Source organism: Aeromonas sp. QDB17, from assembly GCF_027705305.1.
Classification (GTDB): Bacteria; Pseudomonadota; Gammaproteobacteria; order Enterobacterales; family Aeromonadaceae; genus Aeromonas; species Aeromonas caviae.
This window is the reverse complement of sequence record NZ_JAPDBP010000010.1, coordinates 1-57671: the sequence shown is the minus strand read 5'-3', so window position 1 is coordinate 57671 and position 57671 is coordinate 1. Positions and strand designations below refer to the sequence as shown.

Genomic DNA, 57671 nt, shown 5'->3' with positions numbered 1-57671 from the left:
TGCTTCTGGGTGGTGCAGATGAAGCGCACGTTGACCCTCACCTCCTGCTCGTCACCGACCCGGCGAAACACGCCGTCTTGCAGCACCCGCAGGAACTTGGTCTGCAGATGGGGGGACATGTCGCCGATCTCGTCCAGCATCAGGGTGCCGCCGCTGGCCAGCTCCAGCACCCCGCGCTTGCCCTCGGTGTTGTTGCCAAAGGCGCCGGGGGCATAGCCGAACAGCTCGCTCTCGGCCACGTTGTCCGGCATGGCCGCACAGTTGAGCGCCATGAAGGGGTGGCTGGAGCGCAGGCTGGCGCCGTGGCAGGCCCGGGCCAGCAACTCCTTGCCGGTGCCGGTCTCCCCCACGATGAGCAAGGGGGCGTCCTGCATCGCGAGCTTGGCTGCCTGGGCCAGCACCTCTTTCATCTTCTGGCTCTCGGCCTGGAGGTGCTCAAAGCCCCCCACTTCCACCGCGTGCAGGGCACTGAAGTGCATGCCGACCCGGCGGGCGGATTTGAGCACCACCACGGCGCCGGCCAGAGCCTGCTTGCCCTTCTCTTCGGCCACGAACAGCGGCATCAGATCGCCCAGGTACTCTTCGCCACCGAGGCTCAGCTTGCAGGTCTGGGGCTTGATCTCCCCCGACTCCAGCCAGCGGCCAAACGAGAAGCCCTTGACCAGGGAGGCGATCGCCACGCCGCGCACCTCGTCCGGTGGCAACGCCAGGGTGGTGAGGGCGGCCTGGTTGGCCTGAGTCACCCGCCCCTTGCTGTCGAGGGAGAAGACCAGGTCCGGCAGCGCCTTGAGCAGGGCCTCTATCTCGTGGTGCTCCCGCTCGGAGGGCATGTAGGGGATGGTCTTGACGTCATAGACGCCGGGAATGCGGCGAATTTCCGGCATCAGATGCTGAAAGTCACGGAACTCCAGCTCGGGGAAATTGAGATAGATGATGCCTGAGGTATCGATTTCGATGCCGCGCAGATCGATGTTGTGCTCCACCAGTCGGTCGAGCAATTCCCGGGTCAGGCCCAGACGGTCTTCACAGCTGACTTCAAGACGCATTCGGCACACACTTCCTAGCTAACATTCTGAATAACGGGATAATACAGACTCGATCCCGCCAGTGCGAGCGCTCCCCCACAAAAATGCGGGCCTGCCCCGCTTTCACCGGGCAGGCCCTGTCTGCGCTGGCGCCAGACGGCGGTTACTTCATCAACGCGTCGGTGCGGGCTGCCATGATGAAGTCGTTGCGATGCAAGCCGCCTATCTTGTGGGTCCACCAGCTCACGGTCACCTTGCCCCATTCGAGCAAGATCGCCGGATGATGGAACTCCGCCTCCGCCAGTTCTCCGAGGCGGTTGGTGAACGCCAGCCCCTCCTTGAAGTTGCGAAACACAAATTCACGACGCAGTTGCAGCTCGCCGTTGACCACCAGGGGCTGCCAGTCGGGGATGAGGTGCATCAGCTCCCCCAGCTCCTGATCGCTCACCCTGGGGGCATCGGCGCGGCACGCCTCGCATCGTTGACTCGCCAGTTCAGTCATTCGGGACTCCTTTCATGAAACATCGTGGGAATGAATACGGGTCAGCTCGCCTGCTTGCCGACAACGGGGGCAAAGCGGGGTGGACGCAGGCCAAGACGACGGGCCTCGGCCACGGCCGCCATGATCCCCTGCCCCTCCAGACCATAGAGGGTATCGAGACGAGGCAGCACGAAATAGGTCGGCTGCATGATGTCGATGCGATAGGGGGTACGCAGGATCTCCAGCAGATCGAAGGGTTGCAGCTCGGGCTTGCCCGAGAGGGCATAGGCGGTCTCGCCGATGGAGGAGAGAATGCCGCCGCCGTAGATACGCAGCCCCTCCTCCCCCTGCAGGAGACCGAACTCCACCGTGAACCAGTAGAGCCGCGCCAGATAGACCCGCTCCTCCTTGCTGGCATGGCGTCCGAGCCGACCATACAGGTGGGTGAAGTGGGCAAAGGCCGGGTTGGTCAGCATGGCGCAGTGGCCGAAGATCTCGTGGAAGATGTCGGGCTCTTGCAGGTAGTCGAGCTCGTCCCGGCGGCGAATGAAGGTAGCGACGGGAAAACGGCGATCAGCGAGCAGCGCGAAGAAGTGATCAAAGGAGATGAGGGCCGGCACCGCTGCCACCGACCAGCCGGTGGCGGGCATCAGGGCGGCGTTGATCTCGCCCAGCTGGGGGATGCGGTCCAGAGGCAGGTCGAGGCGTGCCAACCCGGCCTGGTATTCATCGCAGGCCTTGCCATCGAGCGCCGCAAGCTGGCGTCCAATCAGGATCCGCCAGGTGCCGTGCTCCTCGTCCGTGTAGTGGATCCGGCCCTGCCCATCCGGTTGGCGGGCCGTGTAGAGACTTGCCATGAGTGCTCCCATCCTTCGGGTACCAGCCGCCATCCGGGCGGTCACTGGCCGTTGAGTCATGGGATCACTGTAACGGTTTGCCCCTCAAAAAAGCAGCCGACCCCGGGGTCGGCTGCCTTTGATAATTGTAAATAATTTGTGACATCCATGTCGGGTGCCAGCCACCTCACGACTTGTTGAGATAACCCGCCAACTGGCCGATCAGCCGCTTGCGCAGCTCGCCCAGCTTCGGCTTCTCGTCGGCACACCAGGGGAGCGGACGACAGGCTTCCATGGTATGCATCCCGAGGCGCGCGGTGAGCAACCCGGCCCCGACCCCTTGGGCGGCGCGGGCGGAGAGCTTGGCGGTCAGCTCGGCCCCCAGCAGATCCATCCCTACCTCGGTCACCAGCTCGGTGGCCCCCGCATAGAGCATGTTGCGAAACACCTGGCGAATGAGGCGGATGCGGCTCCAGTAGCCGAGCTCGATGGCATAGACATCGGCGATGTCCTCGATCATCCGCAGGTTGCGCCAGAGCATCAGCATCATGTCGACGGTGGCGAGCGGGCTCAGGGCCACCAGCACAGCGGCCTCCCCCGACCATTTGGCGACGCGGGCCTGGGCCAGCTTGTCCCGCTCGGTGAGCACCAGCTGGCTGTAGAGGGTCAGCACTTCCCGATCGCTGTGGCTCTCGTCAAGCTGGGATAGCCAGGTGCGATACCCTTCCCGTCCCTTGTCACCGCTCTTCTCGGCCAGGGCCTCGCAGAAGGCCTGCCCCTGACCCACCCCCTGATGGGCCAGCAGATCCTCGGCTCTTGAGCGCACATCCTGGCGCCGCTTCAAGGTGCGCAGCCGCAACCATTCGCGCCCCGCCACCCCGGCGGTGCCCACCGCCACCAGGCCGGAGGCGAGCAGCCAGGCGCCGCCCCAGAAGGGGGAAGCGGCAAACTGATCCACCAGAAAAGCGCCAAACTGGCCAAGCGACAGCAGCCCCACCCCGCCCAGCCCCCAGGCCAGCAGACGATGGCGGCGCCGAGGCCTGACGGTAAGCGCGAGTTCCACCTCGGTGAGCTCGTCCAGCGCGTCCAGAGGCTCGAAGCTCTCCTCTTCCAGCCGCCGGGCCGGGGCCGGTGGCTGCGCTTCGCTTGCCACCGAGGGCGCGGGCTCCAGCGTCACCTTGCCTTGCAGGGGAGCGGCGTCATCGGTGCGCCATCTTGTCTGATCGTTCATCGCATTCTCTCCTGTGGGCGCCCCTCGAGCACAGCGGGCCACCCACCCGTTATTCGAGGTGATCCCCGAGCAGGAACTCCAGCGCCGCATCGAGCCGGATATGGGGGAGCGCCTGATGGGCGCTCATGGGCAGCGGGCGAAAGGCCTGAAAATCAAACCCTTGAGTTTTCCACCACTGCGCAGGCGGGATCTGGGCAGGCACCTCCCCCGGGAAGAGCAGCAAGGGCTCGCCCGAGAGGGTAGTGCCACGAATGGCGGGAAATTCCCGTCCGTCTGCCACCCCCTTGCCCACCTCGGTGGCCTTGATGGCGGCGAGCGCCAGGCATTCGGTCTCTATCCCCTCGAAGCGGGCCTGACCCCGGCCACGGCTCACCAGGTGCTGCAGGAGCGACACCAGAGGTCCGTGCTGCTCCGGCGTGACGTGATCGGCCTTGCTCGCCACAAACAGCAGCTTGTCGATGCGCGGGGCGAACAGGCGGCGCCACCAGTTGCTCTTGCCGTAGGCGAAGCTCTCCATGATGCGGGCGATGGCCTGCTGCATGTCACCAAAGCTCGCGGCACCGGCATTGAGGGGCGCCAGGCAGTCCACCAGCACGATCTGGCGATCAAAGCCTGCAAAGTGCTGCTCATAGAAGCCCTGTACCAGATGCTGCTTGTACTGCTCGAAGCGCTGCTTGAAGGTGGCGTAGAGGGTGCCGTCTTCGGGGGAGTGCGTGGGCATCTCCCATACCCAGGGCACGAATTGCAGCAGCGGCGCACCGGCATACTCGCCGGGCAACACGAAACGCCCGGGCTGGATGAGGTGAAGCCCGAGCGCCTGCTTGCAGGCGTGCAGATAATCGGTGTAGCGGGCGGCCAGTTCGCTGGCGGCCCGCTCCTCGAAGGCTTGCTCCGCCTGCCAGAGCGGCGTCAGCCAGCCTGCCGCCAGGGCTTGCAGCTCGGGACGACGCAGTTGCTCCCGCACCTGCTCGCTCCACTGCTCGTAGTTCAGATCCAGCAGAGGCAAATCCAGCAGCCACTCCCCGGGATAATCCACCAGATCCACATAGAGGGTGGAGATCTCCCCCAGGTGCCGACGCAGCGGATGGCGGGTGCGATAGCGGATCTCGAGGCGTACCTCGGCCACCCCCCGGGTCGGCGCGGGCCAGGCGGGCGGATCACCAAACAGGGCATCGAGGCCCCGTTCGTAGGGAAAGGTGGGAATGTGGGCGTTTTGCTGGGGCACCCGGCGAGCACCGAGGATGCGTCCCTGGCGCTGGGCGTCCCAGAGTGGCAGACGACCGTCAATGGCCGCGTGCTCCAGTTGATTGACCAGCGCCGTGATAAACGCGGTCTTGCCACTGCGAGAGAGGCCGGTGACCGCCAGCCGGATGTGGCGATCCCGGACCCGGTTCACCGCGTCAACGGCCTTGTGCTGGAGCACCGACCAGGAGTGTTCGAGTTTGTTGCGTATCAAGGCGGGTCTTCTTCTCCTTGTGATCACATCAGAGAGACGGCCGCGAGGCGGTATCCTCGCGGCTCGGCACGATTAGAGCTTGCTGAACTCCCGTTGCAGGGTGAACTCCTTGGAGGTCACCAGCTTCTCGATTCGCTGCACCCTGGGCTCCAGTGCATCCAGCTCCTGGCCGATGCGGGCAAGGGCCTGATGAGGTGTGACGCCTGCCTGCCAGCTGCGCGCCTTCATCCGCACCTCGGCGAATTCGGCATCCTCCTGGGAGTAGAGGGTGACCGGCTTCTTGTCGAGCAGGAACCAGGCGGCAATATAGGCGGTGAAGGTGATGAAACCGGCGAAGATGAGACCACTGATGGCCAGCAGCCGCACGATCCAGGTCTCCACCCCGAAGTACTCTGCCAGACCGGCACAGACCCCGGCAATCTTGCCTCGCTGGGGATCCCGGTACAGGTTGCGCCCTTCACGACTGACACTGTTCATACCTTGTTCCTCCAACCGGGGACTTCCGCATCCAGAATCGACTCCAATAGGGTTTCGGCCCACTCCGGCTTTTTGCCACGGTCATGACATCTCTCATTGAAAACCGTCATACCTTGTTTCTCCAACCAGGAACCTCGGCATCCAGAATCGACTCCAGGGCGCCGACCCGTTCCTGCATCTTCTCGGCACGCACCAGCAAGCCCTGCAGCTGTTCACGCTCACCATCGGCAAGACCGGCGCCAATGCGTCCCTTGGCGCGGTAGTGCAGCACCAGCCAGATGGGGGCCACCACCACCATGAAGACCACCATGGGAACCATCAATACACCCAGCAGATCTTCCATCTGTTACTCTCCCTGTTTCGGTGCCGGATTGTGCTGGCCCAGCTTCTGGCGCATGGCTTCCAGCTCGCGGCTGATCTGGTCGTCCGCTTCCAGCTCGGCAAACTGCTGGGCGAGCGCCTTGTCGGACTGCCCCAGATCGGCGCGGGCTTCCATCTCGTCGATGCGGCGTTCCATGCGCTCGAACTTGCTCACCACGGCCTGGCTGTCGCCACGGGCCACCTGGCTTTGCACGTTGAGACGGCTGCTGGCGGCTTCGCTGCGAATGGCCATCGCCTTCTGGCGGGCACGGGCGTCTTCCAGCTTGGCTTCCAGCTGGCGGATCTCCTCCCCCAGCTTCTCGATGCCGCTGTCCACCGCCTGCTGTTCCCGAGACAGGGCGTCGGCAAGCTCCGCCTGCTTGCTCTTCTCGATGAGGGCGGCCCGGGCCAGATCTTCGCGCCCCTTGGTCAGGGCCAGCTCGGCCTTGCCCTGCCACTCGGCGACCCGCTCCTGATGGCGGCTCACCTGACGGCCGATCTCTTTTTGATTCGCGAGGAAGCGGGCCAGGTTGGAGCGCTCCTTCACCAGTTCATCTTCCATCTCCTGGATGATCAGACGCACCATCTTCTGGGGATCTTCCGCCTTGTCGAGCAGAGCCGTCAGATTGGAATTGATGATGTCGGCCAGGCGAGAAAAAATGCTCATGATTGTACTCCTGTGATAGGCATCGGGTTGTGTCTCCATTGACAATGGCAACTTGTGTGCCAATCTGGAACAATATTTAACTTGTTGATTTATATGGGCACTCAGAATGCAGTTCAAGTCCAGGGGAAACAAGTGATGATTAAAATAACCAACTTTTGGTAAGATTAACCAGATTTTTCAACTCACAGGGGCAGGGATGACCACGGCTACGGAAAGTCTGTTGGGTGAATCCAACGCATTTCTAGAAATCATCGAGCAGGCATCGCGCCTCGCGCCGCTGCGCAAGCCCGTACTCATCATCGGCGAGCGTGGGACCGGCAAGGAGCTCATCGCCCACCGCCTACATTATCTCTCGGATCGCTGGGATCAAAGCTTTGTCACCATCAACTGCGCCACCTTGAGCGAGAGCCTGCTGGAGACCGAGCTGTTCGGCCACGAGGCGGGCTCCTTCACTGGCGCCGCCAAGCGTCATCAGGGGCGCTTCGAGCGGGCCGACGGCGGCACCCTCTTCCTCGACGAGCTGGCCACCACCAGCGCCCGGGTGCAGGAAAAACTGCTGCGGGTCATCGAGTACGGGGAGTTCGAACGGGTGGGCGGTGCCAAGCCCCTCAAGGTGGATGTGCGGCTGGTGTGCGCCACCAACGAGGATCTGCCTGCACTGGCAGAGAAAGGACGGTTTCGTCACGACCTGCTGGACCGGCTCGCCTTCGACGTCATCACCCTGCCCCCCCTTCGGGAGCGGCGCGAGGACATCCTGATGCTGGCGGAGCACTTCGCCCACGGCATGACCCGGGAGCTGGGGTATCCGCTCTTTGCCGGCTTCTCGCGCAAGGCGACCCAGCTGCTGCAAGATTACCCCTGGCCGGGCAACGTGCGGGAGCTCAAGAACGTGGTGGAGCGCAGCCTCTATCGCCAGGGCAACCCCCAGCTGCCGCTGGCGGAGCTGGTACTCAATCCCTTTGACTCCCCCTGGCGCCCCCGTGCCCGAGGTGACGCCGCCCCTTCCACCGACGCGCCGACCTCGGCAGAGACAACCCCTACCCTGACCCTGCCGCTGGATCTCAAAGGGGCGGTGGCGGAGTACGAGATTAATTTACTCAAGCAAGCGATGCAGCAATCCCAGTATAATCAGCGCAAAGCAGCCCAGTTGCTGGCCCTGAGCTATCACCAGTTCCGGGGGATGCTGCGCAAATATCAATTGCTGGACGGGGATGACAACAGTGGCAACCAGGAGGCGGGCTGATGCCTGGCACCGGGTCTGTGCGCGCGGATAACGCGGCGCACGTCACCCCTGACGGGAGCGCCTGCCCGGCCGCCCCCCGCAACGCGCCCGCCCCCTGGCGGGCAACTTTGTCTGAAAACATGGTTCCAACATGAGAATGCTCACCCCCCTGCTGCTTGGTCTCCTGGTCCTGGTCAGCGGCTGTCAGAAACGCGATGAAGCCTCCAAAACCGGGCTCATCTATTGTGCCGAAGGGGCACCCCGAACCTTCAACCCGCAGCTTGCCAATTCGGATGCGACCCTGGATGCCAGTGCCCGTCCCATCTACGATCGCCTGCTCGAGGTCAATGCCAACACCCTCGGCATCGAAGGGGGGCTCGCCACCCGCTGGCAAAGCAGCGAGGACGGCCTCTCCTATACCCTGACCCTGCGCAAGGGAGTGACCTTCCACCGTACCCCCTGGTTCAGCCCGACCCGTCACTTCAATGCCGACGACGTCCTGTTCACCTGGCAGCGTCTGCTGGACGAACACCACCCCTTCCACGCCGTCTCCGGCGGCGAGTACCCCTATTTTTACAGCCTGGGGCTCGGCAACCTCATCAAGCGGGTCTACAAGAAGGGGCCCTATGAGGTGGTGTTCGAACTGAACCGCCCCGATGCCTCCTTCCTCGCCACCCTGGCCAGCGACTACGCCATCGTGCTCTCCGCCGAGTACGGGGAGCAGATGCTAAAGGCCGGCACCCCGGCGCTGCTGGACAGCCGCCCCATCGGCACCGGCCCCTTCAGCTTCAAGGAGTATCGCCACAACGAGTTCGTGCGCTACCTGCGCCACCCCGGCTACTGGGGCGGCGAGGCCAGAATGGAGCAGCTCATCTACGACATCACCCCCAAGTCCTCCAAGCGCCTTGCCAAGCTGCTGACCGGCGAGTGCGACGTGATGAGCACCCCCTCTGCCAGCCAGCTGTCGGTGATAGACAAGGACTCCCACCTGGATCTGTCGGTGCAGTCGGGGATGAACGTCGCCTTCCTCGCCCTCAATACCCGCAAGGCCCCGTTCAACAAGGTGCAGGTGCGCCAGGCCCTCGCCAGCGCCATCAATGTGCAGAACCTGCTGCAGGCGGTCTATTTCGAGACCGGCCAGAGCGCTGCCAGCCTGCTGCCGCCCCTCTCCTGGGGTTACAACCCCTCCCTGCCCCAGCGCAAGCCGGATCTCAAGCTCGCTCGCCAGTTGCTCAAGGACGCGGGCTACCCCAACGGCTTCGAGATGCAGGTGCTGGTGCAACCCGGCGCCCGTCCCTACAACCCGGACGGCCTCAAGACGGCGCAACTGATGCGCAGCGATTTCGCCAAGATTGGGGTGAGCCTCAAGATAGTGCAGCAGGCCTGGCCGGTCATCGAAACCCGGCTCGCCCATGGACAATATGACAGCCTGCTCTCGGGCTGGATCGCCGACAACGCGGATCCGGACAACTTCTTCCGCCAGTTGCTGAGCTGCGCCGCCGTCGAGCGGGGCAACAACTACAGCCGCTGGTGCAGCCCGGCGTTTGATCAGCTGCTGGACGATGCGGTGACCACCCCGCAGCTCGCCTTCCGCCTGCGCAACTATTACTATGCCCAGTCCCTGCTCAACGAGCAGTTGCCGCTCATTCCCCTGGCCCATGCCCTGAGAACCCAGGTGAGTCGCAGCGACATTCAGGGGCTGACCCTGATGCCCTTTGGCGGCACCACCTTCAACCAGGCCCATCGGGAGTGACCATGACAGATAACCACTCCATCGTCGGGCCATCGGCGCACCGTCCCCAGGAGGCATAAGCATGTTTTTCTATATCCTGCGCCGCATCACCCTGCTGGTGATCACCCTCCTGGTGCTGACTCTGGGGGCCTACCTCCTGGAGTTTCGCCTCATCACCCAGGTGCTGGATTTCTGGCACGGCTATCCTGACTTCCTCCAGCGCATCGCCGCCGGGGATTTCGGGCTCTCCAGCGTTTCCGGCCAACCGGTCCTCGACGAGATCCGTCACTACTTCCCGGCGACCCTGACCCTCTGCCTCGCCGCCTTCGCCATCTCGCTGCTGGTGGGCATCCCCCTGGGCACCCTGGCGGCCCTCTATCAGGGGCGCAGCCCGGATCTCTCCATCATGGCCGCCGGCCTCGTCGGCTATGCCATCCCGGTCTTCTGGCTGGGGCTGCTGATGGTGATGTTCTTCTCCCTGGATCTTGGCTGGCTCCCCTCCTCCGGCCAGATCAGCCTGCTCTACGACGTGCCCTCCATCACCGGGATCGCCATCGTCGATGTGCTGATGAGCCAGGAGCCCTGGCGGGAAGCGGCCCTGCACGACGCCCTGCGCCATCTGGTACTGCCTTCCCTGGTGCTGGCCGTGGTGCCCACCACCGAGGTGATCCGCCACGTGCGCAGCTCCCTCATCGACGTGATGAAACAGAACTACATCAAGGCTGCCGCCAGCCGCGGGCTCTCCCGCCGCCAGATCGTCTGGCGTCACGGGCTCAAGAACGCCCTGCCCCCGGTGTTGCCGCTGCTGGGGCTGCAACTTGGCAGCGTGCTCACCTCCGCCATGATCACCGAGGTGGTGTTCGACTGGCCCGGCATCGGCCGCTGGCTGGTGAGCAGCATCGCGCTGCAGGACTATGCCGCCATCCGCGGCGCCTTCCTGGTGGTGGCAAGCTTCGTCATCTTCATCAGCGTCAGCACCGATCTGCTGACCACCATCATGTATCCGGCACGGCGTAAAGAACTCTATGCAAGACAAGATTGATTGCGGTCTGTGGATGAACCACGGCGGCCCATGGGCCACCGGCGCACAGGCGTGCCCATCCCCTTGCGACCGGCACGGGAGCCTGCATCATGCACGATAAATCGAACATCTATCCGGAGCTCAAGATCCTCTCCCCCCTGGAGCAGACCTGGGCCTCCTACCGGCGCAACCCGCTGGCCATGGCGGGGCTCTGGTGCTTCGGGCTGCTGCTGCTGGTGACCCTCATCGGCCCCCTGGTGATCCCCTACGGCATCGACGATCAGCACAGTAACCACCTGCTGCTCGCCCCCTCCTGGGCCAACAGTGGCAACATCGATTACTTCCTGGGAACCGACGATCTGGGGCGCGACATCCTCTCCCGTCTGGTGGCCGGGGCCAGGTTCACCTTCGGCAACGCCCTGCTGGTGGTGCTCATCGCGCTGGTCATCGGCTCGGCCATCGGCATCCTCGGCGGCATGAGCAAGGGGGTGAAGTCGAGCGTGCTCCATCACCTGCTCGATACCCTGCTCTCCATCCCGTCCCTGCTGCTGGCCATCATCGTCGTGGCCATCCTGGGGCCGGGTCTGTTCAACACCCTGATCGCCATCACGCTCGCGTTGATACCGCCCTTCATCCGGGCGACCTACAACGCGGTCCACGCCGAGATGCAGAAGGAGTACATCATCGCAAGCCGCCTCGACGGCTCTCCGCCCCAGCGGATCATGCGTCTGGCCATCTTGCCGAACATCGTCGAGACCCTAGTGACCCAGACCACCCGCACCCTCTCCGCCGCCATCCTGGACATCTCGGCGGTGGGCTTCCTCGGTCTCGGGGCCCAGTCTCCCCAGCCGGAGTGGGGTGCCATGCTGGCCGATTCGAGCGATCTTATCTATCTGGCCCCCTGGACGGTGACCCTGCCCGGGATGGCCATCCTGTTCAGCGTGCTGGTGACCAACCTGGTGGGCGAAGGCATTCGCGAAGCACTCAAAGAGGGGAACGACTGATGTTGCCAGCCTTGTTATCTATCCCCGCCCCCGGACGCCCTGAGCGACCCGGCTGCGCCCTGAACGGGAGACATTGCTGATGCCTCTGCTCGACATACGCAACCTCACCATCGAAATCGACACCCCCCAGGGCAAGGTCAAAGCGGTGGACAGAGTCAGCCTGACCCTGAACGAGGGGGAGATCCGCGGGCTGGTGGGGGAATCCGGCTCGGGCAAGAGCCTGGTGGCCAAGGTGATCGTTGGCATCCAGAAGGACAACTGGACGGTGCGCGCCGACCGGATGCGCTTCAACGACATGGATCTGCTGACCATGGCGCCCAAGGAGCGGCGCCGCATCATGGGGCGGGAGATAGCGATGATCTTCCAGGACCCCATCAGCTGCCTCGACCCCTCGGAGGAGATAGGCACCCAGCTCGAGGAGGCCATCCCCACCAGCGCCTTCACCGGCAAGTTCTGGCAGCGCTTCCAGTGGCGCAAGAAGCGGGCCATCGCCCTGCTGCACCGGGTCGGGGTCAAGGATCACCGCAAGGTCATGCGGGCCTATCCCCACGAGCTGTCAGACGGCATGTGCCAGAAGGTGATGATCGCCATGGCCATCGCCAACCAGCCGCGCCTGCTGGTGGCGGACGAACCCACCAGCGCCATGGAGTCCACCACCCACTCCCAGATCCTGCGGTTGCTGGACAAGATGAACAAGCTGGGCAATACCACCATCCTCATCATCAGCAACGACATCGCCGCCATCGCGAACCTGACCGACACCCTCAACATCATGTATTGCGGCCAGATGGTGGAAGTGGGGACCCGGGACCAGATCCTGGAATCCCCTCACCACCCCTATACGGATGCCCTGCTCAAATCCATCCCGGACTTTGACAAACTGGTGCGCCACAAGTCCCGGCTCGAGACCCTGCCCGGGGTGATACCGCCGCTGCAGCATCTGCCCATCGGCTGCCGCCTCGGCCCACGCTGCCCCTACGCCCAGAAGCAGTGCGTGCAGACGCCGCTGATGAGCAAGGTCAAGGGGCATCAGTTCAGTTGCCACTTCCCGCTCAACATGGAAGAACCGAAGAAATGAACCGGCACCAGACCCTGATCCGGGGCACCTGCCCGCCCCGTCAGCCCCTCTATCCGGCGAGCACACCCAAGGAGACCACGTCGTGACCGAACCTTCCCTGTTGCAGGTCAGGGGCCTGTGCAAGACCTACCAGAACCGCACCGGCCTGTTCAGGCGCCGCGCGGTGGAGGCGATAAAGCCCCTCTCGTTCGATCTCGAGGTGGGCCAGACCCTGGCCATCGTCGGGGAGGCGGGCTCGGGCAAGAGCACCCTGGCCCGCATTCTGGCGGGCATGATTGAACCGAGCGGCGGGGAGATCGCCATCGAGGGGCAACCCATGGTCCACGGCGATTACCAGACCCGCTGCAAGCTGCTGCGGATGATCTTCCAGGACCCCAACACCTCCCTTAACCGGAAAATCCGGGTCGGCCAGATCCTGGAGACCCCCCTTCGCCTCAACACGGCCCTGAGCGAGGAGGAGCGCCGGGAGAAGGTGATCCAGACCCTGCGCATGGTGGGCATGCTGCCCGACCACGCCCTCTTCTATCCGCAGATGCTCTCCGCCGGCCAGCAGCAGCGAGTGGGGCTGGCACGGGCGCTCATCCTCAATCCCAAGATAGTGGTGGCTGACGAGGCACTCTCGACCCTGGATATCTCGGTACGCTCCCAGATCATCAACCTGCTGCTGGAGATGCAGGAGACCATGGGGCTGAGCTATGTGCTGGTGGCCAACGATCTGGGGATCGTCAGCCACATCAGCGACGAGGTGCTGGTGATGCACGAAGGGCGTGTGGTGGAGCGCGGCAAGACCTTGCGGGTCTTCGCCGACCCCCAGCACGATGTCACCCGCCGCCTCATTCAGAACTACAACAACGAATACCGCCGCTGATCCCGCGGCGCGTTTCCCCTTGTGCCAGACATAAAAAAACCCGGCCTGATGTCTCATCAGTCGCCGGGGGATTGCGCTCAAAAAGTGATTGCGTCGCTCGTAGTAGGAACAGGGGAATGGTAGGCAGCCCCCGTCACCTCAACAACTGTCAGATCTGACAGGCAGTCCGCTATGGAACCGGAATTGCGGATCCGGCGAACAGATGAGCTCGGCCTCCAGGCGACCGAAGAAGGCCACCCGCTCGCTGATGTCTTCGTCTGCGAACGTCTGTGCCAGGGCCAGGTAGTCCTGATAGTGACGCGCCTCCGAGCGCAGCAGGGAGACATAGAAGCGGCCAAGCTCCTCGTCCAGATGAGGGGCCAGCCTGGCAAAACGCTCGCAGGATCGCGCTTCGATATAGGCACCGATGATCATCTTGTCCACCACGGCCGCCGGCTCGTAGGTGCGCACATGGGTCAGCAGGCTGCGGGCATAGCGGGAGGCGGTGACGGGACCATAGGGGATGCCCCGTGCGGCCATGATCTCCAGCACCTGCTCGAAGTGGTGCAGCTCCTCCTGGATGAGGCGCACCATGGGGAACAGCAGGGGATTGCGCTCCAGCTCGGCAAACACGCTCCTGTCTGATTCGCCCATGGTGCGCTTGCCGAGGATCTCCGCCTTCTCCGGCAAGGCATCGAGCTCCCGGTAGAAGGTCAGCTTGGGCAGCAGGTGACGCTTCTCCTTGGGCAGGCAGTAGCGGCGCACCAGGCTGTGGGCGGTGAGTGCCGCCTTGTTCTCGCAGTTGGCGTGATCGATAAGCAGGGTCGGCAACTGGGCGGGATCCCGCGCCATTTCCACCCACTCATCCGGGGTCTCGCAATGCAGGAACTGGCGAACGGGGGCTAACAGGTCATCCATCTGAACTCTCATCTGTTGATACGACACGCGGCGCCTGGCGCCGGGGGGCCTATGCTAACGGATCCCGCCCGGCCTGCCCACCGCCATCATGGCTCAGCCCTTCAGACGCCTGAGGGAGTCGCGGCGGATCAGGGTGCCGCTGAAGGCGGGCAGTGCGTCCCGGCTCCCCTCCTCCACCATGGTGATCAGGCGGTTGATGGTCTCCTGGATCATCCCGTTCACCGGCATCTTGACGCTCGACAGCGCGGGAATGACGTAAGGGGCCAGGGGAATGTCGTCAAACCCCACCACCGAAACCTCGTCAGGCACCATCACACCGGCTTCGTGCAGCCGTTTGATGGCCCCGATCGCCATGTCATCGTTGCTGGCCACCAGGGCGCTGAAGCGAGCGCCTCGCGCCAGCAAGGTCGAGACGGCGGCCGCGCCACAGGCGGGGGTCCATTTGCCGGGGGCGATCAAGGTCTCCTGCACGGGGATGCCGTGCCGGATCAGCGCCTGTTGGTAACCGGCCAGGCGCTCGGCGCCGGTGGGGGAATCCGCAGAGCCTGCGATGAAGGCGATCTCCCTGTGCCCCATGGCCACCAGCTTGTCCACCACCGCCTCCGCCGCCGCCTGCTGATCCGCATAGACGCAGTGGGCCGGATGGCGGCTCAGACGCCGGTTGAGCACCATGATGGGCTGCTCATGCTGCTCGATGATCTCGTCCATCTCCTCCACCCCAAGAAAGCGCGGATAGATGATGACGCCATCGCAACGGGAATCGAGCAGATACTGGATGGCCTGGCGCTCCTCGTCGGCGCTGTGCTTGCCGTCCGCCAGTATGAGCTGGCGCCCGCGATCCTCGGTCATCCGCGCCACCTGGGAGAGCAGCTCGCCGAAGTAGACGCCGTGGTAGAGGGTGTTGGTGACCACCAGTCCCAGGGTCCGGGTATGCCTGGTCGCCAGCTGCCTCGCCACCAGGTTGGGGCGATAGCCGCACTCCTCGATGGCCTGCTGCACCCGGTCCCGGGTCTCCTGGCTGGTGTAACCGTTGCCCGACAACACCCGGGAGACCGTCGCCTTCGACACCCCTGCCCGCCTTGCCACCTCCAGCATCGTCGTCATTGTGTTCTCCCTTGCTCGTAACGGGGCGCAGTGTACTGCACCGACCCCGGCTTGTCGTCGCACGAATGGCGTGCAGGCCCGAGTTCAGTGATCCCATTCACGGATCCGGACGCTCGCTGCACAAGATGCTTGTCTCCCGCGCTCAGGCCGCGCACTCTATGTGGAACCGGTTCCACATTCAGTTTCATGCGCGTTCCCGCCCTTCGCGGCGGCGGGGGCGAGCAGGCCCACTTGGTTAAAAGGATCTACCTCGATGTCAAAAAACTATGCGGCTCTGGCCGGTACCGTCATCACCGCACTCGGCGGCGCCGACAATGTCGTCGCCGTGACCCACTGCATGACGCGGCTGCGCTTTGTGCTCGGTGATCCCGCCCGGGTCAATGGCCCTGCCCTCAAGGCCATCACCGGCGTGCTCGGGGTGGTGCAGGCGGACAACCAGTGCCAGGTGATCATCGGCAACACCGTCTCCCACGCCTATCGCGAGGTGCTGGCCCTGCTGCCCCAGGGCGGCGGGCAGACTCGGCTTGCGGAGGCTTCCGCTGGCTGGAGCCTACGCCGCATGGGCGCCGCCATCCTCGACGCCCTGATCGGCACCATGTCCCCCCTCATCCCGGCCATCATCGGCGGCTCCATGCTCAAGCTGCTGGCCATGGTGCTGGAGATGACCGGCGTGCTGGAGAAAGGCTCCTCGACCCTCACCATCCTCACGGTGGCCGGGGATGGGGCCTTCTTCTTCCTGCCCCTGATGGTGGCCGCCTCCGCCGCCGTCAAGTTCAAGACCAACATGTCTCTGGCCATCGCCATCGCAGGCGTGCTGGTGCACCCCAGCTTCATCGAGCTGATGGCCAGAGCCGCCGAAGGGGAGCAGGTGACCTTCGCCCTGGTCCCGGTGACCGCGGTCAAATACACCTACACCGTCATTCCGGCCCTGGTGATGACCTGGTGCCTCTCCTACATCGAGGGCTGGGTCGACCGCATCACCCCGGCGGTCACCAAGAACTTCCTCAAACCCATGCTGATCGTGCTGATCGCGGCGCCGCTGGCCATCCTCTTCATCGGCCCCGTCGGCATCTGGATTGGCACCGCCATCTCCGGCCTGGTCTACACGGTCCACGACTACCTGGGCTGGCTGTCGGTGGCCATCATGGGGGCGCTCTGGCCCCTGCTGGTGATGACCGGCATGCACCGCGTCTTCACCCCGACCATCATCCAGACCATCGCCGAGACCGGCAAGGAAGGCATGGTCATGCCCTCCGAAATCGGCGCCAATCTCTCTCTTGGCGGCTCGTCCCTGGCGGTGGCCTGGCGCACCCGTAACCCGGAACTGCGCCAGACGGCGCTCGCGGCGGCTGCCTCCGCCATCATGGCGGGGATCTCCGAACCCGCGCTCTACGGTGTGGCCCTGCGCCTCAAGCGTCCGCTCATCGCGAGCCTCATCAGCGGCTTTGTCTGCGGTGCCGTCGCCGGCATGGCGGGGCTCGCCAGCCACTCCATGGCCGCCCCCGGGCTCTTTACCAGCGTGCAGTTCTTCGATCCGGCCAACCCCATGACCATCGCCTGGGTGTTCGGCGTGATGGCCCTCTCCGTGGTGCTCTCCTTCGTGCTGACCCTGGTGATGGGGTTCGAGGACATCCCGGTCGAGAGCCCGGCCCCCCGCGCCGAGCCCGTGCAACCCGTCGCCACCAGCCAGGCGCAGGCCGGACTGTGACACCCCATTCAGACATGACAAGAGGTAACCAATGTCGTTAACAAGATTTCCCGAGGGCTTTCTCTGGGGCGGTGCCCTGGCCGCCAATCAGGCGGAGGGCGGCTATCTCGAGGGGGGCAAGGGGCTGACCACGGTAGACATGATCCCCCATGGCCCGCGCCGCATGGCGGTCAAACTCGGCCAGGAGAAGCGCATCACCCTGCAAGATGACGAGTTCTACCCAAGCCACGGGGCTATCGATTTCTATCACCGCTATCGGGAGGATATCGCCCTGATGGCCGAGATGGGCTTCACCGTGTTTCGCACCTCCATCGCCTGGGCCCGTCTCTACCCCAGGGGGGACGAGCGCGAGCCCAATGCCGAGGGCATCGCCTTCTACCGCGCGGTGTTCGAGGAGTGCAGAAAGTACAACATCGAGCCCCTGGTGACCCTGTGCCACTTCGATGTGCCCATGCACCTGGTGACCGAGTACGGCTCCTGGCGCAACCGCCAGATGGTGGAGTTTTTCACCCGCTACGCCCGCACCTGCTTCGAGCAGTTCGACGGCCTGGTGAAGTACTGGCTCACCTTCAACGAGATCAACATCCTGCTGCACAGCCCCTTCTCCGGGGCGGGGCTGGTGTTCGAGCAAGGGGAGCACCAGGATCAGGTGAAGTATCAGGCCGCCCACCACGAGCTGGTGGCCAGCGCCCTGGCGACCCGGATCGCCCACGAGGTGAACCCGGCCAACCAGGTGGGCTGCATGCTGGCGGGGGGCAACTTCTACCCCTACTCCTGCAAGCCCGCCGACGTCTGGACCGCCCTCCAGAAAGATCGGGAGAACCTCCTCTTCATCGACGTGCAGGCCAGGGGCGCCTATCCGGCCTATGCGCAGAGGGTGTTTCGTGACAAGGGGGTCACTCTGGTGAAGGGGCCGGAAGATGACGAGATCCTCAGGCACACCGTAGATTTCGTCTCCTTCAGCTACTACGCCTCCCGCTGCGCCGCCGCCGACATGAATGCGGGCAACACCAGCGAGGCCAACGTGGTCAAGTCCCTGCGCAATCCCCACATCGAGGTGAGCGAGTGGGGCTGGGGCATCGACCCCCTGGGTCTTCGCATCACCCTCAACACCTTGCACGATCGCTACCAGAAGCCCCTCTTCCTGGTGGAAAACGGCCTGGGAGCGGTGGACGAAGTGAACGAGCAAGGGGAGATAGAGGACGACTACCGCATCGACTACCTGCGCGCCCACATCGAGGCCATGGGGGACGCCATTGAGGACGGCGTGCCCCTGATGGGATACACCAGCTGGGGCTGCATCGATCTCGTCTCCGCCTCCACCGGCGAGATGAGCAAGCGCTACGGCTTCGTCCACGTGGACCGGGACGACGCCGGCCATGGCACCCTGGCCCGCCGGCGCAAGAAGTCGTTCTGGTGGTACAAGAAGGTGATCGCGAGCAACGGGGAGGATCTGGCCTGAGGACCCTTGTGTGGGTTGTCCAGGCGCTGCGCCGAGTGCACGAATACAAGATGGGGGCCTAGGCCCCCATCTTTTTTCATCGCGCTGGCAATCTGAAAACGTTTAACTGCCTTCGTTGAAGATCTCGAGGTTGCTGGTCCCTTCCTGCCACTCGCGCACCGCCTTGTTGTCGTCGCTGCGCAGGGCATTGAGGTGGTCCAGATAACCCTGATCCACGTCGGAGGTCACATAGTGACCGTTGAAGACCGAGGTCTCGAAGTGGCGCAGCTCGGGGTTGATCTCCCGCACCGCCTCTTCCAGATCTTCCAGATCCTGGAAGATGAGGCCGTCGGCACCGATAAGCTTGCACACCTCTTCCACTTCACGACCATGGGCAATGAGCTCGTTGGCGGTGGGCATGTCGATGCCGTAGACGTTGGGGAAGCGAATTTCCGGTGCGGCCGAGGCGAAGTAGACCTTGGCGGCCCCCGCTTCACGGGCCATCTGGATGATCTGCTCGGAGGTGGTGCCCCGCACGATGGAGTCGTCCACCAGCAACACCTTCTTGCCCTTGAATTCGGAGCTGATGGCGTTGAGCTTGCGGCGCACCGACTTCTTGCGCTGGGTCTGGCCCGGCATGATGAAGGTACGGCCGATGTAGCGGTTCTTCACGAAGCCCTGACGGTACGGTAGATCCAGGGTGTGGGCGATTTCCAGCGCCACGTCGCAGGAGGTCTCGGGGATGGGGATGACCACGTCCACGTCGAGATCGTCCCACTCCCGTGCGATCTTCTGGCCCAGCTTGCGACCCATGTTGAGGCGGGCGGCATAGACGGAGACCTTGTCGATGAAGGAGTCTGGACGGGCGAAGTAGACGTATTCGAAGATGCAGGGGTTCATCTGCGGGTTCTCCGCACACTGCTCGGAGAAGAGCTGGCCCTGCTCGGTGATGTAGATGGCCTCGCCCGGGGCGACGTCACGCACCGTCTCGAAGCCGATGGCGTCGAGGGCCACGCTCTCGGAGGCGAGCATGTACTCCACCTGCCCCTGCTCGTCGACCCGGCGACCCAGGATCAGCGGGCGAATGCCGTTCGGGTCACGGAACCCGATGAGGCCGTGGCCGATCACCAGAGAGACCACGGCATAGGCGCCGCGGATCTGCTGGTGCACCTTGCGCACCGCCGAGAAGATATCTTCCGGGCGCAGCGCCATCTTGTCGCACAAGTCCAGCTCGTGGGCCAGCACGTTCAGCAGCACTTCGGAGTCCGAGGTGGTGTTGATGTGGCGGCGGGCCACCTTGAACTGCTGCTCCTTGAGCTCCTTGGCGTTGGTGAGGTTGCCGTTGTGGGCCAGCACCATGCCGTAGGGGGAGTTCACGTAAAACGGCTGCGCCTCTGCCGCACTGGAGCTGCCTGCGGTGGGATAACGGACGTGTCCGATGCCGATATTCCCTTTCAGGCGCTGCATGTGGCGCACTTCAAACACATCCTTCACCAGACCGTTGGCCTTGCGTTGCCGGAAGTTTCCACTGTCAATGGTCACGATCCCGGCGGCATCCTGTCCCCTGTGCTGCAACACCGTCAAGGCGTCGTAGAGGGCCTGATTGACGGGGGTGGTGCCAACTATACCGACAATACCGCACATGTCTTTGCTACCTCGAAGTCACTGTACCTGTTGAAGAAAACTGGACGAGTTCATCATGAACCCGAAAAACCACTGGATCACCGGCTTGAACTCCGGCACCAGCCTGGACGCCACCCACCAGTCACTCTGGGAGAGGCTGGTGAAGGTATCCATGAAAAACAGCAGGGCGCTGACGATCAGCACCCCGCGAATGGCGCCAAAACAGACCCCGAGCACCCTGTCGGTGCCGGAAAGCCCGGTCTTTTCCACCAGCAGGCCCACCACGTAGTTCACCACGCTCCCCAGGATCAGGGTCGCCACGAACAGGGCGGCGATGGCCAGACCGTTGCGAACCATGGCATCGGAGAAAGAGGTGAAATAGACGGCGAGATCGGGATAGAAATGGCTGGCAATGAAAAAGGCGACGAACCAGGTGACCAGAGACATGGCCTCCTTGAGAAAGCCGCGCACCAGGCTGATGAGGGCGGAGAAACCGACGATGCCGATGATGGCGTAATCAATCCAGACCATAGAAAAAGATGTCCTGCGAAATTGCGGCGCAGTCTAACAAAAACGATTGCGCAATGCTTGATAAAATTGTGTTACAGGCCCGAAGGGAGCTATCCCTTCCCCTTGCGGCGGGTTTCCCGGGCCCAGAATGCACAACGCCATGGCATGCCATGGCGTTGTCGTCTGCAACGAGCGCTTACCCGATGTGGGTCAGGCCGCCCATGTAGGATTGCAGCGCAGCCGGGATGGCGATGCGGCCATCTGCCTGCTGGTAGTTCTCGAGCACGGCCACCAGGGTACGACCCACCGCCAGACCGGAACCATTCAGGGTGTGAATGAGCTGCGGCTTGCCGTCGATGCGCACGCGAGCCTGCATGCGGCGCGCCTGGAAGTCGGTGCAGTTGGAGACAGACGAGATCTCGCGATAGGTGTTCTGGGCCGGCAGCCACACTTCCAGATCGTAGGTCTTGGCGGCGCAGAAGCCCATGTCACCGGTGGAAAGCGCCATCACGCGATACGGCAGCTCCAGCAGTTGCAGCACCTTCTCGGCGTGACCCACCATCTCTTCCAGGGCATCCCAGGATTTTTCCGGGTGCACCAGTTGCACCATCTCGACCTTGTCGAACTGGTGCATACGGATGAGGCCACGGGTATCACGACCGTAGGAGCCCGCTTCGGAGCGGAAGCAGGGGCTGTGGGCGGTCATCTTGATGGGCAGCTCCTGCTCGTCGAAGATCTCGTCACGGGCCATGTTGGTGAGCGGCACTTCGGAGGTCGGGATGAGGGAGAACTTGCGCACCTTGCCTTCGTCTTCCCCTTCCCCTTCGATGCCGGTATTGAAGAGATCCTGGGAGAACTTGGGCAGCTGACCGGTGCCGTACAGGCTGTCCGGGTTGACCAGATAGGGCACGTAGCACTCGGTGTAGCCGTGCTGCAGGGTGTGCAGGTCCAGCATGAACTGGGCCAGGGCGCGGTGCAGACGGGCAATCTGGCCCTTCATGACCACGAAACGGGCGCCGGAGAGCTTGACGCCGTTCTTGAAGTCGACCCCCTTGGCCGCCTCACCCAGATCGATGTGATCGCGCACCGGGAAATCGAACTCACGGGGAGTGCCCCAGCGGCGGACCTCCACGTTGTCGTTCTCGTCACGGCCCACCGGGGTGGTCTCGCTCGGCAGGTTGGGGATGGCGTCGGCGATCCCCTTGAGCTGGGCCAGCAGGGCCTCCAGCTCGACCTTGCTGGTCTCGAGCTCGTCGTTGATCTTGGTCACCTCGGCCTTGAGGGGGGCAACATCTTCACCACGACGGGCCGCCTCACCGATGGACTTGGAGCGGGCGTTGCGCTCGGCCTGCAGCTCCTGGGTGCGGGACTGCAGATCCTTGCGTTTCTCTTCCAGAACATTGACCGCCGCTACGTCCAGAACGTAGCCACGTGTCGCCAGACGAGCGGCAGCTTCGGTGATGTCGCTGCGCAGATATTTGGGATCCAGCATGGTTTACCTACTTTTTTTAATGGGATCTGGGCCCGGGTCATCGTGACCGGGTTGGGAAACAGATCCGGAAGTTAACATCGGTTGGCGCACCCCTTTGCCTTCGGAATCGGGCCTTCGAAATCAAGAAGATGGTGCAAGGCCAAGACAACCGGGGTCAGACGGGCAGTGTAGCAGACCGCCCCCCCGCCCGAACAGGGACTATTGCGCCCGTTTTTGCCGGAAACCCCCTCCCCTGATGCCCTTGCCGTGCGCTTTCCCGGCAAGGGGCTTGAAGGTCTTTCCTATCGCTTGCGCGGGCTCTGCTTGTCCAGCTCATGCAGATAGTCGAGCTTCTGGGCTATCTGCTTCTCAAGCCCCCGCTCGGTGGGTTGATAGTACTGCTTGCCGGCAAGCTCCGGGGGGAAGTACTGCTCGCCGGCGGCATAGGCCCCCGGCTCGTCGTGGGCGTAGCGATACTCGGCGCCGTAGCCCAGCTCGCTCATGAGCTTGGTCGGTGCATTGCGAAGGTGCGGCGGCACCTCGAAGTCCGGCAGGTTCTTGGCGTCGTGAAGCGCCGCCTTCCAGGCGGTGTAGACCGCATTGCTCTTGGGGGCGCAGGCGAGGTAGACGATGGCCTGGGCGATGGCCCGCTCCCCTTCCGCCGGACCGATGCGATGGAAGCAGTCCCAGGCCGAGAGCGCCACCTGCATGGCACGGGGATCGGCGTTGCCCACGTCTTCCGAGGCAATCGCCAGCAAGCGGCGGGCGATGTAGAGGGGATCGCAGCCGGCGCTCACCATGCGGGCATACCAGTAGAGGGCTGCATCCGGTGCCGAGCCGCGAATGGACTTGTGCACCGCCGAGATGAGGTCGTAGAAGTGATCGCCGCCCTTGTCGAAACGGGCCACGTGCTCCCCCACCACGGCGGCGAGCAGGGTACTGTCGATCACCCGCGCCCCTGAGCTGTCGACCTCGGCCATGTCGGCCAGGAGCTCCAGATAATTCAGAGACTTGCGCCCGTCCCCGTCCACGGCTTTCGCCAGCGCCTCCTTGGCCCCGGGGGCAAAGCGCAGGCTAGGGTCATTGAGCCCGCGCGGGTCCTGCATCGCCTGATCGATCATGGCGAGGATGTCCTGCTCCTCCAGCCTCTTGAGCAGATAGACCCGGGCCCGGGAGAGCAGCGCGTTGTTGAGCTCGAACGAGGGGTTCTCGGTGGTGGCGCCGATGAAGGTGATGGTGCCGTCTTCGATGTGGGGCAGGAAGACATCCTGCTGGCTCTTGTTGAAGCGGTGGACTTCATCCACGAACAGGATCGTACGCACCCCGCGCCAGCCGTTCTCCTTCGCCTTGTCGAGGGCGGCGCGGATCTCCTTGATGCCGGAGGTGACCGCCGAGAGCCGCTCCACCTCCGCCTGGCAGTAGTGGGCAACCAGTTCTGCCAGCGTGGTCTTGCCGGTGCCGGGGGGCCCCCAGAGGATCATGGAGTGGCAGTGCCCCGCCAGGATCGCTTTTCGCAGGGGCTTGTCCGGCCCCAGAATATGCTGCTGGCCGATGTACTGCTCGAGGGTTTGCGGCCGCATCCGGGCCGCCAGCGGACGAAAGTCCGAGGAGAAATCCAGGGATAAATTGCTCATCTGCATTGACCTTGCAGCTGACCGGTCGTCCATGACGCCCGGTCAGACGATAACGCCGGTAACGGCTGGCTCATCAGCGCTGGTCGTCCAGCTCGACCCCCTTCGGGATCTTGAAGACAAATTCGTTGCCCTTGAGCACCGGCTTGCGGTTGAAGCTGCTCAGGGTGAACTCGCTCCACTGGCCCTGGGCCTCTTTCACATCGAAGCGCCTGATGTTGTTCTGACGGTCGAAGGTGATGCGAAAGGAGGCGATCAGCTCGTCCTTGTTGCGGCTGGTGACGGTATAGACATCCCCTTCCTGGGTCACGTCATAGTTCTTCCAGAGGCTGTTGTCGTTGCCCGCGATGAGCACGAAGGGGGTGTTGAGCACCGCATCCTTCATCTTGAGGGCGGTGACCTGCTCGACGAAGGGGTCGTACACCCACACATCCTTGCCATCGGCCACGATCAAACTCTCGTCCGGGGAGGTAGTGTGCCAGTTGAAGCGGTTGGGTCGCTGCACCAGCAGGGAGCCGCTCGCCTTTTGCAGCTCCTTGCCCTTGCTGTCATAGACGGTCTGGGCAAACGTCGCGGAGAAGAGATTGACGGAGGAGAGCTTCTCCTTGAGATCGCTGGCCGCATCGGCCCATACCTGGCTGCTGGCGACCAGCAGAATGGAACCCATCAACAGTTGTTTTTTCATCAGGCTCTTCATAGGGAGGTTCTCGATAAAAGGCCACGCCCGCAGAGGGCATGGCCAGGATGATGTGAGGCTTAGTCACGGACCGGCGGCGGTGCCAGCACGTCGCGCTGGCCGTTGCCACCCGGGGCACTGACGATGCCCTGGTTTTCCATCTGCTCGATGAGACGGGCCGCCCGGTTGTAACCGATCTTGAACTTGCGCTGGACGCTGGAGGTGGAGCCACGACGGGATTCCACCACGAAGGCCACCGCCTCGTCGAACAGGGGATCGAGCTCTTCATCGCCGCCCCCGCCGAAGTCGCCACCGCCGCCCTCGCCGTCCGACTCACCGGAGAGGATCTCGTCGATGTAATCCGGCTCCCCACGCAGTTTCCAGTCCGCCACCACCTTGTGTACCTCGTGGTCATCGACGAAGGCACCGTGGACACGGGTGGGGTTGGAGGTGCCGGCAGGCATGTAGAGCATGTCACCCATGCCGAGCAGGGATTCGGCGCCCCCCTGGTCCAGGATGGTGCGCGAATCAATCTTGCTCGACACCTGGAAGGAGATACGGGTCGGGATGTTGGCCTTGATGAGACCGGTAATGACATCCACCGACGGACGCTGGGTCGCGAGGATAAGGTGAATACCAGCCGCCCGCGCCTTCTGGGCGATACGGGCGATAAGCTCCTCCACCTTCTTGCCGACGATCATCATCATGTCGGCAAACTCGTCCACCACCACCACGATGTGGGGCAGTTTTTCCAGCTCCGGCGGCATCTGATCCATGGAGTCGCCCGGACGCCACAGGGGGTCGACCAGGGGATCCCCCGCCTCGATGGCGGCCAGCACCTTGTCGTTGTACCCCTTGAGGTTGCGCACCCCGACCGCGGACATCAGCTTGTAGCGACGCTCCATCTCGCCTACGCACCAGCGCAGGGCGTTGGCGGCATCCTTCATGTCGGTGACCACCTCGGTCAGCAGGTGCGGAATCCCTTCGTAGACCGAGAGCTCCAGCATCTTGGGGTCGATCATGATGAAGCGCAGATCCTCGGGGGAGGATTTGTAGAGCATGGAGATGATCATGGTGTTCACCCCCACCGACTTGCCCGAGCCCGTGGTACCGGCCACCAGCAGGTGGGGCATCTTGGCGAGGTTCACCACCACGGGTTCCCCCGCGATGTCCTGACCCAGCCCCATGGTGAGCGGATTGCGGCTGGCCGCGAACGCCTCGCAGTCGAGGGTTTCCCGCAGGTAGACGGTCTGGCGTACCCGGTTGGGCAGCTCGATCCCGACGAACGTCTTGCCCGGGATCACTTCCACCACCCGCACGCTGCTGGCAGAGAGAGAACGGGCGAGATCCCGGGAAAGATTGGTGATCTTGCTCGCCTTCATGCCCGGCGCCAGGTCCAGCTCGAAGCGGGTAATGACGGGACCGGGATAGACGCCCACCACCTTGGCCTGCACGTTGTAATCGGCGAGCTTCGCCTCCACCAGCCGGCCCATGCGCTCCAGCTCGTCCTTGCTCATCATCTGGGTCTTGGCGGGCGGCCTGTCCAGCAGATCGATGCTCGGCAAAGGGGCCAGACCGGGCTGGGGACGGCGCTTGGCTTTCACCGGCGCCGCGGCAACGGGAGCATCGGGTTCGTCATCCCCCTCCGCCCAGGGCAAGTCGAGGTCATCTTCTTCCTGGCGCACGGCAGGACGCGGACGGCCATTGGCCACGCGCTTGCCCTTGGCGGCAGGCGCCGGAGCCTCGTCCTCTTCGTCGTCAAACTGCGGATCGAACTGGAAGGTGTCTTCGTCAAGCTCCGGCAGCCATTCGTCAGCTTTTGTCTTTTGAGCGCGATTCTTCGCCTTGGGGTTGCGTGTCCAGCTGCCGTGGGGGTCTTCGTCATCCTCTTCCTGATCGAAGCTGCCCACGCCCCCTTCCAGCAGGGGATCCGGCCCCTCATAGCGGGGCTGGCGCCAGCCACCGGTGAGCCAGCGGCCCAGGGTGGTGGGGAAATGGTAGATGGCGCTGACTGAGCCGGTGCAGGCGGCACCGATGCGCTCGACAATGGTGAGCCAGGACCAGCCGGTAAAGAGGGTGATGCCGGTCGCCACGAAGCAGAGCAGCATCAGGTTGGCCCCCACGCCGCCAAAGAGCGGCACCACGGCGGAGGCGATCACATCCCCCACCAGGCCGCCGGCGGAAAAGTTCTGCAAGTCGTTGAAGTTCATGCTGGCGATGGCGGACATGCCAAGCACCGTCAGCACGAAGCCGATGATCCGTACCGACAGGGTGAGGTAATCCACTTCCAGCAGCTTGCTCGGGCGCCAGAACAGGCTCCAGCCAAGCAGCACCACCAGGGGGGGCACCAGATAGGAGAAGGCCCCGAAGGTAAACATGGTGATGTCGGCGAGCCAGGCACCGGCGCTGCCCGCGAGGTTTTTCACCTCCCCTTGCCAGGAGGTTTGCGACCAGCCGGGATCGGCGGGATGGTAGGTCAGCAGGGCAAGCAAAAGATAGGCAGCCATCAGGGTGATGGCGATCAAGACGGCCTCGAAGATCCGTTGTGTACCTGATAAAGGAGTAAACAGCTTTTTATCGGCCAAACTCCGGCTCCTTTGTGAAAACATGAATGCGGGGATAGGGGGCCTAGTATCCCTGAAAAGCCCACCGATTGTCAGCCAGTGCCTGAGGGCGGGCCTGAAACTCTCTATAAGAAGAAACGAGCGGACCGGCCGCTCGTTTCTGACTATCGTGACTCGTCATGGAACTTGCAAGTCACAGCACAACCCCGCTTATCGGGTGCTGATCACCAGACGACTGCTCTGTTTGACCTCTTCCATCACCACGTAGGTGCGGGTGTCGTTCACGCCCGGCAGACGCAGCAGGGTTTCACCCAGCAGGCGGCGGTAAGCGGACATGTCGCTGACGCGGGTCTTGAGCAGATAGTCGAAATCACCGGACACCAGATGACATTCCTGGATCTCTTCGAGCACCTGAACAGCCTTGTTGAACTGCTCGAACACATCGGGGGCGCCACGATTGAGGGTAATTTCCACGAACACCAGCAGAGACGCGTCCAGATAATGAGGGTTCAGAATGGCGGCATATCCTTCGATATACCCTTGTCGCTCCAGGCGACGAACCCGTTCCAGACACGGTGTGGGACTCAGGCCAACTCGTTTGGACAACTCAACGTTCGAAATCCTGCCATCCTTTTGCAGTTCATTCAGAATGTTGCGGTCAATCCTGTCCAAATCCTTTAGCCGACTCTTAGCTTCCATCATTTAATTCCATCCTTTGGCTATTTTTTGGTAAGAATCACCAGTCATTTTATAATAATGGTCACAAATCCTGTCAATACCTGAATATACTAGGCGCAAATGTCGCTTAACATCTAGGCAACATAAACCACCAATCGATAGACGAGGGATAGCATGATTATCGGTGTACCTAAGGAAATAAAAAACCATGAATATCGCGTAGGCATGGTTCCGGCCAGTGTACGTGAACTGACAGCACGAAACCATACTGTTTTCGTCCAAAGCGGCGCAGGAAATGGCATTGGGTTCAGTGACGCAGATTATCTGGCTGCCGGAGCCGAGATCCTGGCCTCCGCTGCCGAAGTTTTCGCCAAGGCGGAGATGATCGTCAAGGTCAAGGAACCCCAGGCAGTGGAACGGGCCATGCTGCGTCCCGGCCAGACCCTCTTTACCTATCTGCATCTGGCGCCGGACCTGGCCCAGACCCAGGATCTCATCGACAGTGGTGCCGTCTGCATCGCCTATGAAACCGTCACAGACGGTCGTGGCGGTCTGCCCCTGCTGGCCCCCATGTCGGAAGTGGCCGGACGCATGTCTATTCAGGCCGGTGCCCAGGCACTGGAGAAATCCCGTGGCGGCAGCGGCGTGCTGCTCGGCGGTGTGCCCGGTGTGGAACCGGCCAAGGTGGTGATCATCGGTGGTGGTGTGGTGGGCTCCAACGCAGCCCGCATGGCCGTCGGCCTGCGTGCCGACGTCACCATCCTCGACAACAACGTCGATACCCTGCGCCGTCTCGACAGCGAGTTCCAAGGGGCTGCCAAGGTGGTCTACTCCAACCGCGAGACCCTGGAGCGTCATCTGCTCGCGGCGGACCTGGTCATCGGCGGCGTGCTGGTGCCTGGCGCCACTGCGCCAAAACTTGTCAGCCGTGACCACATTGCTCGCATGAAACCCGGTGCGGCCATCGTGGACGTGGCCATCGATCAGGGCGGCTGTGTCGAGACCTCCCATGCCACCACCCATGAAGATCCCACCTTCATCGTCGACGAGGTGGTGCACTACTGCGTGGCCAACATGCCGGGTGCCGTGGCGCGGACCTCCACCGTGGCCCTGAACAACGCCACCCTCCCCTTCATCATCAAGCTGGCCGAACAGGGCTATCGCAACGCACTGCTCGCCGATCCCCACCTGTTGCACGGCCTGAACGTGATGGCGGGCAAAATCACCTGCAAGGAGGTTGCCGTGGCCCACAACCTGGCTTACACGGACCCCCTGACCCTGCTGAACTGATCGCGTCCCTGCAAAGGGAGGTAGATGAGTGAAAATCCGCCCGCGATGGGCGGTTTTTTTATGCCTGCCATCCCCGGCTCACCCCTCTTGTTGGCGATTGCCCCAATCGATGCGCTGGCCTTTGACCCCGGATCACGAATTACCTACAATCGCGCAAACTCATCACGTCTCGGAAATCACATCATGAGCCAAGTCACTCACAGCAAACTGCTGATCCTGGGATCCGGTCCGGCAGGTTACACTGCGGCCGTCTATGCCGCTCGCGCCAACCTCAATCCCCTGCTCATCACCGGTATGCAGCAAGGTGGTCAGCTGACCACCACCACCGAAGTGGAAAACTGGCCAGGGGACGCGGAAGGGCTGACCGGCCCGGCCCTGATGGAGCGCATGAAAGAGCATGCAGAGAAGTTCGATACCCGCATCCTCTTTGATCACATCAATGAAGTGACGCTGACCGAGCGTCCCTTCCGCCTCAAGGGCGACAACGGTGAATACACCTGTGATGCGCTGATCCTCGCCACCGGCGCCTCCGCCAAATACCTGGGTCTGCCCTCCGAAGAGGCTTTCAAGGGCCGCGGCGTCTCCGCCTGCGCCACCTGTGACGGCTTCTTCTACCGCAATCAGGAAGTGGCCGTGGTCGGCGGCGGCAACACCGCCGTGGAAGAGGCACTCTATCTGGCCAACATCGCCAAGAAGGTGCACCTCATCCATCGCCGCGACGAGTTCCGCGCCGAGAAGATCCTGATCAAGCGCCTCAACGACAAGGTCGAGAGCGGCAATATCGTCCTGCACACCCATCAGACCCTGGACGAAGTACTGGGTGACGACATGGGCGTCACCGGTGTGCGCCTGCGCAGCACCCGGGATGACACCACCTCCGAGCTGCCGCTGATGGGGGTCTTCATCGCCATCGGTCACCAGCCCAACACCCAGATCTTCGAAGGGCAGTTGGCGATGGAAAACGGCTATCTGAAGGTGCGTGGCGGACTGGAAGGGTTCGCAACCCAGACCAGCATCCCTGGCGTGTTCGCCGCCGGCGACGTGGCCGATCACGTCTACCGCCAGGCGATTACCTCCGCCGGGACCGGCTGCATGGCCGCCCTCGATGCAGAGCGATATCTGGACGCACAATAATCGGAAGGATATAAAGGGCATGCCAGTTGGCATGCCCTTTTTTATTGCAAGGAGCAGGATGAAACGAAAAATAATGATAGTGGAAGACAGCCTGACGGTACGCCGTATGCTGACCCAGGCCATTGCGCAGCAGACCGGACTGGAAATCGACGCGTTCGATACCCTTGAAGGGGCTCGCGATTGCCATGGGGAAGATTATGTGGTCGCCCTGGTGGATCTCACCCTGCCGGACGCCCCCGGCGGAGAGGCTGTCAACGTGCTGAGGGAGCGTGGGTTGCCGGTGGTGATCCTGACGGCCGACATCAGCGAAGAGAAGCGGGAAGCCTGGCTGGAGGCCGGGGTGCTGGACTATGTGATGAAGGATTCACGTCACTCTCTGCAATATGCCGTCGGTCTGGTGCACCGCCTCTACCTCAACCAGGCCATCGAAGTCTTGGTGGTCGACGATTCACGCACCTCCCGTCACCGTACCGCGGCCCAGTTGCGCAAGCAGTTGTTGCAGGTGCACGAGGCCAATTCTGCCCGCGATGCGCTGGTGCAGCTCGAGCAGCACCCCGCCATTCGCCTGATGCTGGTGGACTACTACATGCCGGAGATCGACGGCATCAGCCTAGTGCGAATGCTGCGCGAGCGCTACAGCAAGCAGCAGCTCGCCATCATCGGCATCTCGGTGTCGGACAAGCACGGCCTCTCGGCACGCTACCTCAAGCAAGGGGCGAATGATTTTCTCAATCAGCCCTTTGAACCCGAGGAGCTGCAGTGCCGGGTCAGCCACAACCTGGAGGCCCTTGAGCAGTTCAACAACATCCAGGAATCGGCCAACCGAGACTACCTGACCGGGCTTTACAACAGACGCTACTGGTTCAACGAGGGTCAAAAGTGGTTCGAGGAGCATCAGCGCCATCAGGCGCAGCTCTCCCTGTGCGTGCTCGACGTGGATCACTTCAAGCAGGTCAATGATCACTGGGGGCACGCCATCGGCGATCAGCTGCTCTGTCACCTGGCCAGGCTGCTCACCCAGTTCTTCCCGGATGCCATGATAGCCCGATTCGGTGGTGAAGAATTTGCCCTGATGGTGCCCCACTGCCCCGTTCCCGTGCTGCTCAAGCGGCTGGAAGGGCTTCGTCTGCAAATGCGCCAGCAACCGCTGTCCCGGGAGATATCGCTCTTTGTACGCGCCAGTTTCGGCGTCATCAATGTCGGGCGGCTCTCCATGGACGAGGCGCTGAGCGAGGCAGATCGCCAGTTGTATCAGGCAAAGAATACCGGGCGAGACAAGATAGTCTGTCAGGACGTCTGAGCAAGCATCAGCAGAGACACTCCGTGTAGTACCGCCCGGCGCCCCTTGTGTGGTGGCCGCCGGGTCAATCCCTTCTTCACCGTTCAATAGGTCTTGTCGACTCGCACCCCATCGTTGAAATAGAGGATGCGCACCTTGTCGCCCTGCGCAAAGACCATGGCCGGATCGTAATCCTGGATCACGTTGATGAGCCCGTTCTGCTCGTTGCGGATCAGCAGCTCCACCAGCTTGTTCTCCACCACGCTGCCCCCTGACTGAAACTGCTGCACCGCCGCCGCTCCCGCCAGCGCTCCGACCGCAGTGGCAATCTCCCGCCCGTGCCCACCGCCAAACTGGTTGCCGAGCAGCCCGCCAAGCACGGCACCTCCCAGGGTTTTCCAGCCGGAATGCTCTGATTCCACCATCTGGCGCTGGGTGATGTTGCGCACCGCATCCACCTGGCCGAAGACCACCTGCTCCACCGGACGCGCCGTGTTGCGTTCATACACCGCACTCCAGGCCGGCGCCGTGACAAAGCCAAGCAAGCTGGATACTATCAGGATAATGGCCTTCATCTATGAACCTCTGCCTTATGTCTCGCTATCTTACCGAACTGGATGATGAGCTGTGCTGGTTTCCCTCCCCCAGCCATGCGCTGGAAGAGCCCAACGGGCTGCTCGCGATTGGGGGAGATCTCTCCCCCGCTCGATTGCTGGCAGCTTACCACAGCGGGATCTTTCCGTGGAATGAACCCCATCAGCCACTGCTGTGGTGGTCACCGGACCCCAGGGGCGTCATCGTGCCCGAGGAACTCCACATCGGCCGCAGCCTGCAGAAGTGTTTGCGCCGCACCCCCTTCGAGATTTACATCAATCGCGCCTTTGATGACGTCATTGCAGCCTGCGCCGCCCCCCGTCGCACCGCCAGCGGCACCTGGATAAGTGCCCCCATGATCGACGCCTATCGGCGCCTTCATCGCCTCGGTCATGCCCACTCCATCGAGATCTGGCAGGATGATCAGTTGCAGGCAGGTCTCTATGGCCTCTCCCTGGGCCGACTCTTTTGTGGTGAATCCATGTTCAGCCGCATCGACAATGGCGCCAAACTGGCCATGGTGGCCCTCTGTCGCCACTTTGCAGGGCACGGCGGTGCCCTCATCGACTGCCAGATGCAAAACGACTTTCTGGCCACGCTGGGCGTCCAGGAGTGGCCAAGGCAGCGCTTTCTGACCACCCTGGCCACCCTGACCCGGCAACCGTTGCAAGAGGGATGCTGGCAACCGAGGAGAATCAGCCTATGAGTGAAGAAGTGATCCTCAAGGTCGGGCTGACCCCCAGGCACCCGTGCAGCTACCTCGGTCACGAGCAGGAGCAGTTGCTGGTCCTGATGGACCATGAACTGCTCAACGCCGCCGGGTACGAACGGCTGCTGACGGCAGGATTCCGGCGCAGTGGCAACGACATCTATCGTCCTCACTGCCCCGCCTGCAGCGCCTGCCAATCCTTGCGCATACACAGTGAACGCTTCATCCCGAGTCGTGGGCAGAAACGCATCCGCCAGTTGAACCGGGATCTCGAACTCGTGCTGAGCTATGACGACAAGCCCGAGTATTACCAGCTCTATGAACGCTATATCCGTGAGCGCCATAGGGATGGCAGCATGTATCCACCGAGCCGGACCCAATACAAGGGGTTCCTGCACTGCGACTGGATGCCCCCCCTTTATCTGGAGATACGCAAGGAGGGACGCCTCATCGGCGTGGCCACCACGGACCTGCTTCCCCACTCTCTGAGCGCCATGTACACCTTCTTCGACCCCGACTATGCCGATCGGTCGCTCGGCACCTTCGCCATCCTGAGCCAGTTGGAACTGGCCAGACGTACCGGTCGTCAGTGGCTCTATCTGGGGTATCTGGTGGAGGAGTGCCGCAAGATGAATTACAAGCGCCAATACCTGCCCCATGAGCTGCTGGTACAGGGCGAATGGAAAAAAATCGACACCAAGCCCGAGTAAACTTTACACATAGCCTTAAATCCGGCATGATCCAGCGGTTTTTTGTTGTGGCTTATCAAGAGGATTCAATGGCTAAAGAAGACAGTATTGAGATGCAGGGTACCATTCTCGAAACCTTGCCCAATACCATGTTCCGTGTGGAACTGGAAAATGGTCACGTGGTTATCGCTCATATTTCCGGCAAGATGCGCAAAAACTACATCCGTATCCTGACTGGGGACAAAGTAACGGTGGCTCTGACTCCGTACGATCTCTCCAAGGGACGTATTGTTTTCCGCTCTCGCTAAGCCAGGAATTCAGCAAAAAACCCCAGCCTCTCGGTTGGGGTTTTTTGTCATTTCCGGCCTTGCTCACAGTCAGTGAGAGACAGCTTCAACGTTGACCTGAAAATCAAAGCTGAGGCTGTTGTTCACCAGCTCGACCTTCACAATGCCGCCATCGACCAGGGAACCGAACAGGATCTCGTTGGCCAGGGGCTTCTTGAGGTGCTCCTGAATGACCCGGCCCATGGGTCTTGCCCCCATTGCCCTGTCATACCCTTTCTCTGCCAACCAGTGGCGCGCCTCTTCAGACACCTCCAGTGAAACGCCCTTGGCATCCAGCTGAACCTGCAACTCGACGATGAACTTGTCGACCACCTGATGGATCACTCCCATGTCGAGATGGTTGAACCAGATGGTGTGATCGAGCCGGTTGCGGAACTCCGGACTGAACGTCTTGTTGATCACCGCCATGGCATCGTGGCTCATGTCCTGCTGCTGGAAGCCGATGGACTTGCGCTGGGTTTCCTGAACCCCTGCGTTGGTGGTCATCACCAGGATCACATTGCGAAAATCTGCCTTGCGCCCGTTGTTGTCCGTCAGGGTACCGTTGTCCATCACCTGCAGCAGCAAGTTGAAGACATCCGGATGCGCCTTCTCGATCTCGTCAAGCAGCACGACGGAGTGCGGATGCTTGAGAACGGAGTCAGTCAACAGCCCTCCCTGCTCGAATCCCACGTAACCGGGAGGAGCCCCGATCAACCGGGACACGGTATGGCGTTCCATGTATTCCGACATGTCAAATCGCAATACCTCGACCCCGAGCGCCTTGCCCAGTTGCTGGGTCACTTCGGTCTTGCCCACCCCGGTCGGGCCGGCAAACAGGAAGCAGCCCACAGGTCGGCGTTCGTTGCCAAGCCCTGAACGTGACAACCGAATGGCATCGGTCAGCACCTCGATGGCCTTGTCCTGCCCGAACACCACCATCTTGAGATTGCGCTCCAGGTTCTTCAGCACCTCCTTGTCGGAGGAGGAGACAGATTTCTCGGGAATACGGGCAATCTTGGCAACAATGGCCTCGATTTCCGGCACATTGATCACCTTCTTGCGCTTGCTGACGGGCAAGAGGCGTTGCCCTGCACCCGCTTCGTCGATGACGTCGATGGCCTTGTCAGGCAGATGGCGATCATTGATGTACTTGGCGGAAAGCTCCACCGCCGCCCGGATCGCCTTGACGGTATAACGCACGCCATGGTGAGACTCATAACGGCTCTTGAGTCCCATCAGAATGCGAGTGGTGTCGTCTACTGTGGGTTCGACGATGTCGATCTTCTGGAAGCGACGAGCCAGAGCCCTGTCCTTCTCGAAGATCTGGGCATATTCCTGGTAGGTGGTGGAGCCCACGCAGCGCAGCAAACCATTGGAGAGCAGCGGCTTGATGAGGTTGGCCGCATCCAGCTGGCCACCGGAAGCCGCACCAGCGCCAATGATGGTGTGGATCTCGTCGATGAAGAGGATGGCCCCCTCCTGACGTTCAATCTGCTTGAGCAGCACCTTGAGGCGCTTCTCGAAGTCACCACGATACTTGGTGCCCGCCAGCAGGGAGCCCATGTCCAGGGAGTAGATGGTGCTACCCGCAATCACCTCGGGCACATCCCCCTTGACGATACGGTAGGCAAGCCCTTCGGCGATGGCGGTCTTGCCCACACCGGCTTCCCCGACCAGCAAGGGGTTGTTCTTGCGACGGCGGCACAATACCTGAATGGTGCGATTGAGCTCCTGATCACGGCCGATGAGCGGATCGATACGCCCCTCCAGCACCAGCTGGTTGAGATTGGTGGCAAAGCTTTCTATCTGGGCAGAGGATACCTCGTCATCAGATTCCGCATTGTTACCACCACTCTCGGGCTTGTTGTCCTTGCGCACCCCGTGGGACAGGAAGTTCACCACATCCAGGCGACTTATTTCGGCTTTTTTCAGGAAGTAGGCGGCCTGGGACTCTTGTTCGCTGAAGATGGCGACCAGGACATTGGCGCCGCTCACCTCGGTATTGCCGGACGACTGGACATGGAAGACGGCACGTTGCAGTACGCGCTGGAAGCCCAGCGTCGGCTGGGTTTCCCTGTCTTCGTCGTCACGGGGGATGAGCGGAGTCGTTTGATTGATGAAGGCGCGGATCTCTTTGCGCATCTGTTCCACATCCGCACCACATGAACTCAGCGCCTCATGGGCTGAGCTGTTATCCAGCAGGGCCAACAACAGGTGCTCGACGGTCATGAATTCGTGGCGCTCGTCACGGGCCAGCTTGAAAGCCTCGTTCAGCGTCTTTTCTAGATCTTTGTTCAACATAGGCACCTCCCCTCAGTACAGCAACAATGCGGTGTCGTTATCGCCATCAAGTCATCAGATTCAAGCCTTTTCCATGGTACATAGCAGTGGATGTTCGTTGTTACGTGAATAAGTGTTGACCTGGACCACTTTGGTCTCGGCAATCTCGGCGGTAAATGTGCCGCAGACTCCCTTACCACTATAATGCACGCTCAGCATCACCTGAGTGGCCTTCTCCAGATCCATACCAAAGAACCTTTGCAGCACCTCCACCACGAACTCCATCGGTGTGTAGTCGTCGTTGTTCAGGACGACCTTGTACATGGGTGGCGGTTGCAGCTTCGTTTTCTCTGCCTCTGCAATCTCTTCATTAGCAAAGAGTTCTTTCTGCTTGCTCATAGTTGCGCTTTGGTACCTCTAGATTACTACCGTGTCGCTCAAGATTGTCAATAGACTTGTTAACCAGATCACATCGGTTGTTAACAACTTCTTGACTCGCTTAAAAGTTGGACTAGATTGGTTACTTGCTAATCGGCGCCCGTCTGCTACGGGGTCATGCCCTAGTTATATAAGGCTGGCGCAGGTTACTCAACGACTTCAGGGTAATCAATAAAAGGATGTAGATGTATGGCAACCGGAACAGTCAAGTGGTTCAACAACGCAAAAGGATTTGGGTTTATCTGTCCGGAAGGCGGTGGTGAAGACATCTTCGCTCACTACTCCACGATTCAAATGGAAGGTTACAAGACCTTGAAAGCAGGTCAGGCAGTCAACTTTGAACTGCAGCAGGGGCCGAAAGGAAATCATGCCTCTGTCATCGTGCCAAACGAAGCACAGAACATCTAAGAGTCAAACTGGATAAATTAAAAAGCGGCATCCCAAGGGATGCCGCTTTTTTATGGACAGGCACGAAGAGGGGAACAAGAAAGGCCAGGCCTTCCTTGTTCCCTGCTGCAGCTACCTCAGCGGGCCAGCAGGATGTTCAGCATGCGACGCAGCGGCTCGGCGGCGCCCCACAGCAGTTGGTCACCCACGGTAAAGGCGGCCAGGTACTCCGGGCCCATATTGAGCTTGCGCAGACGACCGACCGGGATGCTGAGGGTGCCGGTGACGGCGGCCGGGGTCAGCTCGCGGGCGGTGATGTCGCGATCGTTGGGGATCACCTTGACCCAGTCGTTGTGAGCGGCCAGCAGGGCTTCGATCTCGGCCAGCGGCACATCTTTTTTCAGCTTGATGGTGAAGGCCTGGCTGTGGCAGCGCAGGGCGCCGATGCGCACGCACAGACCATCCACCGGAATGGCGGCGTTTTCGATGCCCAGGATCTTGTTGGTCTCGGCCTGGCCTTTCCACTCTTCACGGCTCTGGCCGTTGTCGAGCTTGGTGTCGATCCAGGGGATGAGGCCACCGGCCAGCGGCACACCGAAGTTGTCCACCGGCAGGGTGCCGGAGCGGGTCTTCTCGGTGATCTTGCGCTCGATGTCGAGGATGGCGGAGGCGGGATCCGCCAGCTCCACCGCCACTTCATCCCGCAGCATGCCCATCTGGGTGACCAGCTCGCGCATGTGGCGGGCACCACCACCGGAGGCCGCCTGATAGGTCGCCACGCTCACCCACTCCACCAGATCGGCCTTGAACAGGCCACCCAAGGCCAGCAGCATCAGGCTGACGGTGCAGTTGCCGCCAACGAAGGTCTTGATGCCGTTGTTCAGGGCATGTTCGATGACGTCGCCGTTGACCGGATCCAGGATGATAACCGCGTCCTTCTCCATGCGCAGGGAGGAGGCGGCGTCAATCCAGTAGCCCTGCCAGCCGGCGGCTTTCAGGCGCGGATAGACATCCTTGGTGTAGTCGCCGCCCTGGGCGGTGATGATGACGTCCTGTGCGGCCAGCGCCTCGAGATCGAAGGCGTCCTGCAGGGTGCCGGCATCGACGCCAAAATTGGGGGCGGCCTCACCGGCCTGGGAGGTGGTGAAGAAGGTGGGTTGAATGCGGGCAAAATCCTTCTCTTCCTGCATCCGGCTCATCAACACCGAACCCACCATGCCACGCCAACCGACCAAACCTACTTTTTTCATAATGTCCTACCCTGGATAGCTGCTTATAGAAATCGTGTGTGGAACCCGTGACCCCCTGCCTTGGCGCCAGCCGTTTACAAGGGATTCACAATATATGAGTTGCAAAAAATGCGTCTGTCCACATTACGGATTGTGACGGCGGGCGCAAGTCGAATTGCGCAATATTCTGTGCCATTCGCTGCAATATCCGTCGGCCTGGCCGACCTGCGGGCAGCCGGTTGGCATCCAGCCTCCACTTGGGGCATCATTGAGACCGACCGGCAGCCCCGCTGCCCCTCGGGGACGGCCCCGAGGCCTCCTGATACGCAGGGACGACCCTGCTTCCTGCGGAATCTGCCTTATGTCCTGGTTGCTATTGCTGTTGGCCGGCCTGTTCGAGGTCGCCTGGGCCATCGGCCTCAAATACACAGACGGTTTCAGCCGTCCTCTCCCCACCCTGCTGACCCTGATCGCCATGGCCGTGAGCGTGCTGCTGCTCGCCATGGCGGTCAAACAGCTGCCCCTTGGCACCGCCTATGCGGTCTGGACCGGCATCGGCGCGGTCGGCACCGTGCTGATGGGGATCTGGCTGTTCAACGAACCGGCCACCCTGGCCCGGGTGCTCTGCCTGCTGCTCATCATCGTCGGCATTCTGGGGTTGAAGTTCATCGGTTAGGCGCGCTGAAAGGGCCGGGTACACCGGCCCCGACGTGGCAAGCTCCAGGGGGCGATGTCAGCCCGGCATGTTGCTGTGTTCCTCTGCTTGCTGATGTGTTCGCAGGCGGTGGGGAAAGGCGGGTGGCACAGACGTGGCATGGCGCGTGATGGCGAGCAAGATCCGCCCCATGACCGCCCGGGCGAGCATGGGGCGCCTCCTTTTATCTTTTCGTCTGCTCCTTCAATCACTCCACCAGCGTCTGCTCGATGCGGGCCCCAGGCATCATCTGCGTAAGACCGGCAATCAGCCTGTCGCCGGCCTCCCACAAGGCTGTGCGCGGCATCGGCGGCAGACACTCCAGAATGAACCACATCCGGGGGGAAGAGAGGCTCAGGCGAGTGCGGATCCCCTGGCGCCAGTTCCAGCGGCGACAGGTGACGCCGAGATCGTCCCGCCACACCACCTCTCCGGGAGCCGGTGCCTCCTGGGTTGGCAGCCCTTCTTTGAGGGTGTCAAAGCATTCGCTGCCATCGGCAATCACCAGGCGCGGCGCTCCCACATAGGCCGCCAGATCCTCCCCGCCCACGGGAATGGCATACTCGATGCTGATGGCGTTGTAGAGATCCACCACGGGATCGATGGCGGGCAAGGCGCCATCGCGCAGCACCCGCTTGCGCAGTGCCTGGGCCGAGCAGGGCGTGCGGGCAGGCTTGGCGCCAAACCCTTTGAACACCTGATCCCAGGCGGCCAGATGTTCAAGGGCCCAGGGGGCCTCGTCGGTGCCAAGGGCCGCACATGCCCGGGCCAGGGCCCGCTCCCCCACCAGAGTGTCAATCACGGGGGCGGCTTCCACCACGATGCTGAGGGCACAAAAGCCTGGCGCCAACCTGGCTATCTCGGGGTCGATACGGGGGATCATCGGGAACATTCAGCACTCCTGGTCAAGGCTCATCAAGACGGGGTGGCGGAACGGGCGCAGGCGCTCCCTCTTTTCCTCCCCCCACCAACGGTTGAAACCATGATGAAGGGCACAGGGTCATAATAAAATTTACTTTATCTTAATTGTGTTAAGTAAAACTGATGGCCCAACCCTCTTTCCCATGAAAAATCACCGCCCCGCAGCGCACCGCCCGGCCCCACTACCACACCCCGCCAATCCTATGCAGACCTGGGCAAGCCCACACCATTGCCCTGGCCGCTTTCCCCGTCACTCATGCTATTATCTGCGTCCAAACATGAGCCCATAAAATCAGGACATTGTGATGACCGACCACACTTTTATTCCCGGCAAGGACGCAGCGCTGGAAGACTCCATCGAACGCTTCCAGACCAAGCTGCAAGCCCTGGGGTTTGATATCGAAGAGGCCTCCTGGCTCAACCCCGTGCCCAACGTCTGGTCCGTGCACATCCGGGACAAGGAGTGCGCCCTCTGCTTCACCAACGGCAAGGGTGCCAGCAAGAAGGCGGCCCTCGCCTCCGCCCTTGGCGAGTATTTCGAGCGTCTCTCCACCAACTACTTCTTCGCCGACTTCTACCTGGGCGAGCAGGTCGCCAATGGCGACTTCGTCCACTACCCGAACGAGAAGTGGTTCCCCATCGAGGGGGATCAGCTTCCCACTGGTCTGCTCGACTCCTTCACCCGCAAGTTCTACAACCCGGACGGGGAAGTGACCGCCGACATGCTGGTGGACCTGCAATCCGGCAACGAGGAGCGCGGCATCGTCGCCCTGCCCTTCGAGCGCCAGTCCGACCACCAGACCGTCTACATCCCGATGAACATCGTCGGCAACCTTTATGTTTCCAACGGCATGAGCGCCGGCAACACCCGCACCGAGGCCCGCACCCAGGGGTTGTCGGAGGTGTTCGAGCGCCACGTGAAGAACAAGATCATCGCCGAGGCCATCAGCCTGCCCCAGATCCCGGGCGAGGTCATCGCCCGTTACCCCGGCATCAAGGCGTCCATCGATGCACTGGAGGCCGAAGGCTTCCCCATCTACAGCTTCGATGCCTCCCTCGGCGGCCGTTATCCGGTCATCTGCGTGGTGCTGCTCAACCCGAGCAACGGCACCTGCTTTGCCTCCTTCGGCGCCCACCCGCGCTTCGAAGTCGCCTTCGAGCGCACCGTCACCGAACTGCTGCAAGGGCGCAGCCTCAAGGATCTGGGCGTCTTCGTGCCGCCGTCGTTTGACAACGAGCAGGTGGCGGATCACCACAACCTGGAGACCCACTTCATCGACTCCTCCGGCCTCATCAGCTGGGATCTGTTCAAGGAAGAGTCCGACTTCGAGTTTGCCGACTGGGACTTCCGTGGCACCTCGCAAGAGGAGTTCGACCACCTGATCGGCATCTTCCACGAGCTGGAGCAGCCGGTCTACATCGCCGACTACGAGCACCTGGGTGTCTACGCCTGCCGTATCCTGGTGCCCGGCATGTCCGACATCTATCCGGTGGAAGATCTGCTGCTGGCCAACAACACCATGGGGGCCCACCTGCGGGAAACCATCCTGGCGCTGCCGGCGCTCGAGTGGGACGCAGAGCAGTACATGGCCCTGTTCGACCAGCTGGATGAAGAGGGTCACGACGAGCGGACCCGGGTGCGTGAGCTGCTCGGCATCGCCGCCGCCAAGGGCACTGCCCTGCACACCCTGCGGGTGGGCGAGCTCAAAGCCATGCTGGCGCTGGCCGCAGGCGACCTGGAGAGCGCCCTCGACCTCATCGACTGGACCATGGAGTTCAACCAGTCGGTGTTCCCGGCGGATCGCGCCGCTTACTACCGTGCCCTGCGCGCCTGCGTCGAGCTTTTCCTCGACGAGGATCGCGACCCCGAGCAGTACCGCCCGGTGTTCGCCCGCATGTTCGGGGAAGAGACCCTGGCACAGGCGTGGGCCAACGCCCGCGGCGAGGCGCGCTTCCACGGTCTGGAAGCCGCCGATCTCTCCCTCTCCCAGTTCCCGCTGCACCAGAAACTGCTGGCCGCTTACGAGAAATTGCAAAAAGCCAAACGAATCCACACCTGGAACTGATATGCTAGCGTGACGAAGGGGCCTTATGGCCCCTTCTGTTTTATGGTCTACGCTTTGGCTGGCCGTGCCACAAAGATGAAATAAAAGACAAAAAATACCTCTTAGGGGGTTGTTAATTTGGCACTCATGGTGCAGTGCGGCTGCACAGGTGCCTTGCCGGTACGTTTTTCAGGGCGCCCTTTATAAGTTCTTAAAAATCATAAAATTAATAACAGACTCATTTCTGTTTCACCTGAAACCTGGTGTAAAGAAACGCTTCCGGATGGCGAAAAATCCTGTAGTAAAATTACATTCACAATCTGTAATTCTTGATCGGAGTCAATTTTGGGGATCAGCCCCTTTGTTATGATTTCCACAGGCAAAATATGCAGGTACTGAGAATTGAAAGCAGAATCTCCCTTTGATTGTCTGAAGCCCGAAGCCATCGCCGCCCTGGCCGAAGACATTACCTATGCCAAGGCCACCAAGCCCGCATACAAGGTCATTCCCCTGGCCATCACCGCTGGCGCCTTCATCGCCATCGCCTTCGTCTTCTATATCACCGTCACCACGGGCTCAAGCGGCATGGCCTGGGGCATGTCCAAGTTGGTGGGCGGCATCTGCTTCTCCCTCGGTCTCATCCTCTGCGTCCTGCTCGGCGCCGAACTGTTCACCTCCACTACCCTCACCCTGGTAGCCAAGGCGGCGAATCGCATCAGCTGGGCCCAGTTGCTCAAGAACTGGGGACTGGTCTACTTCGGCAACCTCATCGGCGGTCTCATCATCGTCGGCCTCATCATCATGTCGGCGGAATACACGGCAGCGGATGGTCAGTGGGGGCTGAACGCCATGAAAGTGGCCCAGCACAAGATCCATCACACCTTCTTCGAGGCCGTGGCCCTTGGCATCCTCTGCAACCTCATGGTGTGTCTCGCCGTGTGGATGGCCTTCGGCGCCCGCAGCGCCACCGACAAGGTGATGGTGATGCTGCTTCCCGTCGCCATGTTCGTGGCCTCCGGTTTTGAGCACAGTATTGCAAACATGTTTATGATCCCGGTCGGTATCGCCATCCACAGCGTCGCGAGCCCGGAATTCTGGCAGGCCATCGGCCAGGATCCGGCGACCTTTGCCGACCTGACCGTGTCCAACTTCGTCCTGCACAACCTCATCCCTGTCACCATCGGTAATATCATTGGTGGTGGCGTCATGGTTGGGCTGACTTACTGGTTTATCTTCCGTCGCCATCATTAAGGATGGCGGCAGACACATAAATACCTTGAGAGGTAATGAAAATGGCAGAACTTAACGAACAGTTCCAAAAAGCATGGGAAGGCTTCGCAGCCGGTGAATGGCAGACCTCTGTCAACACCCGTGACTTCATCCAGAAGAACTACACCCCGTATGAAGGTGACGAGTCCTTCCTGGCTGGCGCGACCGAAGCCACCACCAAGCTGTGGGACAAGGTCATGGAAGGCATCAAGATCGAGAACCGCACTCACGCGCCGGTCGATTTTGATACCGACCTGCCCTCCACCATTACCGCTCACGATGCCGGCTATATCGACCAGAGCCTGGAGCAAATCGTTGGTCTGCAGACCGACAAACCGCTCAAGCGCGCCATCATCGCCAACGGCGGTATCAAGATGGTCAAGACCTCTTGCGAAGTGTACGGTCGCCAGCTTGACCCCATGGTCGAGAAGATCTTCACCGAGTACCGCAAGACTCACAACCAAGGCGTGTTCGACGTCTACACCAAAGACATCCTGAACTGCCGCAAGTCCGGCGTCATCACTGGTCTGCCGGATGCCTACGGCCGTGGCCGTATCATCGGTGACTACCGTCGTGTTGCCCTCTACGGTATCGACTTCCTGATGGCTGACAAACTGGCCCAGTTCAAGTCCCTGCAGGCTGACCTGGAAAACGGTGTCAACCTGGAAGCCACCATCCGTCTGCGCGAAGAGATCTCCGAGCAGCACCGTGCCCTGGCCCAGATGAAGGTGATGGCTGCCAAATATGGCTGCGACATCTCCGTACCGGCCAAGACCGCCAAAGAAGCCGTCCAGTGGACCTACTTCGCCTACCTGGCGGCAGTCAAGTCCCAGAACGGCGCGGCCATGTCCTTCGGTCGTACCTCCAGCTTCCTGGACATCTACATCGAGCGTGACCTGCAAAAAGGCCTGATCACCGAGCAAGAAGCCCAGGAGCTGATGGACCACATGGTCATGAAGCTGCGTATGGTTCGCTTCCTGCGTACCCCGGAATACGATTCACTGTTCTCCGGCGACCCGATGTGGGCCACCGAGACCCTGGCCGGTATGGGCGTTGACGGCCGTACCCTGGTCACCAAGAACAGCTTCCGTATGCTGAACACCCTGTACACCATGGGCCCGTCCCCTGAGCCGAACCTGACCATCCTGTGGTCCGAGAAGCTGCCGGTCGGTTTCAAGAAGTACTGCGCCAAGGTATCCATCGAGACCTCTTCCGTTCAGTACGAGAACGACGACCTGATGCGTCCGGACTTCAACAACGATGACTACGCCATCGCTTGCTGTGTGTCTCCGATGATCGTCGGCAAACAGATGCAGTTCTTCGGTGCCCGTGCCAACCTGGCCAAGACCATGCTGTATGCAATCAACGGCGGTATGGACGAGAAGCTCAAGATCCAGGTCGGTCCTAAGACCGAAATGGTCACCTCCGAGTACCTCGACTACAACGACGTGATGGACAGACTGGATCATTTCATGGACTGGCTGGCCAAGCAGTATGTCGCCGCCCTGAACATCATCCACTACATGCACGACAAGTACAGCTACGAAGCCTCCCTGATGGCGCTGCACGACCGTGACGTCTATCGCACCATGGCCTGTGGTATCGCCGGTCTGTCCGTAGCCGCTGACTCCCTGTCTGCCATCAAGTACGCCAAGGTCAAGCCGGTACGTGATGCCGATGGCGTCTCCATCGACTTCGAAATCGAAGGCGAGTACCCGCAGTTCGGCAACAACGACGCTCGCGTCGATGACATCGCCTGCGACCTGGTCGAGCGCTTCATGAAGAAGATTCAGAAGCTGAATACCTACCGCGGTGCCGTGGCTACCCAGTCCGTGCTGACCATCACCTCCAACGTGGTGTACGGCAAGAAGACCGGTAACACCCCGGATGGTCGTCGCGCCGGTGCGCCGTTCGGCCCGGGTGCTAACCCGATGCACGGCCGTGATCAGAAGGGTGCCGTTGCTTCCCTGACGTCCGTTGCCAAGCTGCCGTTCGCTTACGCCAAAGATGGTATCTCCTATACCTTCTCCATCGTGCCGAATGCCCTGGGCAAAGACATGGAAGCCCAGAAAGCCAACCTGGCCGGCCTGATGGATGGTTACTTCCACCACGAAGCCAACCTGGAAGGTGGTCAGCACCTGAACGTCAACGTGATGAACCGTGAGATGCTGCTGGACGCCATGGAAAACCCGGAGAAATATCCGCAGTTGACCATCCGCGTATCCGGTTATGCCGTTCGCTTCAACTCCTTGACCAAGGAGCAACAGCAAGACGTCATCACCCGTACCTTCACCGCCTCTCTGTAATCGCTTATTGATAAGCAAGAGCTGCAGTGAATCAAAACCGGCGCCAAGGCGCCGGTTTTTTTATGCCTGATAGTCAGGGAGCATCGGCCTGAACCTGCCGGCAAGGCCGGCTCTCCCCTCCTCTCATCCCGCCTTGTTCAGGGCCGCCCACCCGCAGCCAGACGGCGATTGATATCGGCGATGACCGGGGCGATATCCGCCAGGGTGTCGATGATGTAGTGCGCCCCCGCCGCCCGCAGTTTGGCCTCGGCCGGTACGCGCCGGGCGGCGATCTCCGCCTCGCTCATGGCGGCAAACTCGTCCCAGGTGGCGCCAAACTCGTTGCCGGAGACCGACAATCCCACCGTCCACATGCCCGCGTTCAACCCTTCGCTGATACCCGGCACGGCGTCATCTACCTTGATGCAACGATGCACGGCGCTCACTCCCAGCGCAATCACGTTGGCCAGCGCCATCCAGGGGCCGGGGCGACCACCAGCCTTGAGATCGTCGGTGGCGACCCAGTGATCCGGGCGATAACCGTGATCGGCCGCAGCAGGTACCAGCGCTTCCATCACCGGACGGGGGTAACCGGAGCAGGAGCCGATGCGCAGCCCCTGGCCCCGCAGTGCCTCCAGCACCGGCAGTACCCCGGGAATGGGTGCGGCAAAGCGGGTCACGGCGGCAATCTGCAGCGGCATAAAGGTGTGATAGAGGTGGTCCACCTCGGCGTGGCTCATGGGGTGGCCGAAGCGGGCCTGCCAGCGCGCATCCACCGAGGGCAGACGGCCGAGCGCGGCGATATGATCCCACTTGCCCAACCCCATGGGCTGGCGCGCCTCATCCAGGGTCACAGCAAAGTCATAGGTGCGGGCGAAGGCCTCGACGAAGATGGAGGTGGGGGCGAAGGAGCCGAAATCGACGACGGTGCCAGCCCAGTCGAGGATCAGCGCCTCTACGTCGGTGGTCGGGTCTGCGGCAATCTGCAAGTCAGTCATGGTGATCTTCCTGTTTCGGTGAAAGGGCGATCTCGCCGAGGGCGCGATCGAGAATGGCGATGGCGCGCACCAGATCGGCGCGAGCGATATTGAGCGGCGGCGAGAGCTGGATGACATTGCCCTGAGAGACCTTGAAGCTGAGCCCCAGCTCAAGACAGCGGTAGAGCAGCCGCTCGGCGGCCTGGCTGTTGCGGGTGCGACTCTGGTGATCGACCACCAGATCGAGCGCCCAGAGCAAACCGATACCGCGCACCTGCCCGATCAGCGGATGACGTTCGGCCAACTTGCCGAGCTCGGCCGCCATAAAACGGCCATCCTCCCACACTTTGGCCAGCAACCCCTCTTCACGGATGGTACTGATGGTGGCTAGAGCCGCCGCGCAGCCGATGGGGCTCTTCTCGTGGGTGTAGTGACCCAGTGAAATGGCCGCCGCCTGATTGAAACGATCCCGAGTGATGAGGGCAGCAAAGGGCACCACACCGCCCCCCAACCCCTTGCCAAGGCAGATGATGTCGGGCTCGATGCCGAATTCTTCAAAGCTGAACCAGTGGCCAGTGCGCCCCAGGGCATTGGGGATCTCGTCGACGATCAGCAGCACCTTGTGGCGATCGCAGATCTCCCGCACCCGCTGCCAGTAGGCCTTCGAGGGCACCTGTACATCGGTATTGCGGATCGGCTCGGCGATAAAGGCGCCGATCCCTCCCTCCTTCTCGATGACGTACTCCAGATAATCGGCGTAGTGCAGGTCATCCCCCTCCCCGCGATACCAGACGCCGCGATAACGGGTGGGCGGCGGGATGCGCTCCACACCGGCCATCAATGGGCCCATACCGGCGCGAAAACAGGCCTCGCCGCCGACCGAGATGGCATCGAGGGAGGCACCGTGAAAAGCATCCCAGAGGGACACCACCTTGCTGTTGCCGGTTATGAAACGGGCGAGCTTCAGGGCAATCCCCACCACTTCGCTGCCGCCGGGGGCGAACAACACCCGGTTGAGATCGCCGGGGGCCAGTTCGGCCAGGGTGCGGGCGCAGTCGATGGCGACCTGATGGGTGTAGCGGCGGGGCGCAAACGGCAGATCGGCGAGTTGCTGCTGCACCGCGGCCACCACCCTGGGGTGGCCGTGGCCCAGCTGATGGACGCTGTTGCCGTGAAAATCGAGATACTGTTTGCCCGATACACTGGTCAGCCAGCTCCCCTGCACGCGCTCAATCAGATCCAAACAGGGGGTGGAGAGTGCCTGATGGAGAAAGTAGCGGCTATCCTCCGCCAATCCGGCCTGTACCTCTTCGCTCTGACCTGCCCACCAGCGCGCCCGACCCTCGCCGAGGTTGATATCCCCTTCGCTGTCGGCGCGGCCGCTGCCGTGCAGCTTATGGTCGTGCTGATCGCAACCGTGAGGCGCTTGGCTCGTCATCGCGCGTCCCCTTGCCAGTAGCAGGCGCTGGCCATGGCGGCGAGCAAGCAGCGCACCCGCTCTGGCGTCACGTCGCCGATATTGCCGATACGGAAGCAATCGGCCTGGGAGACCTTGCCCGGATAGATGACAAAGCCCTGCCCCTTGAGCCGCTGGTAGAAGTCGGCGAAGCGGTAGTCCGGGTGGGTCGGAGAGTAGAAGGCGGTGATGATGGGAGACTGCCACTGCTCGGGCAGCAGCGGCGCAAAGCCGAGGGCAGCCATCCCCGCCACCAGCGTGCGCTGATTCTCGCTGTAGCGCTGATGACGGGCTTCAATGCCCCCCTCCTCATCCAGCTCGCGCAGGGCCTGGGCAAAGGCAAGCACGGTATGGGTGGGCGAGGTAAAGCGCCACTTGCCCCCCTGCTGCTCCATGGTCTGCCACTGGGCGTGCAGGTCGAGGGAGACCGAGCGAGCACGACCGGCGCAGGCCGTGAGCGCCACGCGGCGAGCGATGACAAAGCCAAAACCCGGTACCCCCTGAATGCACTTGTTGGCCGAGCTGATGAGAAACTCGATGCCAAGGCGCCCCATGTCGATGGGGATACCGCCAAAGCTGCTCATGGCATCGACGATCAGGCGAATGCCGCGGCGCTGGCAGAGCGCAGCCACCTCCTCAAGCGGATTGAGCATGCCGGTGGTGGTCTCGCAGTGCACCATGGCCAAGTGGGTGATATCGGGGTGGCGCGCCAGCATCGCCTCAATGGCGGCGGGTTCCGGGCGGGTTGTCTCGCCGCAGTCCAGCTCATGGTGGCGCAGGCCAAGACAACGGGCCATCTCCCCCATGCGGGCACCGTAGGCGCCGTTGTTGATGATCAGCAGACACTCATCGACGCCTATTGCCGAGCCCAGCACGCTCTCCACCACATAGCTGCCGCTCCCCTGCAGCAAGACGGCGCTGTAGTCACTTTCATATTCAGGGCCAGTGGCGAGGCGCACCAGCTCGCGGCGGATGGGCTCCACCACACCCTGGTTGTAGTCCGCATCCCAGGTACAGCTGTCTTGCAGCATGGCGGCGCGCACAGTCGCGGTGGTCGAGAGGGGGCCCGGGGTCAGCAGCAGGTAATCGACGGCGGCGGGGGCCGCAGGAATATGGGTCATGACTTCGCTCCTTTTGGTATATACCAGAATGAGCGCATTGTGGGTAACTGCCCCGCCAAGGTCAAAGGGGTGGCGCTGCGTGCAACAAAAAATTCATTTTCAGCGCCGGGATCGCGATAATCTAGAAAGCCTGAACCACAGACCTAACACTGGTATCTACCAACACATCTTGATGTCGCCGTTTAACCACCGGGCAGATGACCAGCCCTGTCCCAACTCATTGCACAACTTATTGCAAAACCAGGGATTTTCATGAGCAAACCCCAATACCTGCAGATCAAGGATGCCCTCGCCAACCAGATCCTGGCGGGGGGCCTGGCCCCCAACGACAAGCTCCCCTCCGAGCGGCTGCTGGGGGAACTCTATGGCACCACAAGGGTTACCATCCGCGAGGCGCTGGTGCAGTTGGAGGCGAACGGCCTTATCTATCGGGAGGATCGCCGCGGCTGGTTTGTCACCCCGCCGCGCTTTCGCTTGAACCCCAGACGCACCTCCAACTTTCACCAGATAGTGCGGGAGCAAGGGGGCGAGCCGCGCACCGAGCTGCTGGAGAAAAGCCGCCAGGCGGTGCCGCCCGCGTTGATGGCGCAGTTGCAGCTCAAGCCGTTTGACAGCCTGTTTCTGCTAAAACGGCTGCGCTACGCCAACGGGCGCGCCATCTGCTACTGCGAGAACCATTGCCTGCCTGAGCGGGTGCCCGGCCTTCTGGAGCTGGATCTTGCCGGCAGTCTGACCGAGATCTACCAGGCCCATTACGATCTCCACTACGCCCGCATGCAGGTGCGCTTCTTCCCCACCGCCCTGCCGGACGAGGTGGCCAAGGCGCTCGGGGCCACCGCCGGTCTGCCCGCCCTGCGCCTCGAGCGACTCAACTTCGATCAGCACGGCCGGGTGCTCGATTTCGATCTGGAGTACTGGCGCCACGACAGTCTGGAGATCGAGGTGGATACCCAGGATTAATCATGAACAAATCAGGGACGGCAAAACGTCACGGGGCTGTCACGGTCACGTCATAAAGATCCCCTAGCCTCTCTCTCGACCAATCTGGTTTATACCAAACCAATTTAACTGGAGAAGAGGATGAAACAGGGAACCCATCTGCTGGCCGCCGCCGTACTGGCTGCCATGACCGCCCCGGCACTGGCCGCGACCGACCTCACCGTCTACACCGCCTTCGAACCGGAGCAGCTCAACGAGCTGAAAACCGCGTTCGAGCGCCAGCATCCGGATATCAACATCAAGTGGGTGCGTGACTCCACCGGCGTGGTCACCGCCCGCTTGCTGGCAGAAAAAGCCCAGCCCAAAGCGGATGTGGTATGGGGACTGGCGGCGACCAGCCTGATGCAGCTCGATCAGCAGCAGATGCTCAATGCCTATGCACCGAAAGGGCTGGACAAGCTCGACAGCCGCTTTCGCGACAGCAAGGCCGAGCCGCACTGGATCGGTCTGGACGCCTTCTTCAGCGCCATCTGCTTCAACAAGGTAGAGGCGGAAAAGCAGGGGATCCCGGCGCCCACCAGCTGGGCAGACCTCACCAAGCCCATCTACAAGGGCAAGGTGATCATGCCCAACCCCAGCTCCTCCGGCACCGGTTACCTGAGCGTCGCCGGCTGGCTGCAGACCATGGGTGAGAAGCAGGGCTGGCAATTTATGAACGGCCTGCACCAGAACATCGACCGTTACACCCACTCGGGCTCCGCCCCCTGCAAGCTGGCCGCCAGCGGCGAGACGGTGATCGGCATCTCCTTCGACTTCCCGGCCACCAGCCTCAAGGCCAAGGGGGCCCCCATTGAGGTGGTGTTCCCGAAAGAGGGGTCGGGCTGGGATATGGAAGCCGCCGCCATCATCAAGGGCACCCCCAAGCTGGAAGCCGCCAAACAGCTGCTCGACTTTGCCGCCACCGAACAGGCCAACGCCCTCTACAACAAGTCGTTCGCAGTGGTCGCCATCCCCGATGTAGCCCAACCGAGAGCGGGCTATCCGGCTGATATCAAAGGCCAGATGATCGACAACGACTTTAGCTGGGCAGCCCGCGAGCGTAACGCCATCCTGGCCCAGTGGAGTGCCAGCTTCGACGGCAAGACCGAAGCCAAGCAGTAAGCGTGAAGGGCGGCGGTTTGTTCACGCCCCACACACAGCCACCAATAAACTGCCAGTCGAAGGCCAACAGCTGTTGGCCTTCGCTTTTTGGTTTTCACTTCCCGAGTGTGTATTGCCTTCAATTAGCGACGCTTCGCCCATCCACACAGGGCCCAACTACTTGCTGGCGACCCGATGTCATTTGACTGTCATCAAGCTGTCATCCCCCGATCACCTGAACGTCACACTTCACTCGCAAACTGGTATATACCAAATCAGTAGCGAGTCGAACCATGACCCAGCCCTATCTGGACATTCAACATCTCAACAAGCAGTTCGGTGCTTTTCAGGCCCTTAAAGGGATCTCTCTGACCATTGAGCCGGGGGAGTTTATCTGCTTTCTCGGCCCCTCCGGCTGCGGTAAAACCACCTTGCTCAGAGCCATCGCCGGGCTGGATCTGCCGGACAGCGGCGAGATCTGGCAAGGGGGGCGCAATATCTCCCGCCTGCCGCCCCAGCAGCGCGACTTTGGCATCGTGTTTCAATCCTACGCCCTCTTCCCCAACCTGACGGTGGCCCAGAACATCGCCTTCGGCCTTGAGAATCAGGGGCTGGCACGGGATCTCATCAAGGAGCGGGTCGATCACTGGCTGGGGTTGGTGGATCTCACTGCCCAATCCCACAAATACCCGAGCCAGATCTCCGGCGGCCAGCAGCAGCGAGTGGCGCTGGCCCGGGCACTGGCCCTCTCCCCCGGCCTGTTGCTGCTGGACGAACCGCTCAGCGCGCTGGATGCGCTGGTTCGCACCCACCTTCGCAGCGAGATCCGCGCCCTGCAGCAGCGCCTTGGCATTACCACCATCATGGTTACCCACGATCAGGAAGAGGCGCTGACCATGGCCGATCGCATCGTGGTGATGGAGGGCGGCCGCATCGTGCAGGTGGGCACCCCGCAGGCGATCTACCACCAGCCTGCCAGCCGTTTCGTGGCAAGCTTTGTCGGCACCATGAACTTTCTCGATGCCCTGGTGCTCGGCCCCAATCAGGTGCGCCTCAACGAGCAGCCGCTGCAACTCACCAACCGGGCCGCCGCCGGCAGCAAATTGCAGGTGGCGATCCGCCCCGAGGCGATCACCCTGAGTGCGCCGAGCGAGCTGTCTCTTGGCCAACATGGCATTGAAGCAACCATCGATCAGGTGGAGTTTCTCGGCGCCACCCAGCGCCTTATCTGCACCGCAGACACCTATCTGGGCCCGCAGCAAATTCTGGTGGAGCGCCCGACCCACGAGCTGCCCCGCCACGAACAGGGTGGCTGGCGCAGCGGCATGCGCTGCTCCCTGCACTGGCCCGCCGGGGCGATGCAGCTGTTTGAAGGAGAGCGTCCATGACAGCCCCCCTTGCGACCTCCTCCCTGCCGCCGCCAGCGACAGCCCGGCAAGACGGCCGCTGGCAGCGGCTCTGTCGCGGCTGGAGCCGGGATCAGCTGCTGCAGCTGACCCTGCTGGTGCTCGGTATCGCCCTGCTGGTGGGGGGCCTCTTGCTGCCCCTGCTCGCCATGTTGCAAAAGAGCCTGCAGGATGAGAACGGCCTCTGGGTGGGCCTTGCCAACTTCAGCGCCTACTTCGACTCCCCTCATCTGGGGCGCACCATCGCCAACACCCTCTGGCTCGGGGTGCTGATCACTGCGCTGGTGGTGACCATCGCCTTCGGCTACGCCTATGCCCTCACCCGCACCTGCATGCCGGGCAAGGGGTTGTTTCGCCTCGTCGGCCTCATCCCACTGCTGATGCCCTCCCTGCTGCCCGCCATCAGCCTGGTCTACTGGTTTGGCAATCAGGGGATCGCCAAGGGGCTGCTCGGCGGCGAGAGCATCTACGGCCCCATCGGTATCGTCATTGGCCTCGGCTTCTGGTGCTTTCCCCACGCCCTGATGATCCTTATCACTGCGCTGGGTCAGAGCGATGCGCGCCTCTATGAGGCGGCCCGGGTGCTGGGCAGCAGCGGCTGGCGCACCTTTATCACCGTCACCCTGCCCACCGCCCGCTACGGCCTGCTCAGCGCCGCCATCGCCGTCTTTACCCTCACCATCTGCGACTTCGGGGTGGCCAAGGTGATTGGCGGCCAGTACAGCGTGCTGGCCACCGATATCTACCGGCAGGTGATCGGGATGCAGAACTTCTCGCTGGGCGCCGTTGCCAGCGTCACCCTGCTGCTGCCGGCGCTCATGAGCTTTGCCCTGGAGCACAGGGTGCGCAGCAAGATGCAGGAGCAGAGCAGCACCAAGGCGGTGCCCTATCAGCCCAAACCCCATCGGCTGCGGGATCTGCTGGCGCTCGGCTGGTGTACCCTCTGGGCCCTGCTGTTTCTGGCGCTGGTGGGGATGGCCGTTTACGGCTCCCTGGTGCAGTTCTGGCCCTACAACCTCGGGCTGACGCTGGATCACTACGCCTTTGACAGCAACAGCGTCTACGGCTGGCAGCCCTTTACCAACACCTTGCAGCTGGGCCTCTATACCGCGCTGATCGGCACCGTACTGGTGATGGTGCTGGCCTGGGCACAGGAGAAGGGGCGCCACTTTGCATGGCTGCGCCAGCTGCTGCATCTGCTCGCCATGCTGTCGCTGGCGGTGCCCGGCATGGTGCTGGGGCTGGGTTACATCTTCTTTTTCAACGGCAATCCGCTCTTTGGCGGCCTATACGGCACTCTGCCGCTGATGGTGCTCTCCTGCATCATCCACTACTACACAGTGGGCCATATGACGGCGCTGACCAGCCTCAAGCAGTTGCCCAAGGAGCTGGAGCTGGTAGCCATCTCATTGCGCATTCCGCTCTGGAAGGCGTTCTGGCGGGTCACCCTGCCCGCCTCCCTGCCAGCGCTCTTGGAGATCTTCATCTATCTGTTCGTCAACGCCATGACCACCACCTCGGCGGTGATCTTCCTCTATTCGAGCGACAGCGTGCTCGCCTCCATCGCCGTGCTGAACATGGAGGATTCCGGCGATACCGCCGCGGCCGCCGCCATGGCCACCCTGATCCTGCTGGCCGCCGCCACCGTCAAGCTGCTCCAGCTCTTTTTGAGCCGCGCCCTGTTGGATCGCACCCAGCGCTGGCGCCACCCATAACCTTGTCGAGGAGTCATCATGTCCACTCTCCCCTTCTGGCTGGCCGAAGCGCTCGCCGCCGAACAACCCGCCCCCCCCACGCCACTTCACAGCCACCACGAGGTCGATGTCTGCATCGTCGGTGGCGGCTTTACCGGGCTGTGGAGCGCCATCGCCCTTAAACAGGCCGAGCCACACTTGCGCATCATGGTGCTGGAAAAAGACCTGTGTGGCAGCGGCGCCTCCGGGCGCAACGGCGGCTGCCTGCTCACCTGGTCGGCCAAATACCTGACCTTAAAGCGCCTCTTTGGCGAAGAGCAAGCCGCCTGGCTGGTGCAAAGATCCGAGCAGGCGGTACACGAGATCGCCCGCTTCTGCGAAACGCACAAGATAGAAGCACAGCTGAGGGTCGAGGGCACCTGCTACACCGCCACCAGCGAGGCCCAGCGCGGCCTGATGGAGCCGGTATTGCGGGAGCTACAGCGAGCCGACCTTAACCAGTGGCAGGCGATTGCGGAGGGTGAACTGGCGAGCCAGAGCGGCTCTCACGTCCATCTGGAGGGGCTTTACAGCCCCCACGCCGGTTCGGCGCAACCCGCACTGCTGGTGCGCGGCCTGCTGCGGGTGGCGCGGGAGCTGGGGATCGAGGTTTATGAGCACTCCCCCATGCAGCGCCTCGAAGCGGGTCAGCCTGCGCGGGTGCAGACACCGCAAGGTGAGGTGAGTGCCCGCAAGGTGGTGCTGGCCCTCAACAGCGCCATGGCGGCGCACTTTCGCGAGTTTCGCCGCAGTATCGTGCTGGTCTCCTCCGACATGGTGATCACCGACCCCGCGCCGGATGCACTGGCCGCCCAGCAGCTTGAGCACGGCCGCTCCGTGGTGGATGGCCGCACCTTTGTCCATTACTACCGCTCGACCCCGCAAGGACGGCTGATGCTAGGCAAGGGGGGCAACACCTTCGCCTTTGCCAACCGCCATCTGGCCGAGTTCGATGCGCCCAGCCGTTATCTTGCCCCCCTCACCCGCACCCTGCGCCGCTTCTTTCCGGCGCTCAAAGAGGTGCCCATCGCCGCCAGCTGGTGCGGCGCCTCCGACCGCTCAGTGGATGGCCTCCCCTTCTTCGGCCACTGGCGAGGGCAGCCCAATATCGTCTATGGCCTCGGTTATTCCGGCAACGGGGTGGCGCAGAGCTGGATCGGCGGCCAGATCCTGGCGGCGTTGGTACGCGATGAAGTGCGGGAAGCGGACAAGCCGTGGCGCGACTGCGCCCTGGTCAGCGGCCCGCGCGGCTACTTTCCGCCCGAGCCGTTTCGCTGGCTGGGGGCCATGGCGGTGCGCAACGCCATCCGGCGCAAGGAGCAGGCGGAAGATGAGAACCGCCCGGTGGCCTGGTATGACAAACAGCTGGCCAAACTTGCCGATGCGGCGGGCAAGGCGGACAAATAGGCGCCTTCGCAGCACTTTGGAAGGAGCCAGAAAGCCGAAGGGGCAGGAGAGTGATGACTCCCCTGCCCCTTCGCGGTTGGTATGGCTCGCGGCTGGCCCGAAAGACAGCCCTGGCGTTAGCTGGCCCAGGTGATGATATGGTCGGCCCAATCGCCGGCATGTACCTCATGGATCACCTTGCCGCGCACCGACTGACCGGCCTGGTGCATGGCGCTGCGGCTGCCGGTGATAAGGGGATGCCAAGTCGGCAGGGTCTGCCCCTCCGCCAGCAGGCGATAGGCGCAGGTGGAGGGCAGCCAGTTGAACTCGGCAATCTTGTCGTGGGTGATCTGCAGGCAGTCCGGCTCTTTTTTAAAGCGGTTGCCGTAGTCGGAGCACTGGCAGGTCTTGGTATTGAGCAGGTTGCAGGCCACGTTGGTGAACACCAGCTCCTCGGTATCCTCGTCAATGAGCTTGTTCAGGCAGCACTTGCCGCAGCCATCGCACAGGGACTCCCACTCGGTCATGGTCATCTGTTGCAGGCTTTTTACCTGCCAAAAGGGGGCGTTCTGCACGGGTTCACTCTGCTGCATAAAAATTGGCTCACTCAATACACTGACAAGCGCGTGGTTATACGCCCTATGGCCCGATTTTTCAAGGTTGGTGGCGGTTTCGCCTATGAACTCTAGGTCGGTATTCTGGAACAGATCAACGATCCCCACGTTACTCACATCGTCTTTTACAGCAAGACCGATTTGCCCAATCAAGGCTAAGCCTGCCATGCACTGCGAGCAAAGCGAAATGCCGTAAGCCCGGCGCCTTTGCCTGCGACATGCAGACTATTGGGTCCGCATTTTTATGACGCAAGTGATAGCCAGCCCTGATAGCGAGGAACGTTGTGCAAGGGTCAATAAGCGGGAGCTAACCCGGGTTCAGCATGACCCTTTGACCTGGACGGAGGAGGCATTAGCAACCACCGTGGCCGGCTTATTGCCCAAAACGGCGACAGATTGATTCACCAGCGAAACAGCATCAGCCAACTTGGTTGCAGCAACGTAACAATCTTGGGCTGTTTGTCACTGGTGGCTGGAGACGCTTGTGGCATAATACATTTCCCGAACGTCCGAATACGCTTCATTATTCGAACCTACGGCTAAGTAGTATAATGGAATCACTGCTCATAAAATAAATTTATGCACGGAGGCTTTCATGAAAGATAAAGAAAAAATAGCCGTATTTATTGATGCTGATAATGCACCGGCAGGTAAGATAGATATTGTTCTTTCAGAATTAGCTCGATATGGCGTTGTAAGCATTAGAAAAGCATATGGTAACTGGAAAAACCCGAATATTAAACCATGGGAAGATGTACTACACGATTATGCTATACAACCAGTACAACAATTTGATTTAACAAAGGGTAAGAATGCTACAGACATGGCATTAGTCATTGATGTCATGGACGTCATATACACAAAACACATTGACATAATATGCCTTGTATCATCAGATTGTGATTTTACACCTTTAGTTACTAGAACACTTGCTGATGGAAAATTCGTCATCGGATTTGGAGAGCGAAAAGCACCATTACCATTCGTCAATAGTTGCTCTCGATTTCTATATCTTGATGCAGAACCGGCTCTGGAACAACCCATTCAAAAACAAAGTAAAAATATAAAGGGGGACACAAAACTCATCAATTTACTCAGGCAAGCAATAGATGCTATTGGCGAAGATGATGGCTGGGCCATGCTTGGCGAGATTGGCAACCACATTTCAAACCATGCTTCATTTGATCAACGAAACTACGGATTTAGAAAACTGAGCGATCTATTCCAGTCCATCGATCTCTTCGAGATGAAAAAGACAAATGGTTCAGTTATTTGGGTTAGAGACAAAAGAAAAGCAAAACAACTGAATAAGTCCACGACGCCCTTACAATCCGCAGCAAGTAAAAACTAATCATAAGTCTCTATGGTCGAAAAACGAAACGAGCTCTGACACGCAAAATATACTCCCTAATAAATGCAGCTAATAAGCTGGCATCTTCGTTAGGGAGTTAACTGAAGTGATAAAATAAACCATCACCTCGCTAAAAGATGTAATGACCCACTGAAATCCTGCTCAGGTCATAATGAGTGGAGATCACAGACATGAGCATCACGATGGATGAAGAA

At 61.6% G+C, this 57671-nt stretch carries 51 protein-coding genes (1 of these 51 running past the window's edge); 25 read left to right on the top strand and 26 right to left on the bottom strand.

Features of this window, described 5'->3' with window-relative positions:
• The 8 genes from tyrR to pspA all read right to left on the bottom strand — a co-directional run.
• Positions 1-1046, bottom strand: partial view of a transcriptional regulator TyrR gene (gene tyrR, locus OKC41_RS10340; RefSeq protein WP_010674540.1) — the 5' portion only. 502 nt of this gene lie to the left of the window's left edge; 1046 of the gene's 1548 nt are visible here — the first part of the coding sequence; it begins with the start codon at positions 1044-1046; its stop codon lies beyond the left edge, outside the window.
• 142 nt (positions 1047-1188) lie between these two features.
• Positions 1189-1527 carry a 4a-hydroxytetrahydrobiopterin dehydratase gene (locus tag OKC41_RS10335; RefSeq protein WP_041215281.1) on the bottom strand — a complete coding sequence of 113 codons (339 nt, stop codon included), beginning with the start codon at positions 1525-1527 and terminating at the stop codon, positions 1189-1191.
• A gap of 41 nt (positions 1528-1568) precedes the next feature.
• A complete protein-coding gene (phhA, locus tag OKC41_RS10330) occupies positions 1569-2363 on the bottom strand; it encodes a phenylalanine 4-monooxygenase (RefSeq protein WP_201894153.1) in 795 nt (264 codons plus the stop codon).
• A gap of 166 nt (positions 2364-2529) precedes the next feature.
• Entirely contained in the window at positions 2530-3573 is a 1044-nt protein-coding gene (locus OKC41_RS10325; RefSeq protein WP_201894155.1) for a YcjF family protein, read from the bottom strand.
• A gap of 49 nt (positions 3574-3622) precedes the next feature.
• Positions 3623-5029: a YcjX family protein gene (locus OKC41_RS10320; protein ID WP_201894157.1), complete on the bottom strand. Its 1407-nt coding sequence runs from the start codon at positions 5027-5029 to the stop codon at positions 3623-3625.
• 72 nt (positions 5030-5101) lie between these two features.
• A complete protein-coding gene (pspC, locus tag OKC41_RS10315) occupies positions 5102-5506 on the bottom strand; it encodes an envelope stress response membrane protein PspC (RefSeq protein WP_010674535.1) in 405 nt (134 codons plus the stop codon).
• 106 nt (positions 5507-5612) lie between these two features.
• Positions 5613-5849, bottom strand: coding sequence for an envelope stress response membrane protein PspB (gene pspB / locus OKC41_RS10310; protein ID WP_005300084.1), 237 nt, complete (start codon positions 5847-5849; stop codon positions 5613-5615).
• 3 nt (positions 5850-5852) lie between these two features.
• Positions 5853-6533 carry a phage shock protein PspA gene (gene pspA / locus OKC41_RS10305; protein ID WP_010674534.1) on the bottom strand — a complete coding sequence of 227 codons (681 nt, stop codon included), beginning with the start codon at positions 6531-6533 and terminating at the stop codon, positions 5853-5855.
• A 196-nt stretch (positions 6534-6729) separates the two neighbouring features.
• Here pspA and pspF point away from each other — a divergent pair, with 196 nt between their 5' ends.
• The 6 genes from pspF (at position 6730) to OKC41_RS10275 (ending at position 13458) form a co-directional block, all read left to right on the top strand.
• On the top strand, positions 6730-7776 hold the full coding sequence (gene pspF, locus OKC41_RS10300; protein WP_201894159.1) for a phage shock protein operon transcriptional activator: 1047 nt from the start codon (positions 6730-6732) through the stop codon (positions 7774-7776).
• A 136-nt stretch (positions 7777-7912) separates the two neighbouring features.
• A complete protein-coding gene (sapA, locus tag OKC41_RS10295) occupies positions 7913-9508 on the top strand; it encodes an ABC transporter substrate-binding protein SapA (RefSeq protein ID WP_010674532.1) in 1596 nt (531 codons plus the stop codon).
• A 61-nt stretch (positions 9509-9569) separates the two neighbouring features.
• Positions 9570-10529, top strand: coding sequence for an ABC transporter permease subunit (locus tag OKC41_RS10290; protein WP_010674531.1), 960 nt, complete (start codon positions 9570-9572; stop codon positions 10527-10529).
• An 89-nt stretch (positions 10530-10618) separates the two neighbouring features.
• Positions 10619-11512: an ABC transporter permease subunit gene (locus OKC41_RS10285; protein ID WP_201894161.1), complete on the top strand. Its 894-nt coding sequence runs from the start codon at positions 10619-10621 to the stop codon at positions 11510-11512.
• A gap of 79 nt (positions 11513-11591) precedes the next feature.
• Complete coding sequence (locus tag OKC41_RS10280) at positions 11592-12590, top strand: oligopeptide/dipeptide ABC transporter ATP-binding protein (protein WP_010674529.1); 999 nt, start codon at positions 11592-11594, stop codon at positions 12588-12590.
• A gap of 82 nt (positions 12591-12672) precedes the next feature.
• Positions 12673-13458, top strand: coding sequence for an ABC transporter ATP-binding protein (locus OKC41_RS10275; protein WP_039039015.1), 786 nt, complete (start codon positions 12673-12675; stop codon positions 13456-13458).
• Between the two features lie 138 nt (positions 13459-13596).
• Here the strand turns inward: OKC41_RS10275 and OKC41_RS10270 are convergent, their stop codons facing one another.
• Together OKC41_RS10270 and OKC41_RS10265 are read right to left on the bottom strand one after the other, a co-directional pair.
• Positions 13597-14355, bottom strand: coding sequence for a tRNA-(ms[2]io[6]A)-hydroxylase (locus OKC41_RS10270; RefSeq protein WP_042016277.1), 759 nt, complete (start codon positions 14353-14355; stop codon positions 13597-13599).
• 93 nt (positions 14356-14448) lie between these two features.
• A complete protein-coding gene (locus tag OKC41_RS10265) occupies positions 14449-15459 on the bottom strand; it encodes a LacI family DNA-binding transcriptional regulator (protein ID WP_201894163.1) in 1011 nt (336 codons plus the stop codon).
• 253 nt (positions 15460-15712) lie between these two features.
• Here OKC41_RS10265 and ascF point away from each other — a divergent pair, with 253 nt between their 5' ends.
• Complete coding sequence (gene ascF / locus OKC41_RS10260) at positions 15713-17167, top strand: PTS cellobiose/arbutin/salicin transporter subunit IIBC (protein WP_201894165.1); 1455 nt, start codon at positions 15713-15715, stop codon at positions 17165-17167.
• Between the two features lie 31 nt (positions 17168-17198).
• A complete protein-coding gene (locus tag OKC41_RS10255; protein ID WP_039039011.1) occupies positions 17199-18629 on the top strand; it encodes a 6-phospho-beta-glucosidase in 1431 nt (476 codons plus the stop codon).
• A 102-nt stretch (positions 18630-18731) separates the two neighbouring features.
• On the opposite strand, the gene purF is transcribed toward OKC41_RS10255, so the two are convergent.
• The 7 genes from purF to lrp form a co-directional block, all read right to left on the bottom strand.
• Positions 18732-20252 (bottom strand): amidophosphoribosyltransferase, encoded by a 1521-nt coding sequence (gene purF / locus OKC41_RS10250; protein WP_171864794.1) that lies wholly within the window; start codon positions 20250-20252, stop codon positions 18732-18734.
• 18 nt (positions 20253-20270) lie between these two features.
• Entirely contained in the window at positions 20271-20762 is a 492-nt protein-coding gene (locus OKC41_RS10245; protein WP_010674522.1) for a CvpA family protein, read from the bottom strand.
• Positions 20763-20937: 175 nt separating this feature from the next.
• On the bottom strand, positions 20938-22233 hold the full coding sequence (gene serS / locus OKC41_RS10240) for a serine--tRNA ligase (protein WP_039039009.1): 1296 nt from the start codon (positions 22231-22233) through the stop codon (positions 20938-20940).
• Positions 22234-22514: 281 nt separating this feature from the next.
• Complete coding sequence (locus OKC41_RS10235; protein ID WP_270671972.1) at positions 22515-23852, bottom strand: replication-associated recombination protein A; 1338 nt, start codon at positions 23850-23852, stop codon at positions 22515-22517.
• A 67-nt stretch (positions 23853-23919) separates the two neighbouring features.
• Positions 23920-24528: an outer membrane lipoprotein chaperone LolA gene (lolA, locus tag OKC41_RS10230; protein ID WP_201894169.1), complete on the bottom strand. Its 609-nt coding sequence runs from the start codon at positions 24526-24528 to the stop codon at positions 23920-23922.
• 71 nt (positions 24529-24599) lie between these two features.
• Positions 24600-27104: a DNA translocase FtsK gene (locus OKC41_RS10225; RefSeq protein WP_041211364.1), complete on the bottom strand. Its 2505-nt coding sequence runs from the start codon at positions 27102-27104 to the stop codon at positions 24600-24602.
• Between the two features lie 189 nt (positions 27105-27293).
• Positions 27294-27785, bottom strand: coding sequence for a leucine-responsive transcriptional regulator Lrp (gene lrp / locus OKC41_RS10220; protein ID WP_005300047.1), 492 nt, complete (start codon positions 27783-27785; stop codon positions 27294-27296).
• A 150-nt stretch (positions 27786-27935) separates the two neighbouring features.
• On the opposite strand from lrp, the gene ald reads away from it, so the two are divergent.
• The 3 genes from ald (at position 27936) to OKC41_RS10205 (ending at position 31485) form a co-directional block, all read left to right on the top strand.
• On the top strand, positions 27936-29051 hold the full coding sequence (gene ald, locus OKC41_RS10215) for an alanine dehydrogenase (RefSeq protein WP_010674517.1): 1116 nt from the start codon (positions 27936-27938) through the stop codon (positions 29049-29051).
• A 183-nt stretch (positions 29052-29234) separates the two neighbouring features.
• A complete protein-coding gene (trxB, locus tag OKC41_RS10210) occupies positions 29235-30185 on the top strand; it encodes a thioredoxin-disulfide reductase (RefSeq protein WP_010674516.1) in 951 nt (316 codons plus the stop codon).
• Positions 30186-30243: 58 nt separating this feature from the next.
• Entirely contained in the window at positions 30244-31485 is a 1242-nt protein-coding gene (locus tag OKC41_RS10205; RefSeq protein WP_201894179.1) for a diguanylate cyclase, read from the top strand.
• An 83-nt stretch (positions 31486-31568) separates the two neighbouring features.
• Here the strand turns inward: OKC41_RS10205 and OKC41_RS10200 are convergent, their stop codons facing one another.
• Entirely contained in the window at positions 31569-32039 is a 471-nt protein-coding gene (locus OKC41_RS10200; RefSeq protein ID WP_010674514.1) for a glycine zipper 2TM domain-containing protein, read from the bottom strand.
• A gap of 17 nt (positions 32040-32056) precedes the next feature.
• On the opposite strand from OKC41_RS10200, the gene aat reads away from it, so the two are divergent.
• The 3 genes from aat to infA all read left to right on the top strand — a co-directional run bounded on the left by aat (position 32057) and on the right by infA (position 33764).
• The gene (aat, locus tag OKC41_RS10195; protein WP_039039162.1) at positions 32057-32764 is read left to right on the top strand and encodes a leucyl/phenylalanyl-tRNA--protein transferase; all 708 of its coding nucleotides are present in this window, start codon (positions 32057-32059) and stop codon (positions 32762-32764) included.
• Positions 32761-33477: an arginyltransferase gene (locus tag OKC41_RS10190; RefSeq protein ID WP_167825493.1), complete on the top strand. Its 717-nt coding sequence runs from the start codon at positions 32761-32763 to the stop codon at positions 33475-33477. Before aat ends, OKC41_RS10190 begins: the two co-directional genes overlap by 4 nt.
• Positions 33478-33545: 68 nt before the next feature.
• Positions 33546-33764: a translation initiation factor IF-1 gene (gene infA, locus OKC41_RS10185; RefSeq protein WP_005300033.1), complete on the top strand. Its 219-nt coding sequence runs from the start codon at positions 33546-33548 to the stop codon at positions 33762-33764.
• Positions 33765-33833: 69 nt separating this feature from the next.
• On the opposite strand, the gene clpA is transcribed toward infA, so the two are convergent.
• Positions 33834-36086, bottom strand: a complete 2253-nt coding sequence (clpA, locus tag OKC41_RS10180) for an ATP-dependent Clp protease ATP-binding subunit ClpA (RefSeq protein ID WP_010674511.1) — start codon at positions 36084-36086, stop codon at positions 33834-33836.
• 60 nt (positions 36087-36146) lie between these two features.
• Positions 36147-36464 (bottom strand): ATP-dependent Clp protease adapter ClpS, encoded by a 318-nt coding sequence (gene clpS, locus OKC41_RS10175; protein ID WP_005325410.1) that lies wholly within the window; start codon positions 36462-36464, stop codon positions 36147-36149.
• A 228-nt stretch (positions 36465-36692) separates the two neighbouring features.
• On the opposite strand from clpS, the gene cspD reads away from it, so the two are divergent.
• Positions 36693-36911, top strand: coding sequence for a cold shock-like protein CspD (gene cspD / locus OKC41_RS10170; RefSeq protein ID WP_010674510.1), 219 nt, complete (start codon positions 36693-36695; stop codon positions 36909-36911).
• 116 nt (positions 36912-37027) lie between these two features.
• Here the strand turns inward: cspD and asd are convergent, their stop codons facing one another.
• Positions 37028-38140 carry an aspartate-semialdehyde dehydrogenase gene (gene asd, locus OKC41_RS10165; RefSeq protein WP_039039005.1) on the bottom strand — a complete coding sequence of 371 codons (1113 nt, stop codon included), beginning with the start codon at positions 38138-38140 and terminating at the stop codon, positions 37028-37030.
• A 340-nt stretch (positions 38141-38480) separates the two neighbouring features.
• On the opposite strand from asd, the gene sugE reads away from it, so the two are divergent.
• Entirely contained in the window at positions 38481-38795 is a 315-nt protein-coding gene (gene sugE / locus OKC41_RS10160) for a quaternary ammonium compound efflux SMR transporter SugE (RefSeq protein ID WP_041215293.1), read from the top strand.
• A gap of 226 nt (positions 38796-39021) precedes the next feature.
• On the opposite strand, the gene OKC41_RS10155 is transcribed toward sugE, so the two are convergent.
• Complete coding sequence (locus OKC41_RS10155; protein WP_201894180.1) at positions 39022-39705, bottom strand: B3/4 domain-containing protein; 684 nt, start codon at positions 39703-39705, stop codon at positions 39022-39024.
• 334 nt (positions 39706-40039) lie between these two features.
• Between OKC41_RS10155 and ycaO the strand changes: the two genes are divergently transcribed.
• From ycaO to pflB, 3 genes are all read left to right on the top strand, one after another.
• Entirely contained in the window at positions 40040-41800 is a 1761-nt protein-coding gene (gene ycaO, locus OKC41_RS10150; RefSeq protein ID WP_201894182.1) for a 30S ribosomal protein S12 methylthiotransferase accessory factor YcaO, read from the top strand.
• Positions 41801-42181: 381 nt separating this feature from the next.
• Positions 42182-43030, top strand: a complete 849-nt coding sequence (gene focA, locus OKC41_RS10145; protein WP_010674505.1) for a formate transporter FocA — start codon at positions 42182-42184, stop codon at positions 43028-43030.
• A gap of 41 nt (positions 43031-43071) precedes the next feature.
• Positions 43072-45354: a formate C-acetyltransferase gene (gene pflB / locus OKC41_RS10140; protein WP_010674504.1), complete on the top strand. Its 2283-nt coding sequence runs from the start codon at positions 43072-43074 to the stop codon at positions 45352-45354.
• A gap of 137 nt (positions 45355-45491) precedes the next feature.
• Here the strand turns inward: pflB and phnX are convergent, their stop codons facing one another.
• The 3 genes from phnX to phnW are packed head-to-tail and all read right to left on the bottom strand — an operon-like array spanning position 45492 to position 48887.
• A complete protein-coding gene (phnX, locus tag OKC41_RS10135) occupies positions 45492-46331 on the bottom strand; it encodes a phosphonoacetaldehyde hydrolase (RefSeq protein WP_201894184.1) in 840 nt (279 codons plus the stop codon).
• Positions 46324-47748 carry an aspartate aminotransferase family protein gene (locus tag OKC41_RS10130; RefSeq protein WP_201894186.1) on the bottom strand — a complete coding sequence of 475 codons (1425 nt, stop codon included), beginning with the start codon at positions 47746-47748 and terminating at the stop codon, positions 46324-46326. The genes phnX and OKC41_RS10130 overlap by 8 nt, the downstream gene beginning before the upstream one ends.
• Positions 47745-48887, bottom strand: coding sequence for a 2-aminoethylphosphonate--pyruvate transaminase (phnW, locus tag OKC41_RS10125; RefSeq protein ID WP_201894194.1), 1143 nt, complete (start codon positions 48885-48887; stop codon positions 47745-47747). The genes OKC41_RS10130 and phnW overlap by 4 nt, the downstream gene beginning before the upstream one ends.
• A 252-nt stretch (positions 48888-49139) precedes the next feature.
• Here phnW and phnR point away from each other — a divergent pair, with 252 nt between their 5' ends.
• The 5 genes from phnR to OKC41_RS10100 all read left to right on the top strand — a co-directional run bounded on the left by phnR (position 49140) and on the right by OKC41_RS10100 (position 55512).
• On the top strand, positions 49140-49847 hold the full coding sequence (phnR, locus tag OKC41_RS10120) for a phosphonate utilization transcriptional regulator PhnR (RefSeq protein WP_139737217.1): 708 nt from the start codon (positions 49140-49142) through the stop codon (positions 49845-49847).
• A 120-nt stretch (positions 49848-49967) separates the two neighbouring features.
• On the top strand, positions 49968-50987 hold the full coding sequence (locus OKC41_RS10115; protein ID WP_139737218.1) for a putative 2-aminoethylphosphonate ABC transporter substrate-binding protein: 1020 nt from the start codon (positions 49968-49970) through the stop codon (positions 50985-50987).
• Positions 50988-51259: 272 nt separating this feature from the next.
• Positions 51260-52354, top strand: a complete 1095-nt coding sequence (locus OKC41_RS10110) for a putative 2-aminoethylphosphonate ABC transporter ATP-binding protein (protein WP_270671958.1) — start codon at positions 51260-51262, stop codon at positions 52352-52354.
• Positions 52351-54087: a putative 2-aminoethylphosphonate ABC transporter permease subunit gene (locus tag OKC41_RS10105; RefSeq protein ID WP_270671957.1), complete on the top strand. Its 1737-nt coding sequence runs from the start codon at positions 52351-52353 to the stop codon at positions 54085-54087. Before OKC41_RS10110 ends, OKC41_RS10105 begins: the two co-directional genes overlap by 4 nt.
• Before the next feature lie 18 nt (positions 54088-54105).
• Entirely contained in the window at positions 54106-55512 is a 1407-nt protein-coding gene (locus OKC41_RS10100; protein WP_201894200.1) for an FAD-dependent oxidoreductase, read from the top strand.
• 116 nt (positions 55513-55628) lie between these two features.
• On the opposite strand, the gene OKC41_RS10095 is transcribed toward OKC41_RS10100, so the two are convergent.
• Entirely contained in the window at positions 55629-56084 is a 456-nt protein-coding gene (locus tag OKC41_RS10095) for a YcgN family cysteine cluster protein (protein ID WP_201894202.1), read from the bottom strand.
• A gap of 616 nt (positions 56085-56700) precedes the next feature.
• On the opposite strand from OKC41_RS10095, the gene OKC41_RS10090 reads away from it, so the two are divergent.
• Positions 56701-57456 carry an NYN domain-containing protein gene (locus OKC41_RS10090; protein WP_201894204.1) on the top strand — a complete coding sequence of 252 codons (756 nt, stop codon included), beginning with the start codon at positions 56701-56703 and terminating at the stop codon, positions 57454-57456.
• Positions 57457-57671: the final 215 nt, after the last annotated feature.

Excerpts from the sequence above, each read along its gene's own strand:
- OKC41_RS10335 (WP_041215281.1), bottom strand. The coding sequence starts at position 1,527 with ATGACTGAACTGGCGAGTCAACGATGCGAGGCGTGCCGCGCCGATGCC.
- phhA (WP_201894153.1), bottom strand. The coding sequence starts at position 2,363 with ATGGCAAGTCTCTACACGGCCCGCCAACCGGATGGGCAGGGCCGGATC.
- OKC41_RS10325 (WP_201894155.1), bottom strand. The coding sequence starts at position 3,573 with ATGAACGATCAGACAAGATGGCGCACCGATGACGCCGCTCCCCTGCAA.
- pspC (WP_010674535.1), bottom strand. The coding sequence starts at position 5,506 with ATGAACAGTGTCAGTCGTGAAGGGCGCAACCTGTACCGGGATCCCCAG.
- pspB (WP_005300084.1), bottom strand. The coding sequence starts at position 5,849 with ATGGAAGATCTGCTGGGTGTATTGATGGTTCCCATGGTGGTCTTCATG.
- pspA (WP_010674534.1), bottom strand. The coding sequence starts at position 6,533 with ATGAGCATTTTTTCTCGCCTGGCCGACATCATCAATTCCAATCTGACG.
- pspF (WP_201894159.1), top strand. The coding sequence starts at position 6,730 with ATGACCACGGCTACGGAAAGTCTGTTGGGTGAATCCAACGCATTTCTA.
- sapA (WP_010674532.1), top strand. The coding sequence starts at position 7,913 with ATGCTCACCCCCCTGCTGCTTGGTCTCCTGGTCCTGGTCAGCGGCTGT.
- OKC41_RS10290 (WP_010674531.1), top strand. The coding sequence starts at position 9,570 with ATGTTTTTCTATATCCTGCGCCGCATCACCCTGCTGGTGATCACCCTC.
- OKC41_RS10285 (WP_201894161.1), top strand. The coding sequence starts at position 10,619 with ATGCACGATAAATCGAACATCTATCCGGAGCTCAAGATCCTCTCCCCC.
- OKC41_RS10280 (WP_010674529.1), top strand. The coding sequence starts at position 11,592 with ATGCCTCTGCTCGACATACGCAACCTCACCATCGAAATCGACACCCCC.
- OKC41_RS10270 (WP_042016277.1), bottom strand. The coding sequence starts at position 14,355 with ATGGATGACCTGTTAGCCCCCGTTCGCCAGTTCCTGCATTGCGAGACC.
- OKC41_RS10265 (WP_201894163.1), bottom strand. The coding sequence starts at position 15,459 with ATGACGACGATGCTGGAGGTGGCAAGGCGGGCAGGGGTGTCGAAGGCG.
- ascF (WP_201894165.1), top strand. The coding sequence starts at position 15,713 with ATGTCAAAAAACTATGCGGCTCTGGCCGGTACCGTCATCACCGCACTC.
- OKC41_RS10255 (WP_039039011.1), top strand. The coding sequence starts at position 17,199 with ATGTCGTTAACAAGATTTCCCGAGGGCTTTCTCTGGGGCGGTGCCCTG.
- purF (WP_171864794.1), bottom strand. The coding sequence starts at position 20,252 with ATGTGCGGTATTGTCGGTATAGTTGGCACCACCCCCGTCAATCAGGCC.
- OKC41_RS10245 (WP_010674522.1), bottom strand. The coding sequence starts at position 20,762 with ATGGTCTGGATTGATTACGCCATCATCGGCATCGTCGGTTTCTCCGCC.
- serS (WP_039039009.1), bottom strand. The coding sequence starts at position 22,233 with ATGCTGGATCCCAAATATCTGCGCAGCGACATCACCGAAGCTGCCGCT.
- OKC41_RS10235 (WP_270671972.1), bottom strand. The coding sequence starts at position 23,852 with ATGCAGATGAGCAATTTATCCCTGGATTTCTCCTCGGACTTTCGTCCG.
- lolA (WP_201894169.1), bottom strand. The coding sequence starts at position 24,528 with ATGAAAAAACAACTGTTGATGGGTTCCATTCTGCTGGTCGCCAGCAGC.
- lrp (WP_005300047.1), bottom strand. The coding sequence starts at position 27,785 with ATGATGGAAGCTAAGAGTCGGCTAAAGGATTTGGACAGGATTGACCGC.
- ald (WP_010674517.1), top strand. The coding sequence starts at position 27,936 with ATGATTATCGGTGTACCTAAGGAAATAAAAAACCATGAATATCGCGTA.
- trxB (WP_010674516.1), top strand. The coding sequence starts at position 29,235 with ATGAGCCAAGTCACTCACAGCAAACTGCTGATCCTGGGATCCGGTCCG.
- OKC41_RS10205 (WP_201894179.1), top strand. The coding sequence starts at position 30,244 with ATGAAACGAAAAATAATGATAGTGGAAGACAGCCTGACGGTACGCCGT.
- OKC41_RS10200 (WP_010674514.1), bottom strand. The coding sequence starts at position 32,039 with ATGAAGGCCATTATCCTGATAGTATCCAGCTTGCTTGGCTTTGTCACG.
- aat (WP_039039162.1), top strand. The coding sequence starts at position 32,057 with ATGTCTCGCTATCTTACCGAACTGGATGATGAGCTGTGCTGGTTTCCC.
- OKC41_RS10190 (WP_167825493.1), top strand. The coding sequence starts at position 32,761 with ATGAGTGAAGAAGTGATCCTCAAGGTCGGGCTGACCCCCAGGCACCCG.
- infA (WP_005300033.1), top strand. The coding sequence starts at position 33,546 with ATGGCTAAAGAAGACAGTATTGAGATGCAGGGTACCATTCTCGAAACC.
- clpA (WP_010674511.1), bottom strand. The coding sequence starts at position 36,086 with ATGTTGAACAAAGATCTAGAAAAGACGCTGAACGAGGCTTTCAAGCTG.
- clpS (WP_005325410.1), bottom strand. The coding sequence starts at position 36,464 with ATGAGCAAGCAGAAAGAACTCTTTGCTAATGAAGAGATTGCAGAGGCA.
- cspD (WP_010674510.1), top strand. The coding sequence starts at position 36,693 with ATGGCAACCGGAACAGTCAAGTGGTTCAACAACGCAAAAGGATTTGGG.
- asd (WP_039039005.1), bottom strand. The coding sequence starts at position 38,140 with ATGAAAAAAGTAGGTTTGGTCGGTTGGCGTGGCATGGTGGGTTCGGTG.
- sugE (WP_041215293.1), top strand. The coding sequence starts at position 38,481 with ATGTCCTGGTTGCTATTGCTGTTGGCCGGCCTGTTCGAGGTCGCCTGG.
- OKC41_RS10155 (WP_201894180.1), bottom strand. The coding sequence starts at position 39,705 with ATGTTCCCGATGATCCCCCGTATCGACCCCGAGATAGCCAGGTTGGCG.
- ycaO (WP_201894182.1), top strand. The coding sequence starts at position 40,040 with ATGACCGACCACACTTTTATTCCCGGCAAGGACGCAGCGCTGGAAGAC.
- pflB (WP_010674504.1), top strand. The coding sequence starts at position 43,072 with ATGGCAGAACTTAACGAACAGTTCCAAAAAGCATGGGAAGGCTTCGCA.
- phnX (WP_201894184.1), bottom strand. The coding sequence starts at position 46,331 with ATGACTGACTTGCAGATTGCCGCAGACCCGACCACCGACGTAGAGGCG.
- OKC41_RS10130 (WP_201894186.1), bottom strand. The coding sequence starts at position 47,748 with ATGACGAGCCAAGCGCCTCACGGTTGCGATCAGCACGACCATAAGCTG.
- phnW (WP_201894194.1), bottom strand. The coding sequence starts at position 48,887 with ATGACCCATATTCCTGCGGCCCCCGCCGCCGTCGATTACCTGCTGCTG.
- phnR (WP_139737217.1), top strand. The coding sequence starts at position 49,140 with ATGAGCAAACCCCAATACCTGCAGATCAAGGATGCCCTCGCCAACCAG.
- OKC41_RS10115 (WP_139737218.1), top strand. The coding sequence starts at position 49,968 with ATGAAACAGGGAACCCATCTGCTGGCCGCCGCCGTACTGGCTGCCATG.
- OKC41_RS10110 (WP_270671958.1), top strand. The coding sequence starts at position 51,260 with ATGACCCAGCCCTATCTGGACATTCAACATCTCAACAAGCAGTTCGGT.
- OKC41_RS10105 (WP_270671957.1), top strand. The coding sequence starts at position 52,351 with ATGACAGCCCCCCTTGCGACCTCCTCCCTGCCGCCGCCAGCGACAGCC.
- OKC41_RS10100 (WP_201894200.1), top strand. The coding sequence starts at position 54,106 with ATGTCCACTCTCCCCTTCTGGCTGGCCGAAGCGCTCGCCGCCGAACAA.
- OKC41_RS10095 (WP_201894202.1), bottom strand. The coding sequence starts at position 56,084 with ATGCAGCAGAGTGAACCCGTGCAGAACGCCCCCTTTTGGCAGGTAAAA.
- OKC41_RS10090 (WP_201894204.1), top strand. The coding sequence starts at position 56,701 with ATGAAAGATAAAGAAAAAATAGCCGTATTTATTGATGCTGATAATGCA.